Source organism: Streptomyces sp. NPDC003011, assembly GCF_053591515.1.
The window spans coordinates 57,672-101,105 of the sequence record NZ_JBSFTY010000023.1; the positions used below are offsets into that span (position 1 = coordinate 57,672).

Here is a 43,434-nt window from a genome sequence, read left to right on the forward strand (position 1 = left end):
CAGGACCGTGTCCTGCGGGGCCTGGTCCTCGAAGTTCTCCGGGTGGTGGCAGGCGACCCGCTGGCCGGGCTTCAGCTCGACCAGCTGCGGCTCCTTGGTCCGGCAGATCTCCGTGGCCTTCCAGCACCGGGTGTGGAAGCGGCAGCCGCTCGGCGGCGAGATCGGCGAGGGCACGTCGCCCTTGAGCAGGATCCGCTCGCTCTTGGCCGACTTGCGCCGCGGGTCCGGGATCGGCACCGCCGACATCAGCGCCTTGGTGTACGGGTGCATCGGCGCCTTGTACAGCGAGTCGCGGTCGGCCAGCTCGACGATCTTGCCGAGGTACATCACCGCGATCCGGTCCGAGACGTGCCGGACGACCGATAGGTCGTGCGCGATGATCACGTACGTCAGGCCGAGCTCCTGCTGGAGGTCGTCCAGCAGGTTCACCACCTGCGCCTGGATCGACACGTCCAGCGCGGAGACCGGCTCGTCCGCCACCACCAGCTTCGGGTTGAGCGCGAGCGCGCGGGCGATGCCGATGCGCTGGCGCTGACCGCCGGAGAACTCGTGCGGATAGCGGTTGTAATGCTCGGGGTTGAGCCCGACCACCGACAGCAGCCGCTGCACCTCCTTCTTGACGCCGCCCTCGGGCGAGACGCCCTGGAGCCTGAAGGGGGCGCCGACGATGGTGCCGATGGTGTGGCGCGGGTTCAGCGAGGAGTAGGGGTCCTGGAAGATCATCTGCACGTCGCGGCGCATCGGGCGCATCTGGGCCACGTTGAGGTGCGTGATGTCCCGGCCCTGGAACTCGACCGTGCCGGCGGTCGGCTCCAGCAGCCGGGTGATCAGCCGGCCCATCGTCGACTTGCCGCAGCCCGACTCGCCGACCACGCCGAGGGTCTCGCCGGACCTGACCTCGAAGTCGATGCCGTCGACCGCGTGCACCGCGCCGACCTGCCGCTGGAGCAGGCCCTTGCGGATCGGGAAGTGTTTCTGCAGACCGGTGACCTTCAGCAGCACCTCGCCGTCGGCACGACGGGGCCCTTCGCTCTGTGCGGGGATGGTCTCCGCCTTCTCATCGCTCACAGCTTCGGCGCAATCTCTTCGATCCAGATACGCTCCCGCTGCTCCTGCGTCATGTGACAGGCGGCCCAGTGCCGGCCGCCGACCTCGGTCAGCTCGGGACGGACCGTGCGGGTGACGTTGTCCTTGGGGATGTCGGCGTACGGGCAGCGCGGGTTGAAGGCGCAGCCGTCCGGGATGTTGATCAGCGAGGGCGGCGAGCCCTGGATCGGGATGAGGCGCTCGGTCTCCTCGCGGTCGAGCCGCGGCATCGAGCCGAGCAGACCCCAGGTGTAGGGATGGCGGGGTTCGGAGAACACCGCGTCGGCCGGTCCGCGCTCCACACACCGACCGCCGTACATGACCAGCAGTTCGTCGGCCATCTCGGCGACGACACCGAGATCGTGCGTGATCATGATGACCGCGGAGCCGAACTCCTTCTGCAGATCCCGGATCAGGTCCAGGATCTGCGCCTGCACGGTGACGTCCAGGGCGGTGGTCGGCTCATCCGCGATGAGCAGTTCGGGATTGTTCACCAGCGACATCGCGATCATCGCGCGCTGGCGCATACCGCCGGAGAACTCGTGCGGATAGCTGTCCACGCGCTTGTGGGGCTCCGGGATGCCGACGCGGTCCAGCATCTCGACGGCGCGCTGCTTGGCCACCTTCTTGTGGACCTTGTGATGGACCCGGTAGGCCTCCACGATCTGCTGGCCGACCGTGTAGTACGGGTGCATCGCCGACAGCGGATCCTGGAAGATCATGGCCATCTTGCGGCCGCGCAGCCGCCGTACCTCGTCCGGGTGGGCGCCGATCAGTTCCTGCCCGTCCAGCCACACCTCGCCGGAGACCTTGGCGTTGGCCGAGCGGTGCAGGCCCATGACGCCGAGCGAGGTGACGGACTTGCCGGAACCGGACTCGCCGACGATGCCCAGGGTGCTGCCCCGCCGTACGTCGAAGCTGACGCCGTCCACGGACTTGACCAGTCCGTCGTCCGTCGTGAAGTGGATGCGCAGATCACGGACGGACAGGAACGCGTCGTCCGCGTCGGACGGGGCGACGGTGGCCGGTTCGCCGAGCGCGGCTTTGTCGGGCTTGCTCACGAGTACCTCACCCGGGGGTCGATGGCTGCGTACACCAGGTCGACGACGAGATTGCAGAAGACGATGAAGAAGGCGGCGACCAGGGTCACGCCCATCACGATGGGCAGGTCGTTGTCCTTGATGGACTGGACGGCGTAGGCGCCGATGCCCTGCAGGGAGAAGACCGTCTCGGTGAGCACCGCGGAACCGATGAGGGTGCCGAAGTCCATGCCGAAGATGGTGACGATCGGGGTCAGCGCGGAGCGCAGCCCGTGCTTGGCCACCACCGTGCTCTCCCTGAGGCCCTTGGCCCGGGCCGTGCGGATGTAGTCCTCGTTCATCGTCTCCAGCATGCCCGCCCGGGTGAGCCTGGCGTACAGCGCGGAGAACAGGAAGGCGAGGCTGATCCAGGGCAACAGCAGGTGCCAGGCCCAGTCCGCCGGGTTCTGGGTGAACGGGATGTAGTCGATGCTGTCCCAGATGGGGATCTCGTACACGAACAGGGCGTTGAGCACCTGGCCGGTGAAGAAGATGGGGAGCGAGACGCCGGCGAGCGCGATGAACATCGAGATGCGGTCGATCGGGCTGCCCTTGCGGAGGGCGGAGACGACGCCGGTGGTGACACCGAAGATCAGCCAGACCACCGCGGCACCGATGGCCAGCGAGAACGAGACCGGGATCCGCTGTTCCAGCTGGGGCCACACCTCCACGTGGCTCTTGAAGGAGTACCCGAAGCAGGGGGCGTCGCAGTGGGTGGCGTCGGGCCCGAACTTGTAGTCGGCGCCCACCACCAGGCCCTTGATGTAGTCCATGAACTGGACGGCGAGGGGCTGGTCGAGGCCCAGGTTCTTCTTGATCGCGGCGACGGACTCGGGGTTGGCGTCCTTGCCCACGTACTGCGTTGCGAGCTGGTCGGCTGTCTGGCCGCCCAGCCTGGGGACCAGGAAGAAGATCGCGAAGGTGACTGCGCTGACCACCAGCAGCAACAGCACCGCGCCCATGACGCGTCGGAGGATGTACGCAGCCACAGCTGTACGGCTCCGGGTGGCCGTGACGGAGCGTGTCCGCCACGGCCACCCGGTGCCTTCACCTGCCTTTCAGGGAATCAGGCCTGCTGTTACTTCGAGGAACTCATCAGCAGGTAGTCGTACATGCCGAGATACGCCTGCGTGACCGTCACGTTGGTCGCCGACTTCGGCCTGAGCAGCAGGTTCTTGCGGTAGAAGAGCGGCACGACGGACGCGTTGTCCAGCACCATCTTGTCGATGTCACCCCAGGCCTTGGTGCGGGCCGCGTCGTCGGTGTTGGCGATCGCGTCCGTCAGGGCCTTGTTGATCTTCGGGTCGTTCAGCTCCATCAGGTTGTTGCCGCCCGAGGGCTTGATGGCGGCACCGTTGATGATCTGGTCGAGGAAGCCGAAACCGGTCGGCCAGTCGGCACCCCAGGCCATCGACAGCATGCCGAGCTTGTTGTCGTGCACGTAGCTCGGGACACCGGCGAAGTTGGAGAAGTACTTGCCCGAAGGGAACTGCTTGATCTCGACGTTGACGCCGATGCCCTTGAGGGACTCCTGGACGGCCGTGGCGGCCGCCACCTCGGCGGGACGGTCGGAGCGAGCGGTCAGGATCGTGTCGAAGCCGTTCGGCTTGCCGCACGCCTTCAGCTCTGCCTTGGCCTTGGCCACGTCACCCTTGTGACCCTCGGTCGCGTAGGTGTCGAACTTGGTGTAGCCGTTGACCGACGGCGGCAGCAGCGTGGTCGCCACGTCGCCCTTGGGCGTGCCGCCCACCGCGTCGAGCACGGACTGCTTGTTCAGACCCCACTGCACGGCCTTGCGGCAGTGCGCGTTGTCGAACGGCTTCACGTTGACGTTCAGCGCGATGTACTGCGTGGCGCCGGCGTACGAGTTGTCCGTCTGCTTCACGTTGTTGCCGGTCAGCACCTTGGGCTGGGTCTGGGGCTGCACACCGGTGCCGGCCGCGTCGGCCGTGATCTTGTCAGCCAGCAGGTCGTTGTCGACCGTGACCGGGTTGACCTTGAACTTGATCGTGACCTTGTCCGGCAGCGCCTTGCGGATCGGGTCGGTCTTCGCGTCCCACTGCGGGTTGCGCACCAGGGTGGCGCTGCGGCCCTCCTCGTACGACTGGAACTGGTAGGGACCCGAGGACACCATGTGCTGCACGTACTTCGCGCCGTCGTCCTTGGCCTTCGGCACCGGCGCCGTCTGCGAGTACGTCGCCAGGTAGTCGAAGTCGGCGAACGGCTGCTTCAGCTTGAAGACGATCGTCCGGTCGTCCGGCGTCTGGATGGACTTGATGCCGTCGGCCGACTTGTCCTTGTAGGGACCCTTGTACGCGTCGCCGCCCTCCAGGTACGCCTTGAAGTACGTGGGCCCGTTGGACAGGGCCTCGGGCGCGAAGTTGGAGCGCTCGATCGCGTACTTGACGTCCTTGGACGTGATGGGCGTGCCGTCCTGGAACTTGACGCCCGCGCGCAGCTTGTACGTCCAGGTCTTGGCGTCGGCGCTCGGCTTGCCCAGGGACTCCGCGAGGTCCGGGACGACCGTGAGGCCTTCCTTGCCGGCCGCCGGCTTGAACGTGGTGAGCGTACGCGCGTAGAGCCGGGAGAAGTTCTGCACCCAGCCGTAGTACGTGTTGCCCGGGTCCAGCGAGTCCGGCACGTCGGAGTGTTCCAGGCTGAGTGTCCCTCCCTTCTTGCTCGACGCGTTGACGATGGAGGTGAGCGCCGCGTCCTTCGCGCCGTTGCCTCCGTTGTCGTTGTCGTTGTCCCCGCCGCCACCACATGCGGCAGCACCCAGCGAGAGTGCCAGGACCGACGCCACAGCGGCGGTCACCCTTCTCGTCTTCACCTGAGGAAATCCCCCTCTATCGATGGATCACTTGCTGCGAGGATCGAGGGCGTCACGCAGCCCGTCACCCAGCAGGTTGAAGGCCAGGACGGTGATGAAAATCGCCAGTCCGGGCACGAACATGTACTGAGGATCCGCGGTGTAGAGATCCACAGCGTTGCTGAGCATGCCTCCCCAGGAGGCCTGGGGCGGCGCGATGCCGACTCCGAGGAAGCTCAGCGCGGCCTCGAAAAGGATGTTCGTCGGGATGATCAGCGTCGAGTAGACGAGGATCGGCGCGACGAGGTTGGGGAGCAACTCCCGGAACAGGACGTACGGTCCGCGCGCGCCCAGGCTCTTGGCGGCCTCGATGAACTCCCGTTGCCGCAGGGTCATCGTCTGCGCGCGCACGATGCGGCCGATGTACGGCCAGCTGAAGAAGCCGATCACGAAGATCAACACGCAGATGCGCAGCGGGAGTCCGGTGAGTCCGAAGAAGCCGTCCTGGACCGACGCGGAGATGGAGATGGCGAACAGCAGCAGCGGGAAGGCCAGGAACGTGTCCATCATCTTGCTGATGAGGGAGTCGATCCACCCTCCGTAGTAGCCGGCCACGATGCCGAGCACGGTGCCGATCACCACCGAGAGGACGGTGGCACCCCCGGCGACCAGCAGGGACACCCACGACCCGTCGATGATGCGGGCGAGCATGTCACGGCCGTACTGGGGATCGACGCCGAGCGGGTGGTCCCAACTCATGCCGCCCCAGCCGCCCTTGGGGGCGAGCAGGGCCGGATCGATCAAGTCCTGGTGGAACTTGTTGGGGTCGAGGTCGAACACCCACTGGATCGGCTTCGAGAACACCGCCATCAGAACGAGCAGGGCGACGACCACGCCGCCCGCCATCGCCACCTTGTCGCGCTTGAAGCGCGTCCAGGCGATCTGACTGAGCGAACGCCCTTCGATCTGGCTCTTCTTGACTCCGGCGAGAACGGCCTCGGGCTGCGCTCCGGCCTCCGCCCCGGTGGTCTCGATCGGTGCGGTCACAGTGAGATTGACCCCTCTCGGGTCGACGATCGCCGACCCCCCTGGCTGCCGCTGTAGCGGTTGCTTCTCCTCGCACACGGGACCGACCGGCCCGCGTCTCACGGGAGTCTTCAACGCTTTGGCGATCAGTCGCCAGACTTGGCGGTGAAAGGATGCGTAACCGTGATGCTGCTTGGGGGGTTCCGTTATCCGGACGAGGGGTAACGCGGGCCGGACGTGGGCTAGTTGGGGCAAACGGGACAGGTGATGCTTTATCACCTCGGTCTACGCGCGAAGAAGTGGGCGGGCCACTGCGGCGGACGCCCCGGCCACCGCTCTCCGCGGCGGGCCGGCCGGTGCCGTCGACGGGGTCAGTAGCCGCTGCGGGCCGGCGGGTACCCGTAACCCGCCGCAGGCCCCTGAGCCGGGGCGGCGTGGGCCTCGCGGTCGTAGAACGGGCGGGCGCCGGCCCGCATCCACAGGGCGACCGGGTCGTACTCGTCGGACATCGCCACGGTCGACACCGGCAGTCCGTCCGGCACCGCGCCGATGGACTGCTGCATCATCGCGCGCACCGAGTCGACGGCCGGCGGGCTGGTGTCGTACACGTCGAGCCCGATCGCGAGATACGGCGCCCCGAGCGCGGGCTGCACCCAGGCGCGGCGCAGGGCGCGGACGGCCGGGGTGCGGTGGGCGTTCTGCGCGAGCAGGGCGTAGAACTGCGGGATCTCGATGGCGGGTTCGGACAGCCGCAGGGGACCGGCGGGCTGGCGTTCCAGGCCGGTGGCGATCCGGCGCAGGTCGAGCCAGGGGATGCCGACGCCGCCGCCCGGGGCGTGCGGGTTGAGCCAGAGGCCGTAGTGGTCGGGGTAGAGGGTGCGGGCCACGTCGAGACCGTCGACCACTTCGTACGATCTGTTCCAGCCGCTGGCCGACAACTCCTGGGCGGAGGTGACGCAGGGGGCGTAGCCGTACCCGTCGACCTGCATGTTCCCGTACTGGGCGTCGGGGGAGCCGGCCTGGCCGTGCCACAGCAGCATCCAGATCTGGCCGGAGGACGGGGTCGCGAGCGCGCGCAGGAGTGCCTCGTAGGCGTCGTAACGCCCGGGCGTCACCTGGCGCAGCATGTGCTCGACCTGCCCGGTCGCGATGCCGCTGGCGCTCACCTGTACCGCCCCTTCGAGAGTCTGCCCCGCAGTATGGAACCAGCTTAAGTGGAGGTGCCCCCGACACAGCCCAGCAGCGCGGGGCCTCTCGTCGCCGACGGGTGCGGGCGGTGCGGCCGGCCGCGCGGTTCCCGGCGTCCCCGGGGTGGGCCGCCCCCGGCGGGATTCCTAGTGGTCCCCCGTGTGGAAGGGCCGGACCGTCTCCCTCATCCAGTGGCCCACCGGGTCGTCCGCCACGTCCAGAAGGACCAGGTTGACGGGCCACGGGGCCGGGGCCCGGGTGAGGGCCCGGGACAGGGCCTCCATGGGGAGCGCCCGTATGTCTCCCTCACACTGGGACAGTTCCACGCCCACGAACATCACCGGGTCGGCCGTCTCGATGGCGGCGAGGCAGCGGCGGGCCGTGCGGACCACGCCGGTCGCGGCGAACTCGGAGGAGGCCGCGGCCAGGAAGTCCACCGGGTCGTCCTGCCAGTCGGGCTCGTACAGCTTGACCCGGCCGCCGCTCGCGGGGCCGTCCAGCGGGGTGCGGCCCGCCCGGCACAGGCCGGCGACGGCCGCCGGCGGGAGCGGGACGCCGACCGTGCCGTCCGGGTTCACGGCGAGGCCGACCTGGGGCGGCAGTCCGCGCGCGAACTCGACGGCGGGGGCGATGGTGTACGCCATGTGCGAGCCGGCGACCTGCCGGAACTGTTCCTCGGAGCTGAACACCGGCACATAGGCCTGGCCCTCGATCTCCAGGGTGGGCAGGTCGAGCGGGCCGCTGTGCGGACCGCCGCCGTTGGGCAGCGGAACCCAGACGAAGCTGCGGCCCAGCACCTCGATGATCCGCCCGCCCGCCCCGGGGATGCCGAGGGAGGCGGAGAGCACTTCCTCCAGTTCGTTGCCGGGCCATCCGCCGTGCGGGTGGGGGTGCGCCTGTGCCGGGAAGCCCGGGAAGTCAGCGGGGAGATCCGCCGGGAAGTCCATCTGCCTGCCTACCGCCTGCCGAGTACCGCTTGCTGTGGCTGAAAAGGCTAACGGGTACGGAGCACACCGTGGAGGTGTCAGCCGGTGAAGCCGATCCGGAGCAGCACGTTCGCCGCGTCCCGGTCGATCAGCACCGCCGAACCGCAGCCCGGCGGCAGGTCGCCCTGCTCGACCGCGCTGATCAGGCGGGACGCGGCGCTCCGGTGGCGCAGGAACGCGTACCGCGAGACGCCCCGGCCGCGCTCCCGCTGGCCCTCCAGAGCGAGACCGGGGGTGACGTCGAGCAGCAGCAGGCGCAGAGTGCCGCCCCGGCGGCGGGCCTCCCGGGCCAGCCAGCGGCGCACCCAGGCCTGCGTACCGCAGTCGTGCACCACGACACCCTCGCCGGAGCGCAGCGCGCGGCGCAGGCCGGCGTAGTGCGCGGCGCGGACGAGCGGGCGGTAGAGCGCGTACGGCACAGAACGCGGCATCCGCGCGTCCCAGCGGTCGCGGGTGTCCTGGGAGTCGATGCGGGTGCCCTTGACGGTGCGCCGCATCAGCGTGGACTTGCCGCTGCCGGGCAGGCCGGTGATCACGACGAGGTCCTTGGGGCCGAAGAGCAGCGCGTGCGGGCTCTGGCCGCCCCGCTCGCGGAGGTCGCGGACGACGGGTGCGCCGATCGGGTGGCAGGCCTCCGTGGCCGGAGCCGTCGGCTGCCCGGGCAGCGCGAGGGCCGAGGTGGTGGCGTACGCCGTGGTCCTGTTCACCGTGATCGTCCTCCCCTGGGGTGGTCACGCGTCCCATCCCCGTCGAGTGTAAAGAGAAGGTAATGCGCGGTGTCTCGTGTTTTCGTGCACGTCCTGCCACAAGCCGGTCACAATATGTGGCCTGCCGCCGTCGGCCGATGCGTGCAATGATGTCGGCGCCAACTGCATACCGGCCGTTTGAATCCGCGCGGGAGAGTTCCGGGCCGTACCTCTGGGGTACGAGTGCCCGGGCGCCGAAGGAGCAAGTCCCTCCCTTGAATCTCTCAGGCCCCGTACCGCGCGGGCGAGGCACATCTGAAAAGCGGGCCGCTGCGACAGCGGCTCCACCCACGGTGCAAGTCACGACCACCGTTTCGCGGGGTCGTGACGAACCTCTCAGGTTCCGATGACAGATGGGGAGGAACGACCTCGCCGTCATGCCCTGGGAGACCGACCGATGAGCAGTACCGCATCCCCCGACAAGCGCCGTACCGCGCTCGACGCCCTGCATCGTTCGCTGGGCGCGACGATGACCGACTTCGCCGGCTGGGACATGCCGCTGCGCTACGGCTCCGAGCGCGACGAGCACCTCGCCGTACGCACGAGGGCCGGGCTCTTCGACCTCTCGCACATGGGCGAGATCACGGTGACCGGCCCGCAGGCCGCCGCGCTCCTCGACTACGCGCTGGTCGGCGACATCGGGGGCGTCAAGGCCGGCCGGGCCCGCTACACCATGATCTGCCGGGCCGACGGCGGCATCCTGGACGACCTGATCGTCTACCGGCTGGCCGACACCGAGGCCGGGTCCGCCCGGTACATGGTCGTCGCCAACGCCTCCAACGCCCAAGTGGTCCTGGACGCGCTGACCGAGCGTGCGGCGGGCTTCGACGCGCAGGTCCGTGACGACCGGGACGCCTACGCCCTGATCGCCGTGCAGGGCCCCGAGTCGCCGGGCGTCCTGAAGTCCCTCACCGACGCCGGCCTCGACGGCCTGAAGTACTACGCCGGGCTGGCCGGCACCGTCGCCGGTGTCCCCGCCCTGATCGCCCGCACCGGCTACACCGGCGAGGACGGCTTCGAGCTGTTCGTGCGGCCGGAGCACGCCGTGGAGCTGTGGCAGGCGCTGACGAAGGCCGGCGAGGGCGTCGGCCTGGTCCCGTGCGGACTGTCCTGCCGGGACACGCTGCGCCTGGAGGCGGGCATGCCGCTGTACGGGCACGAGCTGTCGACCTCCCTCACCCCCTTCGACGCCGGGCTCGGCCGGGTGGTGAAGTTCGGGAAGGAGGGCGACTTCGTGGGGCGCGAGGCGCTCGCCGAGGCCGCTTCCCGCGCCGAGAGCAGCCCCCCGCGCGTCCTCGTCGGCCTGGTCGCCGAGGGGCGTCGCGTCCCGCGCGCCGGGTACGCGGTCGTGGCCGGCGGCGAGGTGATCGGCGAGGTCACCTCCGGTGCCCCCTCCCCCACCCTCGGCAGGCCGATCGCGATGGCGTACGTCGATCCCGCGCACGCGGCGCCGGGCACCACGGGTGTCGGCGTGGACATCCGGGGCAGTCACGAGCCGTACGAGGTCGTGGCGCTGCCGTTCTACAAGCGTCAGAAGTAGCCACCGGGCCGGGTCCCCGTGTGTGACCCCGCGCACATGTGTGCTGCTCACGCACGTTTCCAGCAGTCCCCCCTTCCTCAGCACTCCCCCGCGTACAGGAGAATTCAGGCCATGAGCAACCCCCAGCAGCTGCGCTACAGCAAGGAACACGAGTGGCTGTCCGGCGCCGAGGACGGCGTCGCGACGGTCGGCATCACGGAGCACGCGGCCAACGCGCTCGGTGACGTCGTCTTCGTGCAGCTCCCGGAGGCCGGTACCACCGTGGTCGCGGGCGAGACCTGCGGCGAGCTGGAGTCGACCAAGTCGGTCAGCGACCTGTACTCCCCGGTCAGCGGTGAGGTCACCGAGGTCAACGAGGACGTGGTGAACGACCCGTCGCTGGTGAACTCCGCCCCCTTCGAGGGCGGCTGGCTGTTCAAGGTACGCGTCACGGAGGAGCCGGCCGATCTGCTCTCCGCCGACGAGTACACCGCCTTTTCCGCCGGCTGAGGAGTCGTGGACCTGATGTCCGTACTGAACACGCCCCTGCACGAGCTCGACCCGGAGGTCGCCGCCGCCGTCGACGCCGAACTGGGCCGCCAGCAGTCCACCCTGGAGATGATCGCCTCCGAGAACTTCGCGCCGGTCGCGGTGCTGGAGGCACAGGGCTCGGTCCTCACCAACAAGTACGCCGAGGGCTACCCGGGCCGCCGCTACTACGGCGGCTGCGAGCACGTCGACGTCACCGAGCAGATCGCGATCGACCGGGTCAAGGAGCTGTTCGGCGCCGAGTACGCCAACGTGCAGCCCCACTCGGGCGCCTCCGCCAACCAGGCCGCCCTGTTCGCGCTGGCCCAGCCCGGCGACACCATCCTCGGGCTGGACCTCGCCCACGGCGGCCACCTGACCCACGGGATGCGGCTGAACTTCTCCGGCAAGCAGTTCGACGTGGTCGCCTATCACGTCGACTCCGCCACCGGTCTGGTCGACATGGCCGAGCTGGAGCGGCTCGCCAAGGAGCACCGGCCCAAGGTGATCATCGCGGGCTGGTCGGCGTACCCGCGTCAGCTGGACTTCGCGGAGTTCCGCCGGATCGCCGACGAGGTCGGCGCGTACCTGTGGGTCGACATGGCGCACTTCGCGGGCCTGGTCGCGGCCGGCCTGCACCCGAACCCGGTGGAGTACGCGGACGTGGTCACCTCCACCACCCACAAGACGCTGGGCGGGCCCCGCGGCGGCATCATCCTGGCGAAGAAGGACTTCGCCAAGAAGCTGAACTCGTCCGTCTTCCCGGGCTTCCAGGGCGGCCCGCTGGAGCACGTGATCGCCGCCAAGGCGGTCTCGTTCAAGGTCGCGGCGAGCGAGGACTTCAAGGAGCGCCAGCGGCGTACGGTGGAGGGAGCGCGGATCCTCGCCGAGCGTCTGACGGCGGCCGACGCCCGCGAGGCCGGGATCGACGTCCTGTCCGGCGGTACCGACGTGCACCTGATCCTGGTCGACCTGCGCGCGTCCGAGCTGGACGGGCGGGCGGCCGAGGACCGGCTCCACGAGGTCGGCATCACGGTCAACCGCAACGCCGTCCCGAACGACCCGCGGCCGCCGATGGTGACGTCGGGTCTGCGGATCGGCACGCCCGCCCTGGCCACCCGCGGCTTCACCGCCGAGGACTTCGCCGAGGTCGCGGACGTCATCGCGCAGACCCTGAAGGCGCCCTCCCCCTTCGGGGAGGCCGACGTGGTGGCGCTGAAGGCCCGGGTCACGGCTCTCGCCGACAAGCACCCGCTGTATCCCGGTCTGAACAAGTAGTTCCTTTGTGTGGCGCGCCCCGCACACTCGTCGTACGGGGCGCGCCCCCTGCACCACCCCGTCCTGAGGAGTCACCGTGGCCATATCGGTCTTCGACCTGTTCTCGATCGGCATCGGCCCGTCCAGCTCCCACACGGTCGGCCCGATGCGCGCGGCCCGTATCTTCGCCCGCCGGCTGCGCAACGAGGACCTGCTGGGCTCGGTCGCGACGGTGCGCACCGAGCTGTACGGCTCCCTGGGCGCGACCGGCCACGGGCACGGCACGCCCAAGGCGGTGCTGCTCGGGCTGGAGGGCGACTCGCCGCGCACGGTGGACGTGGAGTCGGCGGACGACCGGGTGGCGCGGATCAGGGAGACGGGCCGCATCCGGCTCCTCGACGAGCACGAGATCCCGTTCTCCTTCGACCAGGACCTGGTCCTGCACCGCCGCAAGACCCTCCCCTACCACGCGAACGGCATGACCCTGTGGGCGTACGACGCCTCGGGGGCGGAGCTGCTGTCCAAGACGTACTACTCGGTGGGCGGCGGTTTCGTCGTCGACGAGGACGCGGTGGGCGCGGACCGCATCAAGCTGGACGACACCGTGCTCAAGTACCCGTTCCGCACGGGCGACGAGCTGCTGCGGCTGACGAAGGAGACCGGCCTGTCGATCTCCGCGCTGATGCTGGAGAACGAACGGGCCTGGCGCACCGAGGACGAGATCCGCGGGGGGCTGCTGGAGATCTGGCGGGTGATGCAGGCGTGCGTGTCGCGCGGCATGTCCCGCGAGGGCATCCTGCCGGGCGGTCTGAAGGTCCGCCGCCGCGCGGCCGTCTCCGCACGCCAGCTCCGGGCGGAGGGCGACCCGTTGGCGCACGCGATGGAGTGGATCACGCTCTACGCGATGGCGGTGAACGAGGAGAACGCGGCGGGCGGGCGCGTGGTCACCGCCCCGACGAACGGCGCGGCCGGCATCATCCCGGCCGTCCTGCACTACTACATCAACTTCGTGCCGGGCGCGGACGAGGACGGGGTGGTCCGCTTCCTGCTCGCCGCCGGTGCGATCGGCATGCTCTTCAAGGAGAACGCGTCCATCTCCGGCGCCGAGGTCGGCTGCCAGGGCGAGGTCGGCTCCGCCTGCTCCATGGCGGCGGGCGCGCTGGCCGAGGTCCTGGGCGGTTCCCCGGAACAGGTCGAGAACGCCGCCGAGATCGGCATGGAGCACAACCTCGGCCTGACCTGCGACCCGGTCGGCGGCCTGGTCCAGATCCCGTGCATCGAACGCAACGGCATGGCCGCGGCGAAGGCGGTCACGGCGGCCCGCATGGCCATGCGCGGCGACGGCTCCCACAAGGTGTCCCTGGACAAGGTCATCAAGACGATGAAGGAGACCGGCGCGGACATGAGCGTGAAGTACAAGGAGACGGCGCGGGGCGGGCTGGCGGTGAACATCATCGAGTGCTGACGGCCACGGCGTGACGGCTCACAGCGGTGGGCGACGGGGCGCCCACACCCGGCGAAAGCTGACGTTTGGCCGTCCGGACGGTACGCGCGGATCACCCGTGCCAAGGTGGGTCCCCAGTCGACAGCCAGCTCCTGTCCCCCCACAGACACTAGGGAGTCCCCATGCTGCGTGGCATAGACGTGAGCGCGTACCAGTCGTCCTCCTACGCCACGGACGGTCTCTCCTTCGTCTTCATCAAGGCGACCGAGGGCCGTTCGTACGTCAACCCGAAGCTCGCCGCGCAGACGAAGCGGGCCCGTGACGCCGGACTGGTCGTCGGCTACTACCACTTCCTGTGGCCGGGCAACCTCACCGCGCAGGCGGAGTACTTCGTCAAGCACGCCCCCGAGAAGGCGGGTGAGATGCTCGCCGTCGACTGGGAGACGACCGGGGACGGCACCCACGCGAGCAACGCGGAGAAGGACAGCTTCATCCGCAAGGTGAAAGCGCTGCGGCCGGACAACAGAGTGATCTTGTACTGCAATCGGAACTATTGGTTGAATGTCGATAGGACGTCGTACGCGGGTGATGGTCTGTGGATCGCCGACTACGTGACCGCCGGCAAGCCCCGCATCCAGGCGGCGTGGCGCTTCCACCAGTACACCGACGATCCGCTGGACAAGAACGTGGCGGACTTCACCAGCAAGGCGGCGCTGAAGAAGTGGGCCGCGGACGCCTGACTCCGAGAGAGGTTCGTGTCATGAGCGGGTCGGTCACCGCGGTCAGCAGCAACGGGACGTACTCCTTCACCAAGCCGAACCGGGAGAGCATCACGCTCGTCGCCGGGCTCGGGGTGGAGGGTGACGTGCACGCCGGGGCGACGGTGAAGCACCGGTTCCGGATGCGGAAGGACCCCTCCCAGCCCAATCTCCGGCAGGTGCACCTCATCCACGAGGAGTTGTTCGAGGAGGTCGCGGCGGCCGGGTTCGAGGTCGCGGCCGGACAGCTCGGGGAGAACGTCACCACCCGGGGGATCGATCTGCTGGGGCTGCCGGCAGGGACGCTGCTGCGGCTCGGGGACGAGGCGGTCGTGGAGGTGACCGGGTTGCGGAACCCGTGTGCGCAGATCGACAGGTTCCGCAAGGGGCTCATGAAAGAGGTCGTCGGGCGGGACGCGGAGGGCAGGCCGCGGCTCAGGTCCGGGATCATGAGCGTGGTCGTGACCGGAGGCGTGGTGCGGCCCGGTGACCCGGTGAAGGTCGAGCTGCCGGACGGGCCGCACCGGGCCCTGGAGACCGTCTGACCCGGGAGTCCTACGCGCGGAACTCCGGCGTGCGCTGCGGGCTCGCCTCCGCCAGGGCCTTCGTGACCTCCTGGACACCGCCCCGCAGCCCGTACACGGGTGTGCCGGGCTGCTGGCGCCAGGAGTCGTCCAGGCCGCCCGCGTCGACCGTGTCGAAGCCGAGTTCCCCGATCAGTTCGCGCACCTTCCGCTTCGCCGCCTCGTCGTCGCCCGCGACCGGCAGGGCGATGCGGTCGGCGGCGCCGGCCGGGCGGTCCCGGTCCAGGATGTCCTGGGCGTAGGTGCCGTTGAAGGCCTTGACCACTGCCGGGTGGCCGAGCCGCCGCGCGGTCCAGCGGCTCTCCATGAGGCCCTCGTCCTCGATCTCGGCGATCCGCCCGTCGCGCTGGGGGTAGTAGTTGCCGGTGTCGATGACCGCGACCCCGTCGGCCGCCTCGTCGAGGACCCCGGACGGCAGGTCCGGTACCGCCTTCACGGGAATCGCGACGACCACGACCTCCGCGCCGCGTGCCGCCTCCTCGACCGGTACCGCACGCGCGCCGGTCTCCTCGGCCAGTGCCGTGAGGGTCTGCGGGCCGCGGGAGTTGGCCACGGAGACGTCGTGGCCCAGTGCGGTGAGCCGCCGGGTGAGGTTGCCGCCGATGTTGCCCGCGCCGATGATGCCGATCTTCATGACAGGCCCTTCCAGATCAGATTGATGCACGCGCATACGCCTGTTGGGCATGAACCCCGGGTGACCCCGGACTATTCCGGGTCCTCCGCGTCCCGTCGGAACCGCCCGGACCAGGCCGGCGGCTCGACCAGGCGAACATCCGGCGCTCGCGACGGCGGACCGCGTCTCACCGGTGACCCGGCCGGCACGTGCTTCGGCCGGCCGCCGGACCGGGGGCGGCACGACGGCCGCCGGACGTGCGGATCCGGCGCCGGGCGCGAGGAAGGGGGGCACCCGCGGGCGCCCCCCTCATTCCGCTCACGTCACTTGTTCAGGTACGACCAGAACTCGTCGAAGGAGAGGACCTTGTCGCCGTTGAGGTCACGCGACTTGATGATCGCCTCGGCCACCGGCTCGGTGACGTTCCAGTCGCCCTGCTGAGCCAGGGCGGTCTTGAACTCGGCGGCGGTGATGAAGCCGTCGCCGTCCGTGTCGATCCGCTCGAAGTGCTTGCGTGCCTCGTCGATGTCCGCCACCGAATCCGCCCCTTTTCCCTCGTCCTGCTGATCACGTGCTGTCGTACTGACGCAGGTCAGATTAGCCGCCCGTCCGGTCCTCCGGCGCGGCGACCACCCGGCCGCACGCCGACCGGCCCGCACGCCGACCGGCCGCGCGTCAGCGGAAGATGCCGGTGTGGCCGAGGGAGTAGCGGCCCGGCTGCGGATACACGGCGAGACCGTGCGGGCCGCCGCCGACCTTGATGCGGGCGAGCTGGTTGCCGGTGCGGGTGTCGATGGCGTACACCTCGGCGTCGTACCGCCCCGACAGCCACAGCACCTTGCCGTCGGCCGAGACGCCGCCCATGTCGGGGCTGCCGCCGTCGGGCAGGTGCCACTTCTTGGTGAGCTTGTTCCGGGTGAAGTCGAAGACTGAGACGGTGCCCTCACCGCGGTTGGAGACGTACATCTCGCGGGAGTCGCGGCCGATGTAGAGGCCGTGGGTGCCCTTTCCCGTGGGCAGGAGCTTCGGTTCGGTGAACGTGTCGCCGTCCAGGACCCACATGCCGTCGGCCATCATGTCGGCGATGTAGAACTTCTTCCCGTCGGGCGAGATCTTCACGTCCTGCGGCATGGCGCCGTCGAACGGCAGCTTCTGCTGCCCGACGACCTTCATCTTCTCGGTGTCGACCTTCAGCAGCTCGCCGCTGAACTCGCAGGAGACGATGAAGTACCGGCCGTCGAGCGAGAAGTCGGCGTGGTTGACGCCGTAGCAGCTGACCGGTTCGGTCTTGATCCGCTTCATGGTGTGCGGGTCGCGGAAGACGAGTTCGCGGTCGAGGGAGGCCATCACGACGGCGTACTTGCCGTGGGGCGTGAAGTAGAGGTTGTACGGGTCGTGCACCTCGACCTCCTTGCCCGCCTTGCCGGTCTTCGGGTCGATGGGGGTGAGGGTGTGGCCGCGGTTGTTGTTGACCCAGAGGGTCTTCAGGTCCCAGGACGGCACGACGTGCTGGGGCTGGCGGCCGACGGGGATCGTCTCGACGATCTCGTACGTCTTCGGGTCGATGACCGAGACGGTGTCGGACTCGGTGTTGGGGACGTAGACCCGGGACGGGAAGTCCTTGACGACCGGGGAGAGCTTGTTCGGGCGGTCGGCCGCGTAGACGTCCTTCGGGTCGAGGACCGGCGGCATGCCCGGCAGGCCCTCGACGGCCTTCTTCTTCACCGGTGCGGGGACGGCGGCCTTCGTGCCGCGGGCCTCGGTGGCGCGGTCCTGGCTCCCGGTGCCGCAGGCGGCGAGCGCGGTGAGGGCGGCGCCGACGGCGAGGGCGCTTGTCATGAGGTGGCGAGGCATCAGCTGAGCAGCTCCGTGGTGGTGACCGCGTGCAGTCCGCGGCGGTGGAGTTCTTCCAGTACGGCGGGGAGCGCGGCGACCGTGTCGGCGTACCCGAAGTGCAGGCTCACCACGGACCCGTTGCGGATCTCGCCGAGGACCTGGCGGGTGACGGCTCCGGCGCCGGGCGAGGTGAAGTCGAGGGAGTCGACGTCGTAGGAGAGGACGTGCGGGTAGCCCGCGTGCCGGGCCAGGCGTTCGACGAGGGGGGAGGCGCGGACGGTGCGGGAGGGGCGGAACCAGGTGCCGATGGAGCCGGTGAGGCGTTTCAAACGCTGGGCGCAGCCGGCGATCTCCTCGCGGGCCTCGGCCTCGGACAGCGCGTTGATGTCAAGGTGGCGCAGGGTGTGGTTGCCGAGGTCGTGACCGCCGTCGAGGACGCGGCGGGCGAGGTCCGGATACGCGTCGAGCCAGGTGCCGACGGCGAGCACGGTGACGCGGGCCTGGTGCCGTTCGGCCGTGGCGAGAAGGGCTCGGGCGGTGGCGGGATCCCCCTGCCCGTGGAAGGTGAGGGCGACGCGGGGGCGGGTGCGGGGACCGTGGGTGAGCTGGGCGGGGTGGCCGGGGAAGCGGCGGGGGGCGGGGGCCGTGGTCCCGGCGGGGCCGGGCGGGGTCGCGGAGGCCGTGGTGCGGGCGGGGCCGGGCTGGGTCGCGGGGGCCGGGCGGGCGGCGGCCCCGTGGGGGGCGCAGCCGGCGGTGAGAGCGCCGGCTGCGACGAGGGCGGCACCGGTACGGAGTGCCGTCCGGCGGTCGGTCGTGGTCACCGCACCATTTAAGGGGGGTTACGGGGGAAAGTGCGCGATTCGCCCGAATGGCGGCCGGTACGGGTCGCGGCGCTCAGCGGTCCGCCACCCTCATCTCGAACCAGGTGGTCTTGCCCCTCGGCAAGAGGTCGACCCCCCAGCGGTCGGAGAGCTTGTCCACCAGGAACAGGCCCCGGCCGCTGATGTCCAGCTCCTGCACCGGCATCAGACAGGGCAGGCCGCGGGAGGGGTCGCGGATCTCGACGCGGATCCAGCCGCGACGGCGGCGCATGCGGAGGCCGAAGACGCGGGCGCCGGTGTGGCGGACGGCGTTGCCGACCAGTTCGGAGACGAGCAGGACGGCGTCCTCGGTCATCCTGGGGGTCAGCCCCCACTGACGCAGGACCACCACCTGGGCCAGCCGGCGCGCCGTGGCCGCCGACTCGGGGCGGGACGGCAGCGGGATCTCCCCCTGCGTGGGATCACCGAACAGTTCGAGTACCTTGAGCGCGTGTTCGTCCTCGACCGCCGGAGACCAGCGCGCCGCGGTCGCACGGCCCTCTCCCCGCGGCTGTTCGATGCCCTCCAGCCCCGCCATGCCCCCCATCATGGCCGCCCAGAGCATCCTCCGGGGCCGTTCCAGGGGAATACACCCTGCGGAACCGGGCATCGCGCGAGATCCGAAAGGCATATGCCAGTGGCGCTTCGAAGCCTCGTGCGACCCTGGTGACCTGCGGCGAAGACCCGGCCGGGGACAGTCGACCGGCTCCCCGGGCAAGACGGATCCGACGGTCGCTCAGGGTTTCCCGCACCGCCCCATCGGGGGACACCGCATCAGCCGTCCTGTCAAGTGCGCGGAGGTCAGAGGAACTTCGCCTTGCCTGGGCCCTCCTCCACGAAGCTGCGCATCCCGCGCTGCCGGTCCTCCGTGGCGAACAGGCCCGCGAACCAGTTCCGTTCCACGGCCAGGCCCGTCTCGATGTCCGTCTCCAGCCCCGTGTCGATCGACTCCTTCGCCGCGCGCAGCGCGAGCGCCGGGCCCTGCGCCAGCTTCGCCGCCCAGGCGTGCGCCTCGGTGTACACGTCGGCGGCGGGGACGACCCGGTCCACCAGCCCGAGCGTCAGCGCCTCGTCCGCCTTCACCATCCGCCCGGTGAAGATCAGGTCCTTCGCCTTGGACGGGCCGATCAGCCGGGAGAGCCGCTGGGTGCCGCCGGCCCCCGGGATCACCCCGAGCAGGATCTCCGGCTGGCCCAGCTTGGCGTTGTCCGCGGCGATCCGGAAGTCCGCGCAGAGGGCGAGTTCGCAGCCGCCGCCCAGCGCGTACCCCGTGACGGCCGCCACCACCGGCTTGGGGATGCGGGCCACCGCGGTGAACGAGTCCTGCAGGGCGCGGGCGCGCGCGACCATCGCGGCGTGGTCCATGGCCTGCATCTCCTTGATGTCCGCGCCGGCCGCGAACACCTTCTCCCCGCCGTACACCACCACGGCCCGTACGTCGTCGCGCCGGGTCGCCTCCTCGGCGAGTTCCTTCAGCCGGTCCTGGGTGGCCACGTCCAGGGCGTTCATGGGCGGGCGGTCGAGGCGGAGCGTGCCCACGCCCTCGGCGACTTCGAGATTCACGGTCATGCGAGCCAGGTTAACGGGGACTAACGTCAGCCGGGCGGGTGCGGTCGGTCACATGCGGCCGGGGGCCCGGGGGTTGCCCCCGGACAGACACAGCACGGGGACTAACGTCGGTCGGCCGGGTGCGGTCGGTCACATGCGGCCCCGGTGCGGTACCTCGCACCGGGGCCGTCGCTCAGCTCACCTCCGCGTCACGGATTCCGCGTCACGGATTCCGCGTCACGCCTGCCGCCTCACGCCTTCCACTTCTCCCACGACATGTTCCAGCCGTTGAGGCCGTTGTCGGGGGCGATCGTCGCGTCGTCGGAGTTCTTCACGACCACCACGTCGCCGATCATCGAGCGGTTGAAGAACCAGGCCGCCGGGACACCGCTGTCGTAACCGCCCTTGACGTCGCGCAGGCCGATGCAGCCGTGGCTGGCGTTGCGGTTTCCGAAGGCGTCGCCGCCCCAGTAGTTGCCGTGGAGGAAGGTGCCGGAGGTGGACAGGCGCATGGCGTGCGGGACGTCCTTGATGTCGTACTCGCCGCCGTAGCCGACCGTCTCGCCGTTCATCCGGGTCACCGTGAGCTTCTCGCTGATGACCATCTGGCCGTTCCAGGTCTCGTAGCCGGGCGCACCGGTGGTGACGGGGATGGTCCTGACGACCTTGCCGTCCTGCATGACCTTCATCGTGTGCTTCTTGGCGTCCACGACCGAGACCTGGTTGCGGCCGACGGTGAAGGAGACGGTCTTGTCCTGCTTGCCGTAGACGCCGTCGCGTCCTTCGACGCCGTCGAGGTCGAGGTCGACGGTGACCTTGGTGCCTTCCTTCCAGTACGTCTCGGGCCGGAAGTCGAGGCGGTCGTTGCCGAACCAGTGGCCCGCGACCTCGACGGGCGGCTCGGTCCGGATTTTGACGGCCCTCTCGACGTCCCCGGGGTTCGTGATGCCCCGGGTGAAGCGGATCGAGAACGGCATCCCGACGCCGACCTTCGACCCGTCCTCGGGGGTGAAGTTGCCGAGGAAGGTGTTCTTCGGTGTGAGGGTGGTGAAGCTGGAGTCCTCGGCGGCCGTACGGCCCTCGGAGTCCTTGGCCACCACGTGCACGGTGTACCTGGTGCCGGAGGCCAGGTGCGTGGACGGCGTCCAGGAGGCGCCGCCGTCGGTGATCTTCCCGGCTACCGCGGTGCCCTCGGGGTCCTTGACCTGCACCTCGGTCAGCTTGCCCTGCGTGGCGCTGACCTTGAGGGCGCCGCTGGTGTCGACGGACGTCGCGCCGTCCTTCGGGGCTATGGCGACGACGGCCCGCGACTGCTCGGTCTGGGCCTGGGAGACGTCCTTGCCCTTGCCGTTCCCCCCGCCGGAGCCGGAACCACCGCCTCCGCCGCACGCGGTGACGGCCAGCAGCAGGACGCCGAGTATCAGCGCCGGCCCCTTCCGGCCTCGCCCCCGCGCGTCAACCGACGCCCCCGATATCGGTCGCACGTTCAAGTCTTCTCCCCTCGCCGGGCCTGGTCAGACCCGCTCCCCAGCGCGCGGCCCGCACGCATCGGCGCATATTAACCGCAGAGTTTTCAGCATCGCGTCAGCCGATGGTCACCGTTGCGTACCGAACGGGCCCGGCGGGGAGGCGCCGGGCCCGCTGCTCCTGCCGGGTCACTTCAGCGCGCTGCCCGCCTTCCACGCCGTCCAGCCCATGTTCCACCCGCCGAGGCCGTTGTCGGGAGCGACTTTCCTGTCGTTGCTGTGGACGACCTCGACGACGTCCCCGACGAGGCTGCGGTCGAAGAACCAGCCCGCGGGCGTGTCCGAACCGCCGCCCTTCACGTCCCGGAGCCCGATGCAGCCGTGACTGACGTTGACCTTGCCGAAGGCGTGCGGCGCCCAGTAGTTGCCGTGCAGGAAGGTGCCGGAGTCGGTCAGCCGCATCGCGTGCGGGACGTCCGGGATGTCGTACTCGCCCTTGCCGTCGGCCTTCTTGAAGCCGACCGTGGCACCGTTCATCCGGGTCAGCTCGAGCATCTCGGTGACGACCATCTTGCCGTTGTACGTGGTCGTCTTCGGGGCGCCCGCCGTGATCGGCACGGTGGCGAGCAGATCGCCCTCCCGCCGCACCTGCATGGTGTGCCGGGCCGCGTCCACCAGGGAGACCTGGCTGCGGCCGACGGTGAAGGAGAACGTCTTGTACTGGAGGCCGTAGACCCCCGGCGCCCCTTCGACGTCCCTGAGCCGCAGGGAGACCGTGACCTGGGTGCCGGGCTTCCAGTAGCGCTCGGGGCGGAAGTCGAGGCGGTCCTTGCCGAACCAGTGCGGGCGGATCTCCACGTGCGGCTTCGCGGTGACGTGGACGGCCCGTTCGACGGCGGCGCGGTTCTCGATCTCCCGGTTGAACTCCAGGGAGACGATCATTCCGGTGCCGACGGTGGAGCGGTTCTCCGGGGAGACGTATCCGATGAAGCGTTCCTCGGGGACGTACGTCGTGAAGGTGGCGTGCCGTGCGGAGCGGCGGCCCTGGGCGTCCAGGGCCACCGCGTGGACGGTGTACTTGGCGGCGAGCGCCAGCTTCGTCTCGTCGGGCTCCCAGCTCAGGGCGTCGTCGGAGAGGTGGCCGGGCACCGGGGACTCCTGCGCGTCCTGCGACTTGACGACCTTCACCGACTCCAGGCGCCCGCCGGGCACCCGGACCCGCAGCCGCGTGCCGGGCCGCACCCCCTTGTCGCCGTCGTCCGGGGAGATCCTGATGGTCTCCCCGGGTGCCGGGGGTTTGCCCAGCCCGCCGATGTCGACGCCGCCGGTGCCGTCCGCGGTACAGCCGGCGGCTCCGGCGAGCAGTCCTGCCCCTGTCAGTACGGCGGCCAGTGCGACCCCCGCGCGCCGTGCGCGCCCAGTTACGTGCCTCACGACGACCCCAACGAGCGGGCACGCTCCGGGGAAACGTGAGTGCGAGCCAAGCGCTGGGCAGAACAGTGGGGAGAACGACGCGAGAGGGCGCCGCGAGCGGGACGCCGTACGCTTTCTTCCCCGTCGTTCCACGAGCCGTGGGAGGCTGAACGGTGTCCAGCGCAGCCGAGCAGGAGGCGGTGGCCGGGGAACGGGCCGCCGAGAACGGGCGCCGCGTGGCCGTGAACGGCGCGCAGCCGCGCCGGGCCCCCGGACCACCCGTGTGGCCGGGGGCGCCGATGCCGCTGGGTGCCCGGTTCCGGGTCGGTCCGGACGGGGTGGCGGGCACCAACTTCGCGCTGTGGGCGGGTGGGGCCGAGGCGGTCGAGCTGTGCCTGTTCGACGAGGCCGGCAAGGAGACCCGGGCGCGGCTGACCGAGCTGACCCATGAGATCTGGCACGGCTTCGTGCCGGGGGTGATGCCGGGCCAGCGCTACGGCTACCGGGTGCACGGCCGCTGGGACCCGTGGACCGGCGGCCGGTGGAACCCGGCGAAGCTGCTGCTGGACCCGTACGCGCGGGCGGTGGACGGCGACTTCGGCCTGCCGCCGGAGGTGTACGGCCATGTCCGGGACTGGCCGCAGCAGCAGGTCGCGGACACCGTGCGCGACGACCGGGACTCGGCGCCGTACGTCCCGAAGGGCGTGGTGGTCCACGACGACGCCACCGACGACGAGTGGATGGACGACCGCCGGCCGAAGACGCCGTGGGCGGACTCGGTGATCTACGAGGTGCATGTGCGGGGGTTCACCCGGCTGCACCCCGGCATCCCGGAGGAACTGCGCGGCACGTACGCCGGGCTGGCGCATCCGGCGGCCGTCGAGCACCTCGTCGGGCTGGGCGTGACGGCCGTCGAACTGCTGCCCGTGCACCAGTTCGCGCACGAGGACCATCTGCTGCGCAAGGGACTGAAGAACTACTGGGGCTACAACTCGATCGGCTACTTCGCGCCGCACGCGGCCTACGCCGCCTCCGGGACGACGGGCCAGCAGGTCGGCGAGTTCAAGCGGATGGTGCGGGCGCTGCACGAGGCGGGGATCGAGGTCATCCTCGACGTGGTCTACAACCACACGGCGGAGGCGGGCGAGCTGGGCCCGACGCTGTCCCTGAAGGGCATCGACAACCGCGGCTACTACCGGCTCCAGTCGGACGCCCGCCGGTACGCCGACTACACGGGCTGCGGCAACACCCTGCACGTGGTCCAGCCGCACGTGCTGCGGCTGATCACCGACTCCCTGCGCTACTGGGTGACGGAGATGGGCGTGGACGGCTTCCGCTTCGACCTGGCCGCGGCGCTGGCCCGCTCCATGCACGACGTCGACATGCTCTCGCCGTTCCTCGCGGTGATCGCGCAGGACCCGGTGCTGCGGCGGGTGAAGCTGATCGCCGAGCCGTGGGACGTGGGGTCCGGCGGCTATCAGGTCGGCGCCTTCCCGCCCCTGTGGACGGAGTGGAACGACCGCTACCGCAACGCGGTCCGGGACTTCTGGCGGGGCGCACTGCCGGACGTGCGGGACCTGGGCTACCGGCTGTCGGGCTCCAGCGACCTGTACGCCTGGGGCGGGCGGCGCCCCTACGCCTCGGTCAACTTCATCACCGCGCACGACGGTTTCACCCTGCGTGACCTGGTGTCGTACGAGCACAAGCACAACGAGGCGAACGGCGAGGGAAACCGGGACGGCACCGACGACAACCGCGCGTGGAACTGCGGCGCGGAGGGCGAGACGGACGACGAGCGCGTACGGGTGCTGCGGCGCCGCCAGCTGCGGAACCTGATGACCACGCTGCTGCTGTCGACGGGCGTGCCGATGCTCGTCGCGGGCGACGAACTCGGACGCACCCAGCGGGGCAACAACAACGCCTACTGCCAGGACAACGAGATCAGCTGGGTGGACTGGACCCTGCTCAAGGACCCGGGCTGGAAGGCCCTGTCCGACCTGACCGCCCGCCTGATCGGCCTGCGCCACCGCCACCCGGTGCTGCGCCGCCGCGCCTTCTTCTCCGGCCGCGCGCACTCGGCGGACGGCCTGCGGGACCTGGCCTGGTTCACCGCGCGGGGCACCGAGATGACCGAAGGGGACTGGTACGCCCCCGCCGCCACCCTCGGCATGTACCTCTCCGGCCGGGACATCCCCGGCCGTGACGAGCGCGGCGCCCCGATCGTCGACGACAGCTTCCTCGCCGTGCTGCACGCCGGCGACCGCCCGGCCGACTTCGTCCTGCCGGGACCGCCGTGGGCGGAGCGGTACGAGGTGGTCGTCGACACGTCACGGGAGGAACAGGGACAGGCACCGGGGGTGGTGCACCGGGCGGGGACGGCGATCACGATGCCGGCGCGGGCGGTGCTGCTGCTGAAGGTGGGCTGAGGCAACGTTGCAGGCCCGTGAACTCCGGGCCGCATCCCTGGTCCTGAGGGCGACCGGCTGATCACACTGAAGCCGCGCGCTGCCGATCCCCGCCCTTCGCCCTCCGCACCAAGGACCCCGCATGCCCGAGATATCCCGTCGTACCTTCGGTGGGCTCGTCGGCGGCGGCGCCGTGACCGCTGTCGCCGGCACGGCCACCGCCGCCGAGGCCGCTCCGTCCGAACGCCCCTTCACGGCCCGCCCCACCGCCTCCGGCAGACGCCCCAACCTCCTGGTCGTCCTCGCCGACGACCTCGGCTGGGCCGACCTCTCGTCCTACGGGGCACCCCACATCAAGACGCCGCACCTGGACCGGCTGGCCCGGCAGGGGGTGCGGTTCACCGACGCGTACGCCGGGTCCGCGACCTGCTCGCCGACCCGGTTCAGCCTGTACACCGGGCGCTATCCCGGCCGTACCCGCGGCGGACTGGCCGAGCCGATCGCCAACAGGTCGCAGGGGCTGGACCCGTCCCACCCCACCCTCGCCTCCCTGCTGAAGCGGGCGGGGTACGCCACCGCGCTGATCGGCAAGTGGCACTGCGGCTGGCTGCCCGACTACAGCCCCACCCGGTCCGGCTGGGACGAGTTCTTCGGCAACTTCGGGGGCGTGCTGGAGTACTTCTCCAAGCTCGGCCAGCTCGGCGACCACGACCTCTACGAGGGCGACGCCACCTACCAGGACCTTCGCTACTACACGGAGGTCCTGACCGAGCGGGCCGTCGAGTACGTCGGCCGGGACCACGACAGGCCCTGGCTGCTGAACCTCAACTTCACCACCCCGCACTGGCCCTGGCTCGCGGAGGACGACGCCGAGGCCGGCGCCGAGATCGCCGCGCGGATCCGCGCGGCGACGAGCCAGGCCGAGGTCACCGCCGCGCTGCTGCACCACGACGGCGGCTCGGTGGAGAAGTACACCCGGATGGTGCAGAGCCTGGACGCGGCCGTCGGCGAGGTGCTGGCGGCGCTGCGCCGATCCGGGCAGGAGGAGAACACGCTGGTGCTGTTCGCCAGCGACAACGGCGGGGAGCGGTTCTCCTACCAGTGGCCGCTCAGCGGGGAGAAGGCCTCACTGCTGGAGGGCGGCATCCGGGTGCCGGCGATCCTGCGCTGGCCCGCCCGGATCGACGGCGGCCAGGTCAGCCACGAACCGCACTTCTCCCCCGACTGGACGGCGACCCTGCTGGAGCTGGGCGGCGCCCGGCCCGACCCGGCGTATCCGCTGGACGGCACGAGTCTCGCCGGGTATCTGCTGCGCGGCGAGGAACTGCCGGAGCGGGACCTGTTCTGGCGGGTGCGGGGCAACCGGGCGCTCAGGCGCGGGGACTGGAAGTACTACCAGGGCGCCGACGGGGCCGACCACCTCTACGACCTGGCCGCCGACCGGCGCGAACAGGCCGATCTCGCCGCCGCCCGGCCCGAGGTGCTCGCCGGGCTGAAGGCCTCCTGGGAGCGGATCGCGGGCGGACTGCTGCCCTACCCGGCGGCGTAGTCACCCGAGGGCCCCCGGGCGCGGAGCCGATCGGTCGGTGCCCTCGTACGCCCCCGCGGGGCCGCGGCGTGCGCCGGCTCGAAGACGCAGGTCGTAGGACCAGCGGCCGATCCGGGTCCGGCCAAAACTCGGTGGGCGATGTCCGTGCCGGTCCGTAGGCTCCTGCTGATGCCGACGTCACCCGTACCCGCCGAGGACCGCTCCGCCGTCAGAAGTCTGCTGCGCCTGTGGCCGTACGTCCGGCCCGTGCGGGCGCGGCTGTTCACCGCCGCGTCCGTCGCGGTGCTCGCCTCCTGCCTGGGGCTGGTGATCCCGCTCGTCCTGAAGTGGATGGTGGACGGGCCGATCGCCGACGGGGACTTGGCCGGGGTGTGGCTGGGGGCGCTGTGCCTGCTGCTGCTCGGTCTGGCCGAGGCGCTGCTGTTCGGGCTGCGGCGGTGGCTGGTGGCCCGGCCGCTGGCGGGCGTCGAGGCGACGATGCGGGCGGATCTGTACCGGCGTCTGCAGCGGCTGCCGGTGTCCTTCCACGACCGCTGGGCCTCGGGGCAGTTGCTGTCCCGGGCGACCACGGACCTGATGCTGCTGCGCATGTTCCTCGCCTTTCCGCTGACCTTCCTGCTGGTCAACGGCGTGACGATCCTGGTCGGCGTGGCCATCATGCTGGCGCAGGACTGGACTCTGGGGCTGGTGATCCTGGGGCCCGCCGTCCCGGTGCTGGTGACCTGCGTGGTCTTCGAGAAGCGGTACGCGGAGGTGGCGCGGCGCGCGCAGGACCAGGTGGGGGACCTGACGACGGTCGTCGAGGAGAGCGTGCTCGGCATCCGGATCATCAAGGGGTTCGGGCGGCACCGGAGTCAGGCCCGCGCGTTCCGCGAGCTGTCGCGGACGCTGCGCGGGACGGAGCTGCGCAAGGCGGGACTGCTGGCGGCGATCTGGGGCGTCATCGTGACGCTGCCGGAGGTCGCCATCGGGGCGGCGCTGGTGCTGGGGACGGTGCAGGTCGCGGACGGGGAGCTGTCGGCGGGCACCCTGGTCGCCTTCCTGTCGACGGCGCTCGCGCTGCGGTGGCCGGTGGACTCGATCGGTTTCCTGCTGGCGATGAGCCAGGAGGCGGCGACGGCCACGGAACGGTACTTCGAGGTGATGGACGAGAAGCCGGAGGCACCGGCCGCCACCGTCGCGCCGCCCACCGAGGACAGCGGACTGCGCTTCCACGACGTCTCGTTCCGCTACCCCGACGCCCCCGAGGACTCCCCGCCGGTCCTCGACCGCGTCAGCCTCCACATCCGCCCCGGCGAGTCCATGGCGCTCGTCGGCGCCACCGGAAGCGGGAAGACCACGCTCACCGCGCTCGTCCCGCGCCTGCACGAGGTGACGTCCGGGCGGATCACCCTGGACGGGCAGGACATCAGAGCCATGTCCCGGCGGGAGCTGCGCGCGAAGGTGGCCGTCGCGTTCGAGGAACCCACCCTCTTCTCCGCTGCCGTCGGCGAGAACGTGCTGATGGGGGCCGACGACACCGCCGGGAGGGTCGAGCTGGAGCGGGCCCTGGCCGTCGCGCAGGCCGACTTCGTGTACAGCCTCCCGCAGGGCACGGACACCCGGGTCGGCGAGCAGGGCCTCAGCCTCTCCGGCGGCCAGCGCCAGCGCCTCGCGCTGGCCCGGGCGGTGGTCGGCCGGCCCCCGTTCCTGGTGCTGGACGACCCGCTGTCCGCCCTCGACGTCCACACCGAGGCCGCGGTGGAGGCGGCCCTGCGGGAGGTCCTCGCGGACACCACCGCCCTCATCGTGGCGCACCGCCCGTCGACCGTCCTGCTCGCCGACCGGGTCGCGCTGCTGTCCGGGGGCCGGATCACCGCCGTCGGCACCCACCACGAACTGCTGCGCGGAAACGCCGAGTACGCCCATCTGATGGCCGGGACCGAGGAGGCCGACCGATGACGGCGCCGACCACCACCGCACCGGACAGGAAGCAGCCGCCGGAGCGGCCCGGGGGGCCGGGCGACCCCTTCGACCGGGACGTCCTGCCCACTCCCCCGGGCGCCACCACCGCCCTGCTGCGCTCCCTGCTCGCCCCGATGCGGGCCCGGGTCGCCTTCACCTCGCTGCTCCTGCTGCTCCAGCAGGCGGCCGTGCAGGCGGGCCCGCTGCTGGTGGCGTACGCCATCGACAGCGCGGTGCCGGCGTTCCGGGACCACGACCACGGGCCCCTGCTCGCCGTGGCCGTCGGCTATCTGCTGTGCGCGCTGGCCTCCGGCGGGCTCCAGTACACGTTCATCATCGCCTCCGCCCGGGTGAACCAGGACGTGCTGCTGGACCTGCGCGGCCGGATCTTCCGGCATGCGCAGGCGCTGAGCATCGACTTCCACGAGCGGTACACCTCGGGCCGGCTGATCTCCCGTTCCACCACGGACGTGGAGTCCCTGCGCGAGCTGCTCGACGAGGGGTTGCAGGAGCTGGTCACGGTCATCCTGTCCTTCGTCTACATCTCGGTCCTGCTGCTCTGGCTGGACCTGGCGCTCGGCGCGGTCGCGGTGGCCTCCTTCGTGCCGCTGTACCTGCTCGTCCGGACCTACCGGCGGCGCGCGGGGCAGGTGTACGCGCAGCGGTCCACGGCGATCGCCGCCGTGATCGTGAAGTTCGTCGAGACGATGAACGGCATCCGCCCGGTGCGCGCGTTCCGCCGCGAGGACGCCAACGACGCCGACTTCGCCGTGCTCAACGAGCGGCACGAGCGGACCAACGGGGACGCGCTGCTGGAGATGGCCCGCTATGTCGTCGGATCCCGGCTGGTCGCCAACACGGCGGTCGCGCTGATCGTGCTGTGGGGCGCCCACCGGGTGGCGGGCGGGTCGCTGGAGCTGGGGGTGCTGGCGGCGGCGGTGCTGTATCTGCGGCGGCTGTACGACCCGATCGACCGGCTCGGCATGTTCCTGAACTCGTACCAGTCGGCGGCGGCCTCGCTGGAGAAGATCGCGGGGCTGCTCGCGCAGACACCGACCCTGCGGGAACCCTTGTCGCCCCGGCGGCTGCCGGTCCTGGAGTCGGAGCACCCGGGCCGTGAGGTCGTCTTCGACGGGGTCCGGTTCGCCTACCGCACCGGCGGTGAGGTGCTGCCGCGCTTCGACCTGACGCTGCCGGCCGGGCAGACGGTCGCGGTCGTCGGCTCGACCGGCGCGGGCAAGTCGACGCTGGCCAAGCTGCTCGCCCGCTTCTACGACCCCTCCGAGGGCCGGGTCCTGCTGGACGGGGTCGACCTGCGCGAGCTGTCCGTGCCGGAGCTGCGGCGCGGGGTGGTCATGGTGACGCAGGAGGCGTTCCTGTTCTCCGGCACGGTCGCCGAGAACATCGCGATCGGGCGGCCGGACGCCACCCGGGAGGACATCGAGGGGGCCGCGAAGGCGATCGGCGCGCACGAGTTCATCACCGCCCTGCCCGACGGGTACGACACGGACGTCCGCAAGCGGGGCGGCCGCATCTCCGCCGGGCAGCGGCAGCTCGTCGCGTTCGCACGGGCGTTGCTCGCCGATCCGGCGGTACTGATCCTCGACGAGGCGACCAGCTCGCTCGACGTCCCGGGCGAGCGGGCCGTGCAGCGGGCGATGGCGACGGTGCTGAAGGGCCGTACGGCGGTCGTGGTCGCGCACCGGCTGTCGACGGTGCAGATCGCCGACCGGGTGCTGGTGATGGAGCACGGCCGGATCGTCGAGGACGGCACCCCGGCCGAACTCGTCGCGGGCACCGGGCGCTTCGCCGACCTGCACCGGGCGTGGCGGGACAGTCTGGCGTGAGCCGGGGTCAGGGGGACAGGTGATCGACGCGTACGAGGACCCGGGCACCGCGGACTGCCGTGGCGGCTGGCGGTACCTGTGGTGGCTGGTGCTGCGGCAGCCGGGGCGGTCGGCGGCGGGCGCGCTGCTGGGCAGTGTGTGGATGGTGCTGCTCGCGGCGACGCCGTATCTGATGGCCCGGGCGGTGGACGAAGGCCTGGAGGCGGGCGACATGGGCGCGCTGGCCCGGTGGACCGGCCTGCTGGTGCTGGTCGGCGTGTTCCACGCCTGGCTGAGCATCATGCGGCACCGCACGATGACCCGGGTGCGGATGGACGCCAACTTCCGCACGGTGAAGGTCGTCGTGGGGCACGCGGTGCGGCTGGGGGCCGCGCTGCGGCGGCGGGCCGGCACCGGGGAGGTGGTGACGATCGGGGTGGGGGACGTGCAGCAGATCAGCTCGTCCCTCACGGTGATCGGTCCCGGCGTCGGCGCGGTCGTCGCCTACCTGGCGGTCGCGGGGCTGCTGCTGACCGTCTCCACGCGGCTCACGGTGGTGGTGCTGCTCGGGGTGCCGGTGGTCGTCCTCCTCGTCGGGCCGTTGATGCGCAGACTGCAGGGCACGGAGGCGGAGTACCGGGAGCGGCAGGGCGTGCTGACCGCCCGGATCGGCGACCTCGCGGGCGGGCTGCGGGTCCTGAACGGGCTCGGCGGCAAGGACCTGGTCGCCGGCGCCTTCCGGCGCGACTCGGCGCGGCTGCGCGAGCAGGGGTACCGGGTCGGTGTGGTGGGCAGCTGGATGCAGGCGCTCGGGATGGGGCTGCCGACGCTGTATCTCGCGGTGGTGACCTGGATGGCGGCCCGGATGGCGGCCCAGGGCACGCTGACCGTGGGCGAGTTGGTGGCGGTGTACGGCTATGTCGCGGTGCTGGTGCGCCCGGTGGCGTACTTCGTGGACTGGGGCTACCAGCTCGGCCGGGGCGTGGTGGCCGCGCGGCGCGTGGTACGGCTGCTGCGGCTGGAACCGGAGCCGGACGGCGGGACGCGCGACGCTCCCGCCGAGCCGTCGGTGCTGTACGACCCGGAGTCCGGGGTGCGGGTGGGGCCGGGACGGCTGACCGCGCTGGCCGGCGCACGGCCCGCCGACGCGGCGGCCGTCGTGGACCGGCTCGGCCGGTACGCCCCGTCGGCGGCGACCTGGGGCGGGGTCCGCCTGGACGAGGTGGCGCTGCCGCGGATCCGGGAGCGGATCCTGGTCGCCGATCACGAGGCGGACCTGTTCGCGGGGCCGCTGCGGGAGCTGGTCGGCGGACGCCGGGATCTGGGTGACGCCCAGATCATGCGGGCGGTGCGGGCGGCGGCGGCCGAGGACCTGGTGCGGAGTCTGCCGGAGGGGCTCGACTCGGCGGTCGACGCGCAGGGGCGCAATCTCTCCGGCGGGCAGCGGCAGCGGGTCCGGCTGGTGCGGGCGCTGCTGGCCGACCCGGAGGTGCTGCTGGCGGTGGAGCCGACCTCGGCGCTGGACGCGCACACGGAGGCGGCGGTGGCGGCCCGGCTGCGGGACGCGCGCCGGGGCCGTACGACCGTCGTCACCACCGCCTCCCCGCTGGTGCTCGACCGGGTGGACACCGTGCACTACCTGGTCGACGGGAAGGTCGCGGCCTCCGGCAGCCACCAGCGGCTGCTCGCCGAGGAGCCCGGCTACCGGGCGCTGGTGACACGGGACACGGACGTCGAGGACGCCGAGGACGCCGAGACCGGCGAGAATACCGAGGAGGTCGTGGGGTGACGCGGGAACGGCAGCTGCCCGTCGCCGGGCCGGAGGCGGTGCGGCGGGCCTCGGTGGGTCTGGTGCGCGCCGACGGGCGGGCCTTCGCGGCCGTCCTCGCCCTGAACGCGGCGGCCGCCGGGGCCGGACTCGCCGGGCCGTGGCTGCTGGGCCGGATCATCGACGGGGTGCGGGCCGGGGGCGGCGTGGACGCGGTGGACCGGGCCGCGCTCGGCATCCTGGCCTGCGCGGCGGCACAGCTGCTGCTGGCACGCTGGGCCCGGTACGCGGGACACCGGTTCGGTGAGCGGACGCTGGCGCGGGTGCGGGAGCAGTTCGTGGACCGGGCGCTGGCGCTGCCCGCGTCGGTGGTGGAACGGGCCGGTACCGGCGACCTGACGGCGCGCGGCACCGCCGACGTGGCGACGGTCGGCACCACGCTGCGCGACGCCGGACCCCAACTGCTCATCAACATCGTGCAGGCGCTGTTCCTGCTCGGCGCGGTGTGCGTGATCGACCCGCTGCTCGGTGCCGTGGGCGTCCTCGGTCTCACCCCGGTCTGGTTCGCCCTGCGCTGGTATCTGCGCCGGGCCCGCGACGCCTATCTCGCCGAGGGCGAGGCCAACTCGGACGTCGCCGAGATCCTCGCGGCGACCGCGGCGGGGGCCCGCACGGTGGAGGCGTTCCGGCTGGAGGAGCGCCGGGTCGCGGCGAGCCGGCAGGCGCTGGAGGCGTCCCGGCGCAGGCGCTTGTTCACGCTGCGTCTGCGCTCGGTGTTCTTCCCGGTGGTGGAGGTGTCGTACCTGTTCCCGGTGGCGGGGGTGCTGCTGGCCGGCGGGGTGCTGCACGAGCGCGGGGCGGTGAGTCTGGGGGCGGTCGTGGCGGCCTCGCTGTATCTGCGGCAGCTGGAGGGGCCGCTCGACGAGATCCTGGTGCGGGTCGAGCAACTGCAGAGCAGCGGCGCCTCCTTCGCCCGGGTGGAGGGCCTGGCCCAGGCGCCGCGCGCCGCCTCGGCCGACGGCTCGCCCGTCCCGGCGGACGACCGGATCGACGTGGCCGGCGTGCGCTACGCGTACGACCGCGGGGGCGAGGTGCTGCACGGGGTGGACCTGACCGTGCGGCCCGGGGAGCGGCTGGCCGTCGTCGGTCCCTCCGGTGCCGGGAAGACCACGCTGAGCAGGCTGCTGGCGGGCATCGACGCGCCGAGCGCGGGGTCGGTGACGGTGGGCGGGGTGCCGGTCGTCGACCTGGATCCGGAGCAGCTGCGCCGGCAGGTCGTACTGGTCACGCAGGAGCACCACGTGTTCCTGGGGACGGTCCGCGACAACCTGCTGATCGCCGACCCCGCCGCGACGGACGAGCGGGTGTGGTCCGCGCTGGCGGCGGTGGGCGCCGACACCTGGGTGCGGGAGCTGCCCGACGGGCTGGACACCGAGCTGAGTGACGGGGGATGCCGTGCGGACGGCTCCCAGGCGCAGCAACTGGCCCTCGCCCGGGTGGTGCTGGCCGATCCGCACACGCTGATCCTGGACGAGGCCACCGCCCTGCTGGATCCGACGACGGCCCGGCACACCGAACGCGCCCTGGCCGCCGTGCTAGAGGGCCGCACGGTGATCGCCGTCGCCCACCGCCTGCACACCGCGCACGACGCGGACCGGGTGGCCGTGATGGAGGACGGCCTGCTGACCGAACTCGGCACGCACGAGGAGCTGGTGACGGCGGGCGGCGCCTACGCGGCGCTGTGGGCGTCGTGGCACGGCGATCCCCGGCCGCGGAACTGACGCCGGAGCTGCGCCGCCGGGCCGCACCCCCACCACGAGTCCGCATAGCGAACACGAACTCCCGGACAACGAACGGCTTTCGGCCAAATTCCTGACGCGCCCCTGACAGAAACCGCGCTCTGCTGGGACTCTTCCCACGGCCGCTTCACAGCAACCTCACAGACGGACCGCCTGTGTCACGGCCGCTTCCGCACGAGGTTCCGCGCACCGCCCCGTTCTGCCCGTTCGGCCCACCCGCCGACCGGTCTCCCCTGGCCGCGCGATCCGCGGCCGCGCAGAAGGAGTCAGCGTTGAGACGTTCCTCCCACAGACGCACCCCCCACGCCCGCACCCCCCACACCCCGCCCCGCAAGGCCGCGGCCGTCGCCCTCGTCGGCGTCTGCGCCCTGCTCGCCGCGGCTGTCCAGTCGGGCGCCGCGACCGCCGCCCCGGAACAGGCACCGTCGGCCGCGGGCAAGGTCATCCCGGGCTCGGAGTCGGTGAAACTCACCCCGGCCCAGCGCGCCGAGCTGATCCGCCAGGCGGACGCCGCCAAGGCGAGGACCGCCGGGGAACTGGGCCTGGGCACCCAGGAGAAGCTGGTCGTGCGTGACGTCCTCAAGGACGGCGACGGCACGGTCCACACCCGCTACGAGCGCACCTACGCCGGCCTGCCCGTCCTCGGCGGCGACCTGGTCGTGCGGAGCACGCCGGCCGACGCGACCGACGCCGTCGTCAAGGCCACCCGGGCCGCCATCGAACCGGCGACGACCACGGCCGGGCTGCCCGCGGCCAAGGCCGAGACGCAGGCCCTCGCCGCGGCCAGGGCCGAGGACGCCAAGAGCCCCGAGGTCAACCGCGCCCCGCGCAAGGTGGTCTGGGCGGCCGACGGCAAGCCGGCCCTGGCCTACGAGACGGTCGTGGGCGGTTTCCAGCACGACGGCACCCCGCAGGAGCTGCACGTCGTCACGGACGCGACGACCGGCGCGCAGCTGTACGAGTGGGAGGCGATCGAGACCGGCACCGGCAACACGGTCTACAGCGGTCAGGTCCCGCTGACCACCACGCAGTCCGGGTCGGCGTACAACCTCACCGACGGGGCGCGCGGCGGCCACCGGACGTACAACCTCAACCGCGGCACCTCCGGCACCGGCACGCTCTTCTCCGGCCCCGACGACATCTGGGGCAACGGCAGCCCGTCCAACCTGGAGTCGGCCGCCGCCGACGCGCACTACGGCGCCGCGCTGACCTGGGACTACTACAAGAACGTGCACGGGCGTTCGGGGATCCGCGGGGACGGCGTGGGCGCGTACTCGCGGGTCCACTACGGCAACAACTACGTCAACGCGTTCTGGTCCGACTCCTGCTTCTGCATGACGTACGGCGACGGCAGCGGCAACGCCAACCCGCTGACGTCGATCGACGTGGCCGCGCACGAGATGACCCACGGGCTCACGTCCAACACCGCCGGCCTCAACTACAGCGGCGAGTCCGGCGGTCTGAACGAGGCCACGTCCGACATCTTCGGGGCGACGGTCGAGTTCTACGCGAACAACTCCTCCGACATCGGTGACTACCTCATCGGCGAGGAGATCGACATCAACGGCGACGGCACCCCGTTGCGCTACATGGACCGGCCGAGCCGGGACGGCTCGTCCAAGGACAACTGGTACTCCGGCATCGGCTCGGTCGACGTGCACTACTCCTCGGGCCCCGCGAACCACTTCTTCTACCTGCTGAGCGAGGGCAGCGGCAGCAAGACCGTCAACGGCGTCGCCTACAACTCGCCCACCGCGGACGGGCTCCCGGTCACCGGCATCGGCCGGGACAAGGCGGAGAAGATCTGGTTCCGCGCGCTGACCACGAAGTTCACCTCGACGACCAACTACGCGGCGGCCCGCACCGGCACCCTCGCGGTGACCGGCGAGCTGTACGGCACCACGAGCGCCGAGTACAAGGCCGTGCAGGACGCCTGGGCGGGCGTCGCGGTCGGCGCCCGCTCCGGTGGCGGGGGCGGCGGCACCTCCTTCGAGAACGCGACCGACGTGTCGATTCCGGACAACGGGGCGGCCGTCACCTCGTCGATCACCGTCTCCGGGCGGACGGGCAACGCGCCGTCGAACCTCGCGGTGGCGGTCGACATCGTCCACACCTACATCGGCGACCTCCAGGTGCAGCTGGTCGCCCCCGACGGCACGGCGTACACGCTGAAGGCGTACGGCACCGGCGGAAGCGCGGACAACATCAGCACCACGTACACGGTGAACGCCTCCTCCGAAGTCGCCAACGGAGTCTGGCAGTTGCGGGTCCAGGACAACGCGGCCCGGGACACCGGGCACGTCAACAGCTGGAAGCTCACCTTCCCGTAGGCCCGCGGCTCACCTTCCCGCAGGCCCATGGCCTGAACGGCACCTCTGATCAGGGCGCCGCCCCGGTGGTTCGACTCCCCGGGGCGGCGCCCTCATTCACACGCCCGTAACAGGTACCGGACAGCGTCTTTCGGCCAACATCACGTCGGGGTCATGACATGTACGCGGCACTGATGTCACTCTTCCCTCATCCGCCGCACAACTTCCCAGCCGCCCCCCACCACAGGAGCTTGTGTGTCCTCCCTCTACGCGCGTCACAAGGCCACCACCCTGGCGATCGCCACCGCCGTGGCCGCCGGCGCCCTGCTGACCACCGGCCTGACCACCGCTTCCGCCCAGACCCCGGCGGACCGCACCGGCACCGCCGCGGCGAAGCCCCTCGCCGCCCCCACCACGCTCGCCCCGGCCGCCCGCACCGCGCTCATCCGCGAGCAGCAGGACGCCGCGGCCGGCACCGCCCGGGAGATAGGCCTCGGCGCCCAGGAGGAACTGGTCGTCAGAGACGTCGTCAAGGACGCCGACGGCACCGTGCACACCCTCCCCCATAGCCCTTAAAAGGCATGGGGGGACCCCCATCGAGCGCACCTACGCGGGTCTGCCCGTCCTCGGCGGCGACCTGGTCGTCCACGAGTCGAAGTCCGGCACCACCCAGGGCGTCACCAAGGCGACGAAGGCCGCCATCAAGGTCGCCTCGCTCACGCCGGCCGTCCCCGCGGCCAAGGCCGAGAAGCAGTCCCTGGCGGCCGCCGAGTCGGCCGGTTCGGAGCGGACCGAGGCCGACGCCGCACCCCGCACGGTGATCTGGGCGGGCGACGGCAGCAAGCCGACGCTCGCCTACGAGACGGTCGTCGGCGGCCTCCAGGAGGACGGCACCCCGAACGAGCTGCACGTCATCACCGACGCCGCCACCGGCGCGAAGCTGTACGAGTACCAGGGCATCGAGACCGGCACCGGCAAGAGCCTCTACGCCGGCACCGTCACCCTCGGCACCTACCTGTCGGGCTCGACGTACCAGCTGAGCGACACCTCGCGCGGCGGGCACAAGACGTACAACCTGGCCCGCGGCACCTCCGGCACCGGCACCCTGTTCACCGACGCGGACGACACCTGGGGCACGGGCGTGGCCTCCAGCTCCTCCACGGACCAGACCGCCGCCGTCGACGCCGCCTACGGCGCCCAGACGACCTGGGACTTCTACAAGAACACCCTCGGCCGCAACGGCATCAAGAACAACGGTGTCGCCGCCTACTCCCGCGTCCACTACGGCAACGCGTACGTCAACGCCTTCTGGTCCGACAGCTGCTTCTGCATGACGTACGGCGACGGCTCGGGCAACACCAAGCCGCTCACCTCGCTGGACGTGGCGGGCCACGAGATGACCCACGGTGTCACCTCGAACACGGCGGGCCTCAACTACAGCGGGGAGTCCGGCGGTCTGAACGAGGCCACCTCGGACATCTTCGGCACGGCGGTCGAGTTCTACGCGGCGAACTCCTCCGACACCGGTGACTACCTCATCGGCGAGAAGATCGACATCAACGGCAACGGCACCCCGCTGCGGTACATGGACCGGCCGAGCAAGGACGGCTCGTCGGCCGACTCCTGGTCCTCGACGCTGAAGAACCTGGACGTCCACCACTCGTCCGGCCCGGCGAACCACTTCTTCTACCTGCTCTCCGAGGGCAGCGGGTCCAAGACGGTCAACGGGGTGAGCTACAACTCGCCGACGTCCAACGGCTCCACCGTCACCGGGATCGGGCGGGCCAAGGCCGTCCAGATCTGGTACAAGGCGCTGACCGAGTACTTCACGTCGACCACCACGTACGCGGGCGCCCGCACCGGCACCCTGAGCGCGGCGGCGGCCCTGTACGGCTCCACCAGCACCGAGTACAAGGCGGTCGCGGCCGCCTGGTCCGCGGTCAACGTCGGCTGAGCTTCGGGCAGTTGACGGCGCCGTGACAGGACGGCACCCGGGACGAAGGCATCCCGGGGTGCCGTCCTACCCTTGGGACCCATGTCCTTCACGTACGACGACGTCGGCGCGACCCGGGAGAACGGCTTCTGCCCGCCCGGCTTCCACCCCCTGCATGTGCGCGCGCGCATCGGCGAGGGCGAGGAGGTCTTCCGCAGAGCCCGCGAAGCGGTCCTCACCTGGGAGATGCACCGCGCGATGGGCGTGGGCTTCGACGCGAGCGCGGCCCGGGCCGCCCCCGACGTCGACGTCACGGTCACGCTCGCGGGCCTCGTCAAGGCACCCTGCCGGGTGGTGTGGACGGTCGAGGAACCCCGCCGCGCCGGCTGGGCGTACGGCACGCTGACCGGCCACCCGGAGTCCGGCGAGGAGTCCTTCGTCGTGGACCGCACCGGCGACGGCACGGTCTGGCTGACCGTGTCCGCCTTCAGCCGGAGCGCGAAGTGGTACTCGCGGGCGGGCGGGCCCGCCACACGAGGCCTGCGGCACGCGTATGCCCGGCGGTGCGGGGTGGTGCTGCGGCGGTTGTGCGGGGAGTCCGGGTGACCGGCGCCGCGTGACCGGCGCCGGGGGGCGGCCTCGCCTGGCGGGGCCGCCCCCCGGGCGCTCACCGCAGCAGCACCCCGGCCGCCTCCACCACCTCCTCCGACGGCAGGGCCACGAGCCCCGGCTCGGCGCCGGACGACAGCAGACGGTGGGCGGGCAGGACCCGGACCGTGTAGCCGTACGGCCCGGTCCGGTCCAGGGACAGCGGGCCCTCGTAGACCCAGCGCCCCTCGGTGTCCGGGCCGCCCGCCGGTTTCAGCGGGACGGCCGCGGCGTCGCTGATGCGGTCCTCCTCGTCCACCCGGCCGGAGACCGCCTGCACCTCGACGTCGTCCGGCCCGAGGTCGCCGAGCGCGACCCGGACGCGCAGTCCGAGGGTCGTGCCGAGTTCCGCGGTCGCCGTGGCGGCGCTGGTCTCGACGTGGTCGACGGTCACGCCGTGCCAGGCCGCGCGCAGCCGCGCCTTCCACTCGGCGATCTCACGGGCGGCGTCCGGGTCCGTCGCGCGGTGGGCCTGGGCGGCCGGGGCGTAGAGCCGCTCCACGTACTCGCGGACCATGCGGCCGGCCAGCACCTTGGGCCCGAGCAGGGTGAGGGTCTGGCGGACCATCTCGATCCAGCGGTCGGGCAGGCCCTGCTGGCCGCGCTCGTAGAAGCGGGGGGTGACCCGCTGTTCGAGCAGGTCGTAGAGCGCGGCGGCCTCGATGTCGTCGCGGTGGTCCTGATCGGTGCCCGCGCCGTCGGCGGTGGGGATCGCCCAGCCGAAGTCGGGCTGGAACCACTCGTCCCACCACCCGTCCAGGACGGAGAGGTTGAGACACCCGTTGAGGGCCGCCTTCATCCCGCTGGTCCCGCACGCCTCCAGCGGCCGCAGCGGGTTGTTGAGCCAGATGTCACAGCCCGGATAGAGCTTCTGCGCCATCGCCATGCCGTAGTCGGGCAGGAACACCAGCCGGTGCCGCACCCGCGGATCGTCCGAGAACCGCACCAGCTCCTGCACCAGCCGCTTCCCGCCGTCGTCCGCGGGATGCGCCTTCCCGGCGACCACGATCTGGATCGGCCGCTCGGCATGCAGCAGCAGGTCCATCAGCCGGTCGCGGTCCCGCAGCATCAGCGTCAGCCGCTTGTACGACGGGACGCGCCGCGCGAACCCGATGGTGAGGACGTCGGGGTCGAGCACGCCGTCGATCCAGCCCAGCTCGGCCGTCCCGGCGCCGCGCTGCCGCCAGGAGGCGCGCAGCCGCTCCCGCACCTCCGTCACCAGCTGCTCGCGCAGGTTCCGGCGCAGGTCCCAGATGTCCTGGTCGGGGATGTCCGCGACCGCGTCCCAGCGGTCCGAGCCGCCGACCGTCATCGCGTCCTCGGTGCGCTGCGCCCCGATCTGCCGGGCGCCGAGCCGGAACACCTCCGGGGCGACCCAGGTCGGGGCGTGCACCCCGTTCGTCACGGAGGTGATCGGCACCTCCTCGGGGTCGAATCCGGGCCACAGCCCGGAGAACATCTCCCGGCTGACCTTGCCGTGCAGCAGGGAGACGCCGTTGGCCCGCTGGGCCAGGCGCAGCCCCATCACGGCCATGTTGAAGAGGTTCGGCTCCCCGCCGGCGTAGGTCTCCATGCCCAGCTGCAGGACCCGTCCGACGTCGATCCTCGGCAGTTCGGCGTCGGGCCCGAAGTGGCGGGCGACCAGCTCCCGGTCGAAGCGGTCGATACCGGCGGGGACGGGGGTGTGGGTGGTGAACACCGTCCCGGCCCGGACCGCCTCCAGCCCGGAGTCGAAGTCCAGGCCCTGGTCGCACAGTTCGGCGATCCGCTCCAGGCCGAGGAAGCCCGCGTGGCCCTCGTTCGTGTGGAACACCTCGGGGGCGGGGTGCCCGGTGATCCGGCAGTACGTCCGGACGGCCCGCACTCCCCCTATGCCGAGCAGCATCTCCTGGAGCAGCCGGTGCTCGCTGCCGCCGCCGTAGAGCCGGTCGGTCACCCCGCGCTCGCCGAGGTCGTTCTCCTCGACGTCGGAGTCCAGCAGCAGCAGCGGGACCCGGCCGACCTGGGCCAGCCAGATCCGGGCCCGCAGCCGCTTGCCGCCGGGCAGGGCGAGGGAGACGTCGGCCGGGGTGCCGTCGGCGTCCTTCAGCGGGGCGACGGGCAGTTCGTTGGGGTCGAGCACCGGATAGTGCTCCTGCTGCCAGCCGTCCCGGGACAGGGTCTGCCGGAAGTACCCGTGCCGGTACAGCAGCCCGACCCCGATCAGCGGTACGCCGAGATCGCTGGCCGCCTTGAGATGGTCGCCGGCCAGGATGCCGAGGCCGCCGGAGTACTGGGGCAGGGCGGCCGTGATGCCGAACTCCGGGGAGAAGTAGGCGACGGCGGCCGGGAGTCCGGCCGGCTGCGTCTGGTACCAGCGGTCGCCGGTCATGTAGTCGTTCAGATCGTCACAGACCGCGGTGAGCCGGCGCAGGAAGCGACGGTCCTCGGCGAGCTCGGCGAGCCGCGCGGGCCGCACGCTGCCGAGCAGCCGCACCGGGTCGCCGTCCGAGGCGGACCAGCGCTCCGGATCGACGGACTGAAAGAGATCGCGTGTCTCCGCGTGCCAGGACCAGCGCAGATTGCGCGCGAGATCACTCAGCGGCCGGAGAGGGTCGGGGAGAACGGGACGGACGGTGAATCGACGGATCGCCTTCACTTGCCACCTCGACGCGAGTCGCTGCCGCGGACGCACGACACTGTGCGTCTCATCGTCCCTACGACGGTACCGGCGATGGTGTCGTCCCCGCTGGGACTGCCGCACCCGGACCCCCGTCCGGCCCGAAACAGCCAGGTCCGCGCAGTCTCGTCCGGGGTGCGCACCCCGGACCGACCCCAGGAGCCTCATATGGCCGGTTCCACCCCCTGAGGCGTTCTTGTGGTGCTTCGCACCGCACGAGAGGCTGCGCAGTGGCGTACCGGCCCGGAAGGCCGCGCACCTGGCACTCCGCGACCGCCGTCCGCCGTCCGCCGACTTCAGGAGGGGGTACACAGCCATGGCACGGACGCGAACGCGGCGCCTGCGCGCGGCGGGGGGCCCGACCGCGGCGAGCCGTGCCGTGGCGCTGTCGGCCATCGCCCTGCCCGCGCACGCCGTACCTGAGAAGCGGACACCCGGCGCCGAGGCGCCCGGTTCCGCCGGCGGAAGCGGCGGACGTCACCTGGTGACACGCGAAGAGGGAATCAAGGCCCGGCCGGCGGCCGGAAAGGACCCGGCCGAGAAGTCCGAGAAGTACGGGGCGGGACTCAGCCACGCCTACGGCGACCGGGTGCCCCGCAACGCGCGCGAACCCGCGGTCGCCGATCTCAGCCAGGGCGGGTGCCGCAACGCCCGGCTGGACACCGCCGTACGCAACTCGACCACGCCTCGCGGGACGTATACGGTCGCCCCGGGCGTGTCGGTCGTCCCGGTGCCGCACGCGCGCGACACCGGGCGGGCGGCCTCCTCCGGTACGTCGATGGCGGCGCCGCACACGGCCGGCGCGGCCACGCTCCGTCTCGCGGTCCGTCCCGGGGCGACTGCCGCGCAGTTCGGCAACGCGCTCGTCACGCGGGCGGCATCCGGAAAGGTGTCCGGCCGGGACCCCGGTTCACCGGACAGACTCCTGCAGGTTCCGCGCTGACGGGGGGCGATGTCCGGTACCCGCCCCGTTCGGCCGGAACGGGGCCGGTCGTGGGTGAAGACCTGCGCCTGAGTAGTTAACAAAGTGCCGGATTGCTCACCCGAATAGGGTGGGAAGGCTCCTGCGGTACACCCCGCAGGTACAGCACAGGCACCACAGGGATGCCACGCAGGACCCACCTCCCCACGACCATCCGCCCACCCACGTTGACGCGGACAGGAGCGGTCATGCCCGCCACGCACCACTCGTCGGCACCCCCGACACCCAGCACCGAAACGCACCTCGCGCGCCCGGTCGACGCCGGTCCGCCGGCCCCGGAGCCACCCTCCGCGGGAGACGGCACGGCCGTCGGGCGCATACCCGTGCTCGACGTCCGCCCGGTCGTCCAGCACGGCCGCCGGCCCGCCAAGGCGGTCCCCGGCGAATCGTTCGAGATCTCGGCCACCGTGTTCCGCGAGGGCCACGACGCGGTCGCCGCCAATGTCGTACTGAGAGACCCCGAAGGGCGTCCCGGTCCCTGGACGCCGATGCGGGAACTGACCCCGGGCACCGACCGCTGGGGCGCCACCGTCACCGCCGGCGAGCCCGGCCGCTGGACGTACACCGTGGAGGCGTGGGGCGATCCCGTCACCACCTGGCGCCACCACGCCCAGATCAAGATCCCGGCCGGGATGGACACCGAGCTGGTCCTGGAGGAGGGCGCACGGCTGTACGAGCGGGCGGCCGCCGGTGTCCCGGAGGACACCGGTCTGCGGGAGGTCCTCCTGGCCGCTGTCGGCGCCCTGCGCGACGACAGCCGCCCCGCGGCCTCCCGGCTGGCGGCGGCGCTGACGCCGGAGGTGGACGCGGTGCTGGCCCGGTATCCGCTGCGGGAGCTGGTGACGGCCTCGGAGTCGCTGCCGCTG

Annotated in this window: 33 protein-coding genes, 1 pseudogene and 2 riboswitches (1 of these 36 cut by a window edge); of the genes and pseudogenes, 17 read left to right on the top strand and 17 right to left on the bottom strand. The window is 71.5% G+C overall.

Features of this window, described 5'->3' with window-relative positions; translation table 11 throughout:
- The 8 genes from ACWD0J_RS14420 to ACWD0J_RS14455 all read right to left on the bottom strand — a co-directional run.
- Positions 1-1,068, bottom strand: the 5' portion of a protein-coding gene (locus ACWD0J_RS14420; RefSeq protein ID WP_451496108.1) for an ABC transporter ATP-binding protein. It extends 210 nt beyond the left edge of the window; 1,068 of the gene's 1,278 nt are visible here — the first part of the coding sequence; the start codon lies at positions 1,066-1,068; its stop codon lies off the left edge, out of view.
- Complete coding sequence (locus tag ACWD0J_RS14425) at positions 1,065-2,147, bottom strand: ABC transporter ATP-binding protein (RefSeq protein WP_451496109.1); 1,083 nt, start codon at positions 2,145-2,147, stop codon at positions 1,065-1,067. Before ACWD0J_RS14425 ends, ACWD0J_RS14420 begins: the two co-directional genes overlap by 4 nt.
- Positions 2,144-3,154, bottom strand: coding sequence for an ABC transporter permease (locus ACWD0J_RS14430; RefSeq protein ID WP_451496110.1), 1,011 nt, complete (start codon positions 3,152-3,154; stop codon positions 2,144-2,146). Before ACWD0J_RS14430 ends, ACWD0J_RS14425 begins: the two co-directional genes overlap by 4 nt.
- A gap of 89 nt (positions 3,155-3,243) precedes the next feature.
- Entirely contained in the window at positions 3,244-4,980 is a 1,737-nt protein-coding gene (locus ACWD0J_RS14435) for an ABC transporter substrate-binding protein (protein ID WP_451496111.1), read from the bottom strand.
- Between the two features lie 42 nt (positions 4,981-5,022).
- Positions 5,023-6,021, bottom strand: a complete 999-nt coding sequence (locus ACWD0J_RS14440) for an ABC transporter permease (RefSeq protein WP_451496112.1) — start codon at positions 6,019-6,021, stop codon at positions 5,023-5,025.
- A gap of 350 nt (positions 6,022-6,371) precedes the next feature.
- Positions 6,372-7,166 carry an enhanced serine sensitivity protein SseB C-terminal domain-containing protein gene (locus ACWD0J_RS14445; protein WP_451496113.1) on the bottom strand — a complete coding sequence of 265 codons (795 nt, stop codon included), beginning with the start codon at positions 7,164-7,166 and terminating at the stop codon, positions 6,372-6,374.
- A gap of 168 nt (positions 7,167-7,334) precedes the next feature.
- A complete protein-coding gene (locus ACWD0J_RS14450; protein ID WP_451496114.1) occupies positions 7,335-8,135 on the bottom strand; it encodes an enhanced serine sensitivity protein SseB in 801 nt (266 codons plus the stop codon).
- Between the two features lie 77 nt (positions 8,136-8,212).
- Positions 8,213-8,881, bottom strand: coding sequence for an AAA family ATPase (locus tag ACWD0J_RS14455; protein WP_451496115.1), 669 nt, complete (start codon positions 8,879-8,881; stop codon positions 8,213-8,215).
- Positions 8,882-9,059: 178 nt separating this feature from the next.
- Positions 9,060-9,169, top strand: a riboswitch (glycine riboswitch).
- A riboswitch (glycine riboswitch) is annotated at positions 9,170-9,283 on the top strand. It abuts the riboswitch before it with no gap.
- A gap of 34 nt (positions 9,284-9,317) precedes the next feature.
- On the opposite strand from ACWD0J_RS14455, the gene gcvT reads away from it, so the two are divergent.
- From gcvT to ACWD0J_RS14485, 6 genes are all read left to right on the top strand, one after another.
- Complete coding sequence (gene gcvT, locus ACWD0J_RS14460; RefSeq protein WP_451496116.1) at positions 9,318-10,460, top strand: glycine cleavage system aminomethyltransferase GcvT; 1,143 nt, start codon at positions 9,318-9,320, stop codon at positions 10,458-10,460.
- A 111-nt stretch (positions 10,461-10,571) separates the two neighbouring features.
- On the top strand, positions 10,572-10,949 hold the full coding sequence (gene gcvH, locus ACWD0J_RS14465; RefSeq protein WP_451496117.1) for a glycine cleavage system protein GcvH: 378 nt from the start codon (positions 10,572-10,574) through the stop codon (positions 10,947-10,949).
- A gap of 15 nt (positions 10,950-10,964) precedes the next feature.
- Complete coding sequence (glyA, locus tag ACWD0J_RS14470) at positions 10,965-12,245, top strand: serine hydroxymethyltransferase (RefSeq protein ID WP_451496118.1); 1,281 nt, start codon at positions 10,965-10,967, stop codon at positions 12,243-12,245.
- A gap of 76 nt (positions 12,246-12,321) precedes the next feature.
- Positions 12,322-13,689 (top strand): L-serine ammonia-lyase, encoded by a 1,368-nt coding sequence (locus tag ACWD0J_RS14475; RefSeq protein ID WP_451496119.1) that lies wholly within the window; start codon positions 12,322-12,324, stop codon positions 13,687-13,689.
- A gap of 161 nt (positions 13,690-13,850) precedes the next feature.
- Positions 13,851-14,408, top strand: coding sequence for a glycoside hydrolase family 25 protein (locus ACWD0J_RS14480; protein ID WP_451496120.1), 558 nt, complete (start codon positions 13,851-13,853; stop codon positions 14,406-14,408).
- Positions 14,409-14,428: 20 nt separating this feature from the next.
- On the top strand, positions 14,429-14,971 hold the full coding sequence (locus ACWD0J_RS14485; RefSeq protein ID WP_451496121.1) for an MOSC domain-containing protein: 543 nt from the start codon (positions 14,429-14,431) through the stop codon (positions 14,969-14,971).
- A 10-nt stretch (positions 14,972-14,981) separates the two neighbouring features.
- Here the strand turns inward: ACWD0J_RS14485 and ACWD0J_RS14490 are convergent, their stop codons facing one another.
- From ACWD0J_RS14490 to ACWD0J_RS14525, 8 genes are all read right to left on the bottom strand, one after another.
- On the bottom strand, positions 14,982-15,680 hold the full coding sequence (locus tag ACWD0J_RS14490; protein ID WP_451496140.1) for an NADPH-dependent F420 reductase: 699 nt from the start codon (positions 15,678-15,680) through the stop codon (positions 14,982-14,984).
- Between the two features lie 266 nt (positions 15,681-15,946).
- Positions 15,947-16,159, bottom strand: a complete 213-nt coding sequence (locus ACWD0J_RS14495; protein WP_451496122.1) for an EF-hand domain-containing protein — start codon at positions 16,157-16,159, stop codon at positions 15,947-15,949.
- Positions 16,160-16,298: 139 nt separating this feature from the next.
- Positions 16,299-17,477 carry a YncE family protein gene (locus ACWD0J_RS14500; protein ID WP_451496123.1) on the bottom strand — a complete coding sequence of 393 codons (1,179 nt, stop codon included), beginning with the start codon at positions 17,475-17,477 and terminating at the stop codon, positions 16,299-16,301.
- On the bottom strand, positions 17,477-18,280 hold the full coding sequence (locus tag ACWD0J_RS14505; protein WP_451496124.1) for a polysaccharide deacetylase family protein: 804 nt from the start codon (positions 18,278-18,280) through the stop codon (positions 17,477-17,479). Before ACWD0J_RS14505 ends, ACWD0J_RS14500 begins: the two co-directional genes overlap by 1 nt.
- Positions 18,281-18,353: 73 nt before the next feature.
- A complete protein-coding gene (locus ACWD0J_RS14510) occupies positions 18,354-18,857 on the bottom strand; it encodes an ATP-binding protein (RefSeq protein ID WP_451496125.1) in 504 nt (167 codons plus the stop codon).
- A gap of 263 nt (positions 18,858-19,120) precedes the next feature.
- On the bottom strand, positions 19,121-19,888 hold the full coding sequence (locus ACWD0J_RS14515) for an enoyl-CoA hydratase/isomerase family protein (protein ID WP_451496126.1): 768 nt from the start codon (positions 19,886-19,888) through the stop codon (positions 19,121-19,123).
- Between the two features lie 230 nt (positions 19,889-20,118).
- Complete coding sequence (locus ACWD0J_RS14520; protein ID WP_451496127.1) at positions 20,119-21,357, bottom strand: L,D-transpeptidase; 1,239 nt, start codon at positions 21,355-21,357, stop codon at positions 20,119-20,121.
- A gap of 165 nt (positions 21,358-21,522) precedes the next feature.
- Positions 21,523-22,767, bottom strand: a complete 1,245-nt coding sequence (locus ACWD0J_RS14525) for an Ig-like domain-containing protein (RefSeq protein WP_451496128.1) — start codon at positions 22,765-22,767, stop codon at positions 21,523-21,525.
- A gap of 152 nt (positions 22,768-22,919) precedes the next feature.
- On the opposite strand from ACWD0J_RS14525, the gene glgX reads away from it, so the two are divergent.
- The 9 genes and pseudogenes from glgX to ACWD0J_RS14570 all read left to right on the top strand — a co-directional run bounded on the left by glgX (position 22,920) and on the right by ACWD0J_RS14570 (position 38,885).
- The gene (gene glgX / locus ACWD0J_RS14530; RefSeq protein ID WP_451496129.1) at positions 22,920-25,172 is read left to right on the top strand and encodes a glycogen debranching protein GlgX; all 2,253 of its coding nucleotides are present in this window, start codon (positions 22,920-22,922) and stop codon (positions 25,170-25,172) included.
- A 121-nt stretch (positions 25,173-25,293) separates the two neighbouring features.
- On the top strand, positions 25,294-26,700 hold the full coding sequence (locus ACWD0J_RS14535) for a sulfatase family protein (protein WP_451496130.1): 1,407 nt from the start codon (positions 25,294-25,296) through the stop codon (positions 26,698-26,700).
- A gap of 168 nt (positions 26,701-26,868) precedes the next feature.
- Complete coding sequence (locus ACWD0J_RS14540) at positions 26,869-28,641, top strand: ABC transporter ATP-binding protein (RefSeq protein WP_451496131.1); 1,773 nt, start codon at positions 26,869-26,871, stop codon at positions 28,639-28,641.
- Positions 28,638-30,491 (top strand): ABC transporter ATP-binding protein, encoded by a 1,854-nt coding sequence (locus ACWD0J_RS14545; RefSeq protein WP_451496132.1) that lies wholly within the window; start codon positions 28,638-28,640, stop codon positions 30,489-30,491. The genes ACWD0J_RS14540 and ACWD0J_RS14545 overlap by 4 nt, the downstream gene beginning before the upstream one ends.
- A gap of 19 nt (positions 30,492-30,510) precedes the next feature.
- A complete protein-coding gene (locus tag ACWD0J_RS14550) occupies positions 30,511-32,259 on the top strand; it encodes an ABC transporter ATP-binding protein (protein WP_451496133.1) in 1,749 nt (582 codons plus the stop codon).
- Complete coding sequence (locus ACWD0J_RS14555; RefSeq protein WP_451496134.1) at positions 32,256-34,019, top strand: ABC transporter ATP-binding protein; 1,764 nt, start codon at positions 32,256-32,258, stop codon at positions 34,017-34,019. The genes ACWD0J_RS14550 and ACWD0J_RS14555 overlap by 4 nt, the downstream gene beginning before the upstream one ends.
- Positions 34,020-34,309: 290 nt before the next feature.
- Positions 34,310-36,367, top strand: coding sequence for a M4 family metallopeptidase (locus ACWD0J_RS14560; RefSeq protein ID WP_451496135.1), 2,058 nt, complete (start codon positions 34,310-34,312; stop codon positions 36,365-36,367).
- Between the two features lie 234 nt (positions 36,368-36,601).
- Positions 36,602-38,300: pseudogene (locus tag ACWD0J_RS14565) on the top strand (M4 family metallopeptidase).
- A gap of 81 nt (positions 38,301-38,381) precedes the next feature.
- Positions 38,382-38,885 (top strand): DUF1990 family protein, encoded by a 504-nt coding sequence (locus ACWD0J_RS14570; protein ID WP_451496136.1) that lies wholly within the window; start codon positions 38,382-38,384, stop codon positions 38,883-38,885.
- Between the two features lie 61 nt (positions 38,886-38,946).
- On the opposite strand, the gene ACWD0J_RS14575 is transcribed toward ACWD0J_RS14570, so the two are convergent.
- Complete coding sequence (locus ACWD0J_RS14575; protein WP_451496137.1) at positions 38,947-41,565, bottom strand: glycosyltransferase family 1 protein; 2,619 nt, start codon at positions 41,563-41,565, stop codon at positions 38,947-38,949.
- Between the two features lie 337 nt (positions 41,566-41,902).
- On the opposite strand from ACWD0J_RS14575, the gene ACWD0J_RS14580 reads away from it, so the two are divergent.
- Complete coding sequence (locus ACWD0J_RS14580; RefSeq protein ID WP_451496138.1) at positions 41,903-42,529, top strand: S8 family serine peptidase; 627 nt, start codon at positions 41,903-41,905, stop codon at positions 42,527-42,529.
- A gap of 227 nt (positions 42,530-42,756) precedes the next feature.
- A partial coding sequence (locus ACWD0J_RS14585) for a maltotransferase domain-containing protein (RefSeq protein WP_451496139.1) occupies positions 42,757-43,434 on the top strand: 678 nt, incomplete at its 3' end.

Bases quoted from the DNA above. Each gene is read 5' to 3' on its own strand.
- ACWD0J_RS14500 (WP_451496123.1), bottom strand. From the start codon at position 17,477: ATGCCTCGCCACCTCATGACAAGCGCCCTCGCCGTCGGCGCCGCCCTC.
- ACWD0J_RS14450 (WP_451496114.1), bottom strand. From the start codon at position 8,135: ATGGACTTCCCGGCGGATCTCCCCGCTGACTTCCCGGGCTTCCCGGCA.
- ACWD0J_RS14545 (WP_451496132.1), top strand. From the start codon at position 28,638: ATGACGGCGCCGACCACCACCGCACCGGACAGGAAGCAGCCGCCGGAG.
- gcvT (WP_451496116.1), top strand. From the start codon at position 9,318: ATGAGCAGTACCGCATCCCCCGACAAGCGCCGTACCGCGCTCGACGCC.
- glyA (WP_451496118.1), top strand. From the start codon at position 10,965: ATGTCCGTACTGAACACGCCCCTGCACGAGCTCGACCCGGAGGTCGCC.
- ACWD0J_RS14510 (WP_451496125.1), bottom strand. From the start codon at position 18,857: ATGGCGGGGCTGGAGGGCATCGAACAGCCGCGGGGAGAGGGCCGTGCG.
- ACWD0J_RS14480 (WP_451496120.1), top strand. From the start codon at position 13,851: ATGCTGCGTGGCATAGACGTGAGCGCGTACCAGTCGTCCTCCTACGCC.
- ACWD0J_RS14570 (WP_451496136.1), top strand. From the start codon at position 38,382: ATGTCCTTCACGTACGACGACGTCGGCGCGACCCGGGAGAACGGCTTC.
- gcvH (WP_451496117.1), top strand. From the start codon at position 10,572: ATGAGCAACCCCCAGCAGCTGCGCTACAGCAAGGAACACGAGTGGCTG.
- ACWD0J_RS14490 (WP_451496140.1), bottom strand. From the start codon at position 15,680: ATGCGCGTGCATCAATCTGATCTGGAAGGGCCTGTCATGAAGATCGGC.
- ACWD0J_RS14485 (WP_451496121.1), top strand. From the start codon at position 14,429: ATGAGCGGGTCGGTCACCGCGGTCAGCAGCAACGGGACGTACTCCTTC.
- ACWD0J_RS14515 (WP_451496126.1), bottom strand. From the start codon at position 19,888: ATGACCGTGAATCTCGAAGTCGCCGAGGGCGTGGGCACGCTCCGCCTC.
- ACWD0J_RS14540 (WP_451496131.1), top strand. From the start codon at position 26,869: ATGCCGACGTCACCCGTACCCGCCGAGGACCGCTCCGCCGTCAGAAGT.
- ACWD0J_RS14535 (WP_451496130.1), top strand. From the start codon at position 25,294: ATGCCCGAGATATCCCGTCGTACCTTCGGTGGGCTCGTCGGCGGCGGC.
- ACWD0J_RS14580 (WP_451496138.1), top strand. From the start codon at position 41,903: ATGGCACGGACGCGAACGCGGCGCCTGCGCGCGGCGGGGGGCCCGACC.